Raw genomic sequence first — 50,742 nt, 5'->3', positions numbered from 1 at the left:
GTCGCGACCGGGTCCCCGGGCGTCCCCACCCGCTGCTTGCGCGCCTCCATGACCTGCGCGAAGAACTCCTCGTACGCCGGCAGCCGGTCGGAGAACCCACCGGACGGCCCCGACCAGTCGGTCGCGTACCCGCCGGGCTCGATCGAGGTGACGTTGATCCCCCACTGCTCGACCTCCTGGGCCAGCGACTGGGTGATCCCCTCCAGCGCCCACTTGGACGCGTGGTAGATCCCGACCCACGGGAACGCCGAGATCCCGCCGATCGAGGACACCTGCAGGATGTGCCCGCTGCCCTGCTCCCGCAGGTACGGCAGCGCCGCCTGGGTCACCCAGAGCGCCCCGAACAGGTTCGTCTCCAGCTGGGCCCGGGCCTCCGCCTCGGTGATCTCCTCGACGAACCCGAAGTGCCCGTACCCGGCGTTGTTGATCACGACGTCGAGCCGGCCGAACCGCTCGTGCGCCTGCGCGACCGCGGCGAAGTCCGCCGCCCGGTCGGTGACGTCGAGCCGGATCGGCAGGATCGCGTCCCCGTACTCGTCCACCAGGTCCTGGAGCGAGTTGGTGTCGCGGGCGGTGGCGGCCACCTGGTCGCCGCGCTCCAGCGCGGCGATCGCCCACTCCCGGCCGAAGCCCTTCGACGTCCCGGTGATGAACCAGACCTTCGACAACCTACGTTCCCTCCGAATCGGCGCGCCGGGCCCGTGCCCGGCGCTTGCCCTCGTGCATCGCCTGCACCCGGGCGATCGGGATCCCCCGACCCTCCTCGACCAGCCCGGCGTCGAGGGGCTGCGGCTCCGGCAGCAACGATGCCCAGTCCGGCCGTACCCGCAACGCCTCGACGGCGGTGCCAACCGTGAAGTCCCCCGGAACGATTCCGTCGAGCTCGTCCCAGGCCACCGGGAACGACACCGGGACACCCGGCCGGATCCGCGGGCTGTACGCGGCGACCACGGTCGCGCCGCCGGCGCGGGTCGAGTCCAGGAACACCTTCCCCTCCCGGCGGTCCTTGACGAACTCGGTGGTGGCCAGCTCCGGGTCGAGCCGCTCGGCCCGCGCGGCCAGCGCCCGGGTCGCCGCCGCGACCTCCTCGATCGACGTCCCGGCCCGGACCGGGATGATCACGTGGACGCCCTTGGAGCCGCTGGTCTTCACCGCGCCGGCCATGCCGATCTCGTCCAGCGCCCGGTGGACCAGGTGCGCGACCGCGGTGACGACCTCGAAGCCGCTGCCCTCGGGCGGGTCGAGGTCCATCACCATGGTGATCGGCGAGTCCGGGTCCTCGTACCGCACCAGCGTGGGGTGGTACTCCACGGCCCGCTGGTTGCCGAACCAGATCAGCGTCCGCTCGTCGTCGCACACCCCGTACGTGACCTCGCGGCGGGACCGCTCGGCCCAGACCTTCGCGGTCGCGATCCAGTCCGGCGCGTACTTGGGCAGGTTCTTCTGCATGAACGGGTCCTGGCCGGCCCGGACCCGGATCACCGACAGCGGCCGCCCGGCCAGCTCCGGCACCATCCGGTCGGCGATCGCCTCCAGGTAGTCGATCAGGTCCCGCTTGGTCGCGCCCGCCTCGTCGAACAGCTCCTCGTCCGGGTGCGTGATCTCCACGGTGTCGGCCATGCGACCACCCTGTCAGACCGGACGGTCAGGGACGTACGCCAGGATGTCCGGATGCTGGACAACCGTTCGATGCCGCCGTCCGCGGTCATCCCCGTGCTCAGCTGCCCGGACGTGGCCGGCGCCAGCGCCTGGCTGCGGCAGGCGTTCGGCTTCCTGGAGCGGCTCGCGATCGGCGAGCACCGCATCCAGCTGTCGTACGGGTCGGGCTCGCTGGTGCTCGCCGCCGGCCCGGCCGAGCCGGCCACGGTGATGGTCCGGGTCGAGGACGCCGACGCGCACTGCGCCCGGGCCCGGGCCGCGGGCGCCCGGATCGTGGCCGAGCCGGCCGACCAGCCGTACGGGGAGCGGCAGTACACGGCGCTCGACCCGGTCGGGCACACCTGGACGTTCTCCCAGACGATCGCCGACGTCGACCCGGAGTCCTGGCTGACCTGACCGGTCGGCTCAGGCCAGCTCCGCCACCGTCGTGACCGTCCGCTGCGGCGGGGTGAAGTGCGGCGGGTAGGTCGCGCCGGTGCGGTTGAGCCAGGCCGTCCGCAGCCCGGCCCGGGCCGCGCCGTCGATGTCCCACGGGTGCACGGCGACCAGGGTCAGCGCGCCCGGTGGCAGCCGGCAGGCCTGGGCCGCGAACAGGTACGCATCCCGGGTCGGCTTCCAGTGCCCGACGTACTCGACCGAGAGCAGCAGCTCGAACTCGGCCCGGATGCCGGCCCGGGTCAGCAGCCCGTCCGCGACCTCGGCCGCGCCGTTGCTCAGGGTCAGCAGCCGGTGCCCGGCCGCCCGCAGCGCCCGGACCCCGCCGACCACGTCCGGGTGCACCGGCAGGTCGAGGAAGCCGGCCAGCACGTGCTCGACCGCGTCCGGGTCGCCGGCCAGCAGCGGCGCCAGCACGCCCCGGGCCACGTCGGCGAACCGGGCCAGCCCGCCCGCGGCCGCGACCGCGATCCCGTCCCGCAGCACGGTCGCGAACCAGAGTTGCGCCGTCGTCGGCGGCAATCCGACCTCGGCGAACCGGGTGCCCATCGGGCCCAGGTCCGACAACGTCTCGTTGACGTCGAACACGTACACCGCCATGACGCCCATCCTCCCCGGCGCCGCCGCGGTCAGCGCAACGATCAGGAGTTGAGGAGGAGGCCCTTGACGTACGCGGCCTGCCCGGCGTGCTGGAGGTCGTCGGAGATCACGCTGACCAGCCGCACGCCCAGGGTCACCGGCGGGTCCCAGTGGGTGTCGACGACCCGGTCCAGATCCTGGTCGGACAGCGTCCGGACGTAGTCGAGGGTCCGCTGGTAGACCGCGTCGTGGTACGCCCGCAGCAGCTCGCCCGGGACCGTGACCGCCTCGACCTGGGCCGGCTCGTGGCCGTAGCCGTGGTCGGCGGGGTCGAACGGGAGGCCGAAGCGGTCGTACCAGCCGGCGTCGGTCCAGGCCTGGGTGGTGCCGGCCACCCCGGCCACGTGGTCGTCCTGGATGCGGGTCAGGTGCCAGACCAGCCAGGCGACCGAGTTGGCGCCCGGCCCCACCTGCTGGGCGAGCTGCTCGTCGGTCAGGCCGTCCAGCGCCCGGCCGACGACGCTCTGGATCCGTCCGAACGCGTCCGCGAGAAGGTCAGCACTCGTCACGGCGGCAGACCCTACTGCGACCGCGCCGCTCCCGCCCGGTGGCTCGTGCCCAGCAGTTGCGGCGATCCCGCGGAGAAGGTCCCCTGGAACCGCCTCCGTCGCCTTGGGACACATTTTAGTTGGTTGATCCATGCAACCAGTTCTACCCTGGGTAACCATGGACCGAGCCGCTTCCGAGGAGCAGCTCGCCACCGAGGTGAGCACGCTGCTGCGGCTCATCCATCCGCTGAAGGCCGCGGCCGCCCGCGAGGGCAGCTCCGTGGTCGGTCACGACCGGTCGGCGATGCTGCTGCTGTTCCCGTTGATGCAGGCACCACAGCGTCCCGGCGCCCTGGCCGAGCTCGCCCACGCCGACCCGTCCACGATCAGCCGGCAGGTCGCCGAGCTGGTCCGGCGCGGGCTGGTCCGGCGGGAGCCCGACCCGTCCGACGGCCGGGCCAGCCTGCTGGCCATCACCGACTCCGGCCGCGAGGTCTGCGCGCAGGTCAAGCGGCTGCGCCGGGACCTGCTCGCGGCCGCCGTGGCCGGGTGGACCGACACCGAGCTGGCCACCTTCGGAGAGCTGCTGAACAGGTTCAACGGCGCGCTCGGCGAGGCGTACTGCCCGCCGGTGCCCCGATTCGTCACCCCGGTCACACCCGCAGAAGCAGAGCAGGAGCTCGCATGACAACCCCGGCCACCCGGAACGCTCCGCAGGAGCAGACCGACGGAGGCTTCACCCACCGCCAGATCCTGATGATCCTCGTCGGCCTGATGATGGGGATGTTCCTCGCCGCGCTGGACCAGACCGTGGTCTCCACCGCGATCCGGACCATCGCCGACGACCTGAACGGCTTCTCGCTGCAGGCGTGGGCGACCACCGCGTTCCTCATCACCTCGACCATCTCCACCCCGCTGTACGGGAAGCTGTCCGACATCTACGGGCGCAAGCAGTTCTTCCTGTTCGCGATCGCGATCTTCATCGCCGGCTCCGCGCTCTGCGGCCTGTCCCGCTCGATGTACGAGCTGGCCGGCTTCCGGGCGATCCAGGGCATCGGCGCCGGCGGCCTGTTCTCGATGGCGCTGGCGATCATCGGCGACATCGTGCCGCCGCGGCAGCGGGCCCGCTACCAGGGCTACTTCCTCGCCGTCTTCGGTACGTCCAGCGTGCTCGGCCCGGTGCTCGGCGGCCTGTTCGCCGGCGCCGACAGCATCCTCGGCGTCTCCGGCTGGCGCTGGATCTTCTACATCAACGTGCCGATCGGGCTGGCCGCGCTGGTCGTGGTCCAGCGGGTGCTGCACATCCCGCACGAGCGGCGCGAGCACCGCATCGACTGGCCCGGCGCGGTCGCGCTGATCGTCGGCCTGGTGCCGCTGCTGACCGTGGCCGAGCAGGGCCGGACCTGGGGCTGGGACTCGGGGCGCTCGCTGCTCTGCTACGTGATCGGCGCCGTCGGGCTGGTCCTGTTCTACCTGGCCGAACGGGCGTACAAGGACGATGCGCTGCTGCCGCTGCGGCTGTTCCGCATCCGCACGTTCGCGATCGCCAGCATCAGCAGCACGATCATCGGCATGGGCATGTTCGGCGCCATCCTGGTGCTGCCGCTCTACCTGCAGATCGTGAAGGGCTACTCGCCGACCAAGGCCGGGCTGAGCACGATCCCGCTGGTGCTCGGCATCATGGTCGGGTCGGTGATCTCCGGTCAGGTGATCTCCCGGACCGGGCGCTACCGGATCTTCCCGATCATCGGCACCGGGCTCATGGTCATCGGCCTGTTCCTGTTCACGCTGATCGGCGCCGACACCCCGCTCTGGCAGACGATGCTGATCATGCCGATCGTCGGCCTCGGCGGCAACATGCAGCCGATCATCCTGGCCACCCAGAACGCGGTCTCGCCGCGGGAGATCGGCGTCGCCACCTCCTCGGTGACGTTCTTCCGGCAGATGGGCGGCACGCTCGGCACCGCGGTCTTCCTGTCGATCCTGCTCACCAACCTGCCCGGCAAGATCGCCGACGCGTTCGGGGCGGTCCGCAACACCCCGCAGTTCCTCGCGGCCCTGGCGGCGCACCCGGACCAGGCCTCGACCCTGCAGAGCGCGACCGGCGGCAACGCCGACCTGAACGACACCTCGTTCATCTCCCGGCTCGACCCGGTGCTCGCGCACCCGTTCAAGGTCGGCTTCGCCGACTCGACCAGCGTGGTGTTCCTCATCGCGGTCGGGGTGATGGTGATCGGGCTGATCGTGGTGCTGTTCCTGCCCGAGATCGCGCTGGCCGACCGGTCCGCCTCGCAGGCCCGCGCGGCGGAGGACACCCCGGCCGAGACGGCCGCGATCCCGCCGGACGGCGCGGCCCCGGCCGACGTCCACTCCGGTGGCTCGGCCGACGCCCTCGCCCCGGCCGGCGCCCGCTCCGCCGGCGCGACCGGCTCCACCGGCGCGACCGGCCACACCGGCTCTGACGGCGCGACCGGCTCCACCGGCGCGGCGGCGGACGGGACACTCGTCCCGGCCCGCGCGCTGGACGGTACGGCCGACGTCGACACCGACGGCAGCGGCCGGCACGCGGCCGGAGGCGACCCGGACGAACTGCGGGTCCCGATCGACGAGCACACCGGCGAGGGCCGGCACGAGGCCGAGCCCGACGCGTACGCCGAGGGCGAGCCCGTCCGCGGCCGCCCCTCCGCCGGCTGACCCACCACCGCACGAACCGCCCCGGGCCCCCACGGACCCGGGGCGGTTCCGTGTCCCGACTCGGGACGCACGGTATGAATGACGGCATGAGCGAGGCGTTGTGGGTGCCGACGGACGAGACCCTCGAGCGGGCGGAGCTGACCCGCTTCCGGCGCGGGCTGGCCGAGCGCACCGGCCGCACCTTCGACACCTACGACGCCCTCTGGCACTGGAGCATCGAGGACCTGCCCGGTTTCTGGGGCGCCGTCTGGACGCACTACGGACTGGACGAGGTCTCCTCGTACGAGTCGGTGCTGGCCGACGACCGGATGCCGGGCGCGGTCTGGTTCCCCGGCGCCCGGGTCAACTTCGCCGAGCGCTGCCTGGCCCCCGGCGACCCCGATGACGTCGCGCTGGTCCTCGTCGGCGAGGGCCCGGACGGCCTGAACACCCCGGTCGAGGTGACGTACGGGGAGCTGCGCCGGCAGGTCGCCGCGGTCGCCGCCACCCTGCGCGGGCTGGGGGTCGGGCCCGGCGACCGGGTGGCCGGCTACCTGCCCAACATCGACGCGGCCGTGATCGGCCTGCTCGCCACGGCCGCGGTCGGTGCCGTGTGGACGGTCGCCTCCCCCGACTTCGGCACCCCGAGCGTGCTGGCCCGGCTGGACCAGGCCGAGCCGGTCGTCCTGCTGGCCGCGGACGGCTACCGCTTCGGCGGCAAGACCTACGACCGCCGGGACACCGTGGCCGAGCTCGTCGCCGGGCTGCCCTCGATCCGGACCGTCGTCACCGTCGACAACCTGACCGTCTCCGCGGACTGGGACCTGCCGGTGTCCACAGTGGCCTGGACCGACGCGGTCGCCGGCGACGCCGAGCCGGAGTTCGCCGACACCGACTTCTCCGACCCGCTCTGGATCCTCTGGTCCTCCGGCACGACCGGCGCCCCCAAGGGCATCGTGCACTCGCACGGCGGCATCGTCCTGGAGCTGCTCAAGGCGGTCGGGCTGCAGTCGGACGTGCAGCGCGGCGACCGGTTCTTCTTCGTCACCTCGACCAGCTGGATGATCTGGAACTTCATGGTCGGCGGCCTGCTCGTCGGCGCTGCCGCGGTGCTTCATGACGGCAGCCCGACCTGGCCGGACGTGGACGGGGCCTGGCGGGTCGCGGAGCTGACCCGGGCCGACGCGGTCGGCTGCGGCGCCGGCTACCTGATGGCCGGCAGCAACGCCGGCTCCTCCCCCGGCGAGACCCTCGACCTGTCCCGGATCCGGACGATCCTGCAGACCGGCTCGACCCTGCCCGACCACGCCTGGGTCTGGACCAGCGAGCACGTCTCCCGCACGGCCCAGCTCAACTCGATCTCCGGCGGTACGGACGTGTGCTCGGCGCTGGCCGGCGCCAACCCGATGGACCCGGTGCACGTCGGCCGGATCCCGGCCGCCGAGCTCGGCGTCGCGCTGGAGGCCTGGGATCCCGACGGCAAGCCGGTCGTCGAGCAGGAGGGCGAGCTGGTCGTGCTCAGGCCGCTGCCCTCGATGCCGCTGTACTTCCTCGCCGACCCGGACGGAACCCGCTACCACGACAGCTACTTCGCCACGTTCCCCGGCGTCTGGCGGCACGGCGACTGGATCACCGTCCACAGTGACCGGTCGATCTCGGTGTCCGGCCGGTCCGACTCCACCCTCAACCGGATGGGCGTACGAATGGGGTCGGCCGAGATCTACGCGGTCGTCGAGCAGCTGCCGGAGGTCTCCGACAGCCTCGTGATCGGGGTCGACCGCAGCGACGGGACGTACCTGATGCCGTTGTTCGTGGTGGCCACCGAGGGGTCCGAAGTGGACGACGCGCTGCGGGCGAAGATCAAGGCGGCGCTGCGTTCGGAGCTCTCCCCGCGGCACGTGCCGGACGAGATCGTCGGGGTGCCGGCGATCCCGCGGACGCTGACCGGCAAGAAGCTCGAAGTGCCGGTGAAGCGGATCCTGCAGGGCGCGACCGCGTCGGCGGTCGCGTCCCCGGGCGCGGTCTCCGACTACGACATGCTCGACTGGTTCGCCACCTGGGGCCGCGAGCACAAGCAGCAGACGCCGGCCCGCGGCACGCGACTGTCCTGAGTGGACGAGCCGGCTTCCGGCGCCGCCGCGGCGACCGGAGTGCTGCGTTCCCCGGCCCGACTCTTCCCGGAGCCGTCGCCGGACGGGAAACCCGCAGGTGATGGAGCCTGTTCGGCGTTGACACCCCCGGGCGGAAAACCTACCGTACGCATCCGTGGGGCTGTCCGGACATGTGATCAAGGCGGCATGAATGGCCTTTCTCGCGGCCGGTAACCTCACGATCGACGACAGCACTGTCGCGATCGGACAGTGTGGTGGCAACGCGCTCTACACGGCTCTCGGCATGTGGCTCTGGGACGAACCGACCACGCTGCTGGCCGGGATCGGCACCGACTTCCCGGCTCAATGGTCGGACCGGCTGACCGCCGCGGGCATCGACACCTCGTGGGTCTGGTCCACCGGCGAGCCGCACGCGCTGCGCTCCGGGCCGCCGGACCCCGCGGTCTGGCCGCTCTACTCCCCCTCGGTGCAGCGGCTGCCCCCGGCCGACTTCGCCGGCGCGCACGTCGCCCCCGGCCCGGTCCGGCAGGTCGCCGACCTCGTCGACGCGCTCGGCTACCAGACCCGGGTGACCACGCTGGACCGGCCCTGGTGGGACGGCGCCGGCGGGCTGCTCACCCCGGCCCTGCGCACGCTGGCGGCGCTGGTGCCCGGCATCGACGAGCTGGTCCGGCAGGCCCGCGAGGACGATCCCTGGGAGCTGGCCGCCCGGCTCGGCGCCGACGTCCCGGCCGTCATCGTCCGGCAGGGCCCCGCCGGCTGCCTGGTGCTGAGCCGCGGCGCCCGGCCGACCCGGGTCGGCACCGTGCCGGTGTCCGTGGTGGACCCCCGCGGCGCCGGCGACGCGTTCTGCGGCGGTGTCTGCGTCGGGATGGCCCTGTCCGGCGACCCCGTCCGGGCGGCCGCGTACGGCGCGGTCGCCGCCTCGTACGTGATCGAGCGCAGCGACCCGCTCACCGTCTTCGACGCCGACCGCGGCGAGGCCCGCCGCCGGCTCGCGCACGTCCTCGGCACGGTCGTCGAGGTCAGCCCGGCCTGATCTGAGTCGGTACAGCCCGGTCCGGCCGGGTCGGTCAAGGCCCGATCGTGCCAGACTTGGTATGCCAGCGGTGTTTCTGGGTGCCCGGGTGAACAACTGCGGCGAACTGCTCGTGGCAAGACATGCGCGCCCATGCGCGCTGTTTCGCACGCCCTGACCGAGAGAGGTGCCGCGCCGATGACGACGATGCAGACCCGGCCGGATGTCGCAGTCGAGTTGCCGGCCTTGCGCCGCGGTGACCTGCTCGGTGCCCTCACGGCGCTGTCCCCCGCCGACCTGACCCCGCTCCACCTCCAGCTGCGCAGCGTGCTTGACGCCGCCATCGACTCCTCCGGGCTGGCCCACGGCGAGCGGTTGTGGTCGGAGAGCCAGTTGATGCGGCACTACGGGGTCAGCCGGCACGTGGTCCGGCAGGCCCTGAACCAGCTCGTGCTGGAGGGGCGGCTGTCCGTCCGCAAGGGTGCGGGCTACTTCGTCAACCGGCGCCGGGTGGCCAAGCACCTGCCGGTCGTCTCCAGCCTGACCGCGGATCTGGCCGCGACCCGCGAGCCGTTCTCGGTCGACCTGGTCGAGGTCGGCCCCGGGCCCGCGCTGGACGACGAGGAGGCCGAGCTGGCGGCCCGCCGCAGCCGGCCGCGGGTGCACCACGTCCGGGCCGTCGGCCGGCTGGACGGGGAGCCGGTCGCGCTGCTGACCGGGGCGTACCCGACCTCGGTCTCCCGGGTGCTCAACCGGCACGCGATCACCACCATCGGGGTGCACCAGGCGCTGGCCGACCACGGCCGGGTGCCGCACCAGGCCGAGGTCGTGATGGCGGTGGCGTTCGCCAGCGCGGAGGAGAGCCTGCTGCTGGAGGTGCCGGAGGGCGCGTCGTTCGTCTGCATCCGCAGCCACATGCGGACCGAGGAGGGTCACCTGATCGAGGTCACCCGGGAGCTCTACCGCAGCGACCGGTTCGAGTTCACGTACTCGGCGGCCGCGGCGGTCACGCGCTGAGGGCCGTCCGCTGCTTGAGAAGCCGCTGTGAACTGGAACCTGGCGGCCCGTTCACCGCGTTGACCAGATGTGCGCTCCTCGATCCCCGCCGAGTCCGCCGCAAGCCCTGATCCGACGTCCGACCTGCGCAGACACCTTCCTGCGCTGCGGGCGGCACTGCTGCAACAGCGGCGGTTCCGGATCGACCAGCTGGCCGAGCTCGGGGCCCGGGTGCCGGCCGACCCGACTGCCGACCCGGGCCAGGCCGAGGTCGCGGCGACGCTGCGCCGCGGCGCCCGGATCGCGCTGGACGGTATCGAGGCGGCGCTCGCCCGGATGTCCTCCGGGCGGTACGGGACGTGCGTCGAGTGCGCGACGCCGATCCCGGTGGAGCGGCTGGAGATCCTGCCGGCCGTCGCCCTCTGCATGACCTGCCAGCCCCGCGCCGAAGACCCCGCCTGAGCGGGCGGCCGCCGCCTAGTCGACCGGGCGGCGGCGGTGCCACCAGCGGCGGCGCGGCGCCCGGGCGGCCGTAACCGGCGGCTCCGGAGCCGGCGCCGGGCGCCGGGCCTCGGTCCAGGCGGCGACGACCGCGTCCACGTCGACGACCTGCACCGGCAGCTGCGGCCCGATCGGGATCTGGATCCAGCGCCGGATGCGGTGGTTGAGGTCCTCGACGTGGTCCCGGACCGCCCGTTCCGACCGGAGCTTGGCCACGGTCCCGGGCAGCCTCTCGATCTCCCGGCGCAGCGCCAGCGCCGGCGGCAGCATCGCCTCCGCCGGCACCTTCTCCCGCTTGATGAACCCCTTGATCCACCACTCCGGATCGTCGGGATCCAGCAGCCCCGGGATCGGCTTGCCCGACCCGGGCAGGTTCTGGAACGCACCCCGCGCCTCGGCGGCACGGAGCTGCGCGTCGACCACGGACCGGAACTGGGGTGGCATCGTCATCCCCCTCATTGTCCCAAACCGGCCCGGACCCGGCCACTCCCGCGCGCCCCGGGATGGGGCATGGTGGGCAGGGGACGGTCGACGGAGGAGGGCCCGGGCATGGCGGTGGTGTGGGTCGAGCGCGGCGCGAACGCGGGTCCGGCCGCAGAGCCGGAGGCGCCGGACGAGGGCGACCTGCGGGCCGTCGCCGAGACCGCCCGCGCGGCCCTCCCCCCGGACGTGTACGGCTTCCTGGCCGGCGGCTCCGGCGCCGAGCGGACCCTGCGGGCGAACCGGGCCGCGTTCGAGCGGGTCGCGCTGCGGCCGCGGGTGCTGGTCGACGTCTCCGAGATCTCCTTGCGTACGAGCCTGTTCGGGGTCGAGTGGGGGGTGCCGTTCGGGGTCGCGCCGATGGCGTACCACCGGCTGGCCCACCCCGACGGCGAGGTCGCCTCGGCCGCGGCGGCCGGCGCGGTCGGGGGTGCGTTCGTGTCCAGCATCTTCGCCAGCCGGACCTTCGCCGAGGTCGCCGCGGCCACCGACGGCCCGCGCTGGCAGCAGCTCTACTGGCTGCGCAACCGGGACGCGTTCGCCGAGGTGGTCGCGCGGGCCGAGGAGGCCGGCGCGGGGGCGCTGGTGCTCACCGTGGACGCGCCCCGGGTCGCCAGCCGGCCCCGGGACCTCGGCTCGTCCTTCACGCTGCCCGACGACGTCCGGGCGGTGAACGTGGACCCGGCCGTGATGGGCTCCGCGCACGCGGCGACGCCGGGCACGTCGGCGATCCAGCGGCACTCGGCCGAGCGCTTCGACCCGGCGGTGACGTGGCGCGACCTGCCCTGGCTGCGGGCCCGGACCAGCCTGCCGCTGCTGCTCAAGGGGGTCCTGACCGCCGAGGACGCCCGGCTGGCCGTGGAGCATGGCGTGGACGGGCTGATCGTGTCCAACCACGGCGGCCGGCAGCTGGACGCGGCCGTGCCGAGCCTGGACGCGCTGCCGGAGATCGTGGACGCGGTGCCGGGCTCGATGCCGGTGCTGCTGGACGGCGGGGTCCGGCGCGGCTCGGACATCGTCGTCGCGCTGGCGCTGGGCGCGAGCGCGGTGCTGATCGGGCGCCCGGTGCTCTGGGGTCTCGCCGCCGGCGGCCGGGAGGCCGTGACCGGCGTGCTGCAGCAGCTGCGCGACCAGCTCGAGGAGTGCCTGATGCTGGCCGGGCGGCCGACGATCGCCGCCCTCGACCGGAGCGCGGTCACCGTACGGTCCGGCCCCTGACCCCCGAGGGGCGCCGGTCCACTGTGGACCGGCGCCCCCGCGGAGCGATCAGGTCAGGCCGCGTTCAGCCCGGTGTCGTCGATGACGAACGACGTCTGCAGGCTGGCGTCCTCCGTCCCGGTGAAGGTCACCGCGACCGACTGGCCGGCGAAGGAGCCGACCGGGAAGGACCGGGCCACGTACGTCGTCCCCTTGTTGAGGTTGGAGAACGTGCCCACCGTGGTGGTGCCGACCCGCACCGACAGCGTGTCGAAGGCGGTGGTGGTCGTGGTCTCCGAACTGACGATCTTGAGGAAGAACGTCAGCGTGGAGGCCGTGCAGCCGGCCGGGATGGTCACCGTCTGGGACAACGTGTCCGTGTGGGTGGTCCCGTAGCCGTCGAGCCACGCGTCCCGGGTGCCGGTGCGCGGGGCCCCGGTGCCGGTGTTCGCGCCGATCACGCCGGCCGTCGCCGTCCAGGGTGCGGACGCCGTCTCGAAGCCCGGGTTGCCGAACTTCTGGCCCGGGCTGGCGCAGGCGCCGCCCACCCCGGCGATGGTGAACGTGAACGAGGTGCTCCCGGAGCCCGCCGCGCTGGTGGCGGTGGCGGTCACCGTGAACGTGCCGGCCGCGGTCGGGGTACCCGACACGGTGCCGGTGGTGGCGCCGATGGTCAGGCCGGTCGGCAGCCCGCTCGCGGACCAGGTGTACGTCCCGGCCGGCGAGGCGGTCAGCGTGAACGGCGTGATCGCGGTGCCGGCGGTGCCGGACTTCGCACCCGGGTTCGTCACGGTCACGGCCCCACCGACGGCGCACGTCGGGTCGGCCGCCTGGGCCGGCACCGAGACCGCGTCCCAGGCCGCCTTGATCGTGTTGAAGTTGGTGCAGTTGCCCGGGGTCAGGTTCTTCGCCGCGTTCAGCGTCGCGGTGCGGTACCGCAGGTAGGTCATGCCCGCGGTCTTGCTGAGCATCGCGTTGTAGAAGATGTTCGCGGCGACCTGCTCGCCGATGCCGGTGACGACCGAGCCGTTGCAGGTCGGGCTGGCCGGCTGGCCACCGGCGGCCGCGCTGCCCTTGGAGGCGAGGGCGAACCAGTGGTCGAACGGACCGGCGGCGGCGTGCGTCTCGGCGGTCGGGATCGAGGCCGAGTAGCAGTTCGGGTCGCCGACGAGCGACGGGTTGTACATCTGCCGGATCGGACCGCTGCCGACGAGGTTGATCTCCTCGCCGATGCTGTAGTCCGGCGGGTCGTTGGGATTGTTGGCGAAGAACTCCACCGACGTGCCCATGACGTCGCCGGTCGCCTCGGAGACGCCGTTGCCGGACTGGCCGCCCGGGGTGTTGGAGTCCAGCGCGTGCCCGAACTCGTGGCCGACCACGTCGAAGGAGCCGATCCAGGCGCCGGCCTGGTTGTGGCCGACGGCGACGCGGGAGCCGTCCCAGAAGGCGTTCAGGTCGTTGAGGCCGACGTCGAGGGGGAACCCGCGGCCGGTGCCGGTGATGCCGTTGCGGCCGAACAGCGCGCCGAACATGTCCCACTCGCGCTGGACGGTGAACAGCGCGTCCACGCAGCCGGTCTCGAGGTTGGTGCCGACGCCGTTGCCCCAGACGTCGTCGGTGCCGGTCATCACGGCGCCGGTGGTGAAGTTGCGGCAGGCGATGCCGGGCCGGGTCGGGTCGGTCATCGAGAACGACGTGCCCGCGCCGCTGGTGGCGATGCTGACCGCGCCGTAGATGGCACCGTTACCGGTGCCGTCGGCGACCTGGTCGTAGGAGTAGATGACCTTGCCGGTCATCGCGTCCACGAAGACGTGCAGGGCGCTCGGGACCTGACCGGAGTGCCCGGCCACCACGGCCTCGTACGCCAGCCGCGGGGTGTCCAGCGCGTACACCATCTTCTCGATCGACTTCACGCCGTCGACGGTGGTGGCCTTGGACTGTGCCCGCGCGGTGGCGCTCGCGGCCGCGGCGCTGACCGCCGGGGTCAGCGTCGAGAGCGCGATGGTCCTGGTCTGCGCCACCTCGGTGGACAGCACCTGACCGGACGAGTTCGTGACGACGACGAAGTCGCCGCCGTACGTCCGCAGGCCCTGGTACGTCCGCTGGTACGGGACGTACTGCAGGCCCTGCTTGGACTGGATGACGGGGCTGGCCGCGAAGCTGTCGCCGACGGCGGCGTGCAGCTGTGCGGGGCGTGCGGCGACCATCGCCGCGGCACCGTTGGCGGCGAGGGTGGACGGGGCGGCGAGCGCTGAGGCCGAGGGTGCGGCTTGCGCTGTACCGGTCACGACGCCTGCGGATACGGCGACGACGACCGCGGCCACCGCGCCCAGGGTGATGGCACGTCTCACTGCGGTACTCCCTTCCCGGGAGCCAGCTCGGCCTTTCGGCCGAGCTACGAGGGATGCGGTGGCGTCAATGTGGCAGGCCACATGGACGCACGTCATCACCTGCGCGCGAAATGAGGCTGAGTGGGTGACAGGCGGTGGCTACGAATTCACTGAGTGATTGCCGCTATTTGGTGCTATCCAGGATGAACTGGGCTACGCCATTGGCAGTAGCCGGGGCTTTCGTGGCCGAGCCGCAGTCCCGCCATGCGACCTTCGTGGACCCGACCGTCAGGGCGTAGTCGAAGGCGTCCGAACAGTCGGACTCGGGCACCGTCCGCTTGGCCTCCGCGGCCAGCGCCGGATCGGCCGCCATCCGCGTGAGCTTCTCCCGCTGGTCGGCGGCCAGCCTGCCGGTCCTGTCGGCGCCGGCCTTCCCGGCCCGGTCCCAGCGGCCGTCCGGCTGCACGGTGATCTTGTCCTGGTTGCCGCCGATACCGCCGAAGCGCTGCAGCAGCACGGTCTGCGCGGCCGACCCGCCGTCGCCCGAGACCCCGGTGCCCGTCCCGGGACCGGAGTCGGTGCTCCCGCCGCCACCGCAGGCGGCGAGCGGCAGGGCGGCCAGCAGCAGGGTGGCGGCGAGGCGGCGCATGCGGGTGCGACGCATCGGCGCTACGCCGGGTTCCCGGCCGCGCCGAGCAGCGTCGGCAGATGCCGCGGTGGCGGGCTGCCGTGCGCGAGCACCTCGTCGTACCGGTCCCGGCCGGCCACGGTCGGGGCCAGCTCCGTGTAGCCGACGAAGTACGTGGACAGCTGCGCGCTGGTCAGCAGCGCCCGCCGCCACTTGCCGACGGCCTCGCCCTCCTCCTGGAAGCCCCGCGTGGTCATCAGCTCGCGGGCCTCGGCCTCGGACATGCCGCCGGCGTGCACGCCGGCGTCGAGCATCGCGTTGATCGTCGTGCGCAGCTGCATCTTCAGCTGCTGCAGGCGGACCGGCACGCCGCCGTACCCGAGGTGGGCCATGATCTCCTCGGCGTGCACGGCCCAGCCCTCGATGAACGAGCCGCTGGCCAGCACCTGCCGGACCGGCGTGTTGCCGCGGTAGCGGCGGGCCAGCGCGAGCTGCAGGACGTGCCCGGGCATCGCCTCGTGCACGGTCAGGTTCCGCACCATCGCGGTGTTGTACTCGCGGTAGAACGAGGCGACCCGGTCCGGCGCCCACCCCGACGGGGTCGGGCTGATCGCGAACCGGGTGAGGCCGCCCTCCTCCAGCGCGCCGGGCGCGTCGCAGTACGCGACCGCGATGCCGCGCCGCAGCTCCGGCATCACCTCGACCTCGACCGGGTCGCCCGGCACCCGCACGATGCCGCTGCTGGTGACCAGCTCGGTCGTCTCGGTCAGGGCCTGCCCGGCCAGCGCCACGATCGTGGCGTCGTCCGGAGCCTCGGCCGCGGCCCGCTCGAACGCCCGCCGGACCGGGTCCTCGCCGGCCCCGACCCAGTCGGTCGCGGCCTCGATCAGCTCGGCGGTGACGGCGTCCAGGTGCTCGCGGGCGGCCGCGGCGATCTGCTCGGCCGACAGGTCGGCGTCCAGGGTCAGGTGCAGCTTGGCCGCGTAGAGCTGGGCGCCCAGCCGGGGGTCGGCGTCGGCGTCCTCGAGCTGCTCCAGCAGCCAGTCCCGGTGCTCGACCAGCGCGTCCTCGGCCGCGGTCCGCATCGGCTCGACCGAGAGGAACGTCCGCGGCGCCGTGCCGGCCAGCGGCGGGATCTCCTCCCGCAGCATCGTGATCAGGCCGGAGATCTGGGTCAGCGCGGTCTCCACGTGCACCCGCGGCATGTTCTCCAGCGTCGTCCGGGCGGTGGCCAGGCGCTCCGGCACGGCCCGCAGCCGGCCGCCCAGCGCCCGCAGCCGGTCCTCCACCGCGACGGTGTCCCGGGACAGCAGCAGGTAGAGCGCGTCGCCGGGCAGCCAGAACAGCGGGTTCCAGGTGTGCTCGCGCAGCTGCTCGATCGCGAACACCCGGCGGTCCAGCCCGGCCCGCAGGATCTCGGCGTCGACGGCGTCGGCCGGCTCCAGCTCGTCGGTGTCCAGGCTGTCGAGCTCGTCGCGGTGGTCGGCGAACGCGGCCACGGCCTGGGCCAGCCCGGACTCGGACAGGTCGGTCAGCCGGTCGTCGTACCGGTGGTCGCCGAGGTCGGTGGCGCGCTCCGGCTCGAGCCGGAGCAGATCGTTGACCGCGTCCTCGGCGAGCGCATGGAATCGGGCGGCGGTGTCGGCCATTCCCACACCCTGCCAGGTCTGCGTCGGGGTGGCTCGACGGGGCGGCCCGGCCCGTGGGTGAGCCGGGCCGAGCCGCCGTACGGGGGTCAGCTGGTGGTGCCCGTCGTGCCCTGGCCCGTCGTGCCGCCCTGCTGGCCGGTGCCGCCGCCGGGGAACCCGCCCGGGCCGGTGCCGGTGGTCGCCAGCGACTGGTCCAGGACCGTGGTCGCGGCGCCGGCCTCGGAGGCGACCACCGTGACGGTGTTGCCGGTGGCGATGTCGGTCACCGCGGCCTGCCCGCCGTCGACGCTCGTCGCGCCGGACAGCGTGTACGTCTTCGCGTAGCCGTCGGTGCTCTTCACCGTGACGCTGGTCGCGCCGGCCGCGGTCACCTGCCCGGTCTGCATGATCCGGGTGACGTACGTGCCGTCGCCGGCCGCGGTGACGAACGTGCCGTGCAGCGCGCCGGTCAGCCCGGTGGCCGCCGTGCCGCCGCCCGGGAACCCGCCGCCGCCGGGACCGCCCTGTCCGGTGCCGCCGGCACCACCCTGGGCGGTGCCGGTCGAGCTGCTGGAGCCGGAGTGCGCGACGGCCACGCCGCCGATCGCGATCACGGCCGCGGCGGCGACCGCGGTCACGGTGGCGGTCTTGCGGGTCGACCACTTCGGCCGCTCCGGCTCGGCCGGCGGCTGCGTCCCGTACGGGGGCACGGCCGGCGGCGGCGTGCCGGCGGGCCGGACCCCGGGCCCGTAGGCGGGGGCGCCGTACGCCGGGGTCCCGTCGCTGTAGCGCGGGATGTCGTCGCCCTGGCGGGGGGTTCCGTCGGAGTAGCGGGGCGTGCCGTCGGGCGCGTTCCCGGTGACGTACGCGGGCGGCTCGGCGCCGGCCGGCTCGGTGCCGTACCGCTGGTACGGCTGCTGGGCCGGGTACTCAGGCGCCTCGCCGGGCGGTACGGTGCCGGTGGGGTGGTCCTGGCGTTCCATCGGATCTCCTTGGGTGGTGCCGGCGCGCCGGCTCGGTGCCGGTGTGCCGACGACGCTCGGCCCGATGCCTGTCAGGACGCTGTGTCCGGCCTGGGAACGGGCCACGAGATGCGTCCATCAGTCCCGCACAGGGAGCCCACAGCCCGCGTACAGGAGCGGGCCCGATCGTCAGTGCCATGACGACGACCAGCGAGACCGCCCGCCCGGCCCTGCGCCGGCCGGACGGGACGCCCATTCGCGCGCTCGTCGTGGACGACGAGCCGGCGCTGACCGACCTGCTCTCGATGGCGCTGCGCTACGAGGGCTGGGACGTGCGCACGGCCGCGGACGGGGCGACCGCGGTGACCATGGCCCGGCAGTTCAAGCCGGACGTGGTCCTGCTGGACGTGATGCTGCCGGACCTGGACGGCCTGGCCGTGCTGCGCCGGATCCGAGCCGACGACCACGACGTACCGGTGGTGTTCCTGACCGCCAAGGACGCGGTGGACGACCGGGTCGCCGGGCTGACCGTCGGCGCCGACGACTACGTGATCAAGCCGTTCAGCCTGGAGGAGGTCGTGGCCCGGCTGCGCGCGCTGCTGCGCCGCTCCGGCGCGACCGCGGTCCGCTCGTCCGGCGAGCTGGTCGTCGGCGACCTGGTCATGGACGAGGACGGGCGCGAGGTGACCCGGGCCGGCGTGCCGATCGCCCTGACCGCGACCGAGTTCGAGCTGCTGCGCTTCCTCATGCGCAACCCGCGCCGGGTGCTGTCCAAGGCCCAGATCCTGGACCGGGTCTGGTCCTACGACTTCGGCGGCCAGGCCAACGTGGTCGAGCTGTACGTCTCGTACCTGCGCAAGAAGATCGACGCCGGTCGGGAGCCGATGATCCACACCGTTCGCGGCGTGGGCTACGTGCTCCGTCCCGCCGGCTGACGGCACCATGCGCAGGTGACCCTTCGCGCCCGGCTGCTCGCCGCGCTGCTCGCCCTGCTGGCGGCGGTGAGCCTGATCGTCGGCGTGGTCAGCGTGCTCGCGCTGAACTCGTTCCTCGTCGGCCGGCTGGACAGCCAGCTCGCCGCCGCGGTCGGCCGGATCCAGGACGGCGGTCCCGGACCGTCCCGGCCGACCCCGTCCCCCGGCGCGTCGGGGTCGACCGCGCCCGGAGACGGCGGCGGCTTCGGCGGCGGACCGCCCGGGCTGCTGGTGGCCGGTCAGGCCGAGGGCACGCTGGGCGCGCTCATCTCCGGCGGCCAGGTCAGCTCGGCCGCCGTCGTCAACTCCGCCGGCGGCGGTACCTCGCTGACCACGGCGCAGGAGCAGGTGCTGCTGGTGCTGCCCGCCGACGGGCGTTCGTACGAGCGGGGCCTGGGCGGGGACCTGGGCGACTACCGGCTGCGGGCTGTCACGGGCCCGGACGGCGGCGAGTTCGTGGCCGGCCTGCCGCTGTCGGGCGTGCACGACACCGTGACCCGCCTCTCGATCGTCATCGCCGCGGTGGCCGCGTCCGGCCTGCTGCTGGCCGGGTTCGCCGGCGCGGTCATCGTCCGGCTCACGCTGCGCCCGCTGCGCCGGGTCGCCGCGACCGCGACCCGCGTCTCCGAGCTGCCGCTGGCCCGCGGGGCCGTCGACCTGTCCGAACGGGTCGCCGAGGCCGACACCGACCCGCGGACCGAGGTCGGCCAGGTCGGCGCCGCGCTGAACCGGATGCTCGGGCACGTCTCGAACGCACTGACCGCCCGGCAGGAGAGCGAGACCCGGGTCCGCCAGTTCGTCGCCGACGCCAGCCACGAGCTGCGGACGCCGCTGGCCTCGATCCGCGGCTACGCCGAGCTGACCCGGCGCGGGCGGGACCCGGTGCCGCCGGACGTGGCGTACGCGCTGGGGCGGGTCGAGTCCGAGAGCACCCGGATGACCGGACTGGTCGAGGACCTGCTGCTGCTGGCCCGCCTCGACAACGCCCACGACGGCGGTCCCGCGGTCGCGCACGAGCCGGTCGACCTGAGCCGGCTGGTGGTCGACGCGGTCAGCGACGCCCGGGTCGCCGGGGCCGACCACGACTGGGCGTTGGAGCTGCCGCCGGACCCGGTCGAGGTCCGCGGTGACGGCGACCGGCTGCACCAGGTGGTGGCCAACCTGCTCGGCAATGCCCGCACGCACACGCCGGCCGGGTCGACCGTCACGGTCGGACTGTCCATTGAGGACGGATCCGTCCTCTTGCGAGTGACCGACGACGGACCGGGAATCCCGCCCGAGCTGCTGCCGCGGGTGTTCGAGCGGTTCGCCCGCGGGGACGGGTCACGGTCCCGCGCGGCCGGCTCGACCGGGCTCGGGCTGGCCATCGTCTCGGCCGTGACCGACGCCCACGGCGGGACGGTCGCCGTGGACAGCTCGCCGGCCGGGACCGCCTTCACCGTACGGCTTCCTAGCTCTCCGGTAGGGGATGCGGACGGCTCCGCGGGGTGACGCTTCCCGGCGCACTTCTTCCTAGCGTCGGGGCATGGAGATCCTGCGCAGGACGTTCGGGGCGGAGACCTGGCGACGGGTCGCGTACGGGGCGGTGTCGGCGCCGGTCGGCCTGGCCGCGCTGGGGCTCACTCTCACCGGCCAGCCGGGCCGGTCGGCCCGGCTGCAGCAGCGGGTCGTCCAACGCCTGCTCGGCGCTCCGGTCGGGAATCGCGCCCGGCTGAGCGGCACGATCGCGTACGCACTGCTGAGCATCCCGCTGGGCGTGGTCGGCCTCTGGCTCGCGCTCCTGCTGGTGCCCAACACGATCCGCAACCTGCTCTACGGGTTCGTCGTCGGCGACGGCTACACCGACGCCTGGGGCGGGCCGACGCTGGCCGGCGCCTGGACCGTGCACGCGGTCCTCGCGCTCGCGCTGGTGCCGGTCGGGCTCTGGCTGGTCCGCGGGCTGACCGCACTGCAGCGGCGGCTGGCCGGCGCGCTGCTCGGCGGCGGCCGGGTCGGCGTCCCCGTCGGCGTCACCAGCGCGGTCGTCGTGCTGGCCGGCGCGGTGTTCCTGGACCTCTGGGTCCACCAGGTCTGAGACCGTGTCCCCCGTGCGGAACCCGATCACGCTGCTCGCGCTGCTGGCCGCTGCCGTGCTCGGCCTCGGCTCGCTCGACCTGCACCAGCACTACCGGCTGGGCCTGGTCGCCGCGCTCGGGCTGAGCCTGCTGCGGGCGGCGCCGCTGGCCCTGGCGCGGTCCCGGCCGCTGGTCGCCTGGGCCGGGACGCTGGCGGCGACCGTGCTGACCGCGGTCGCGACCCGGCCGGTGAGCGCCGACGAGCCCTGGCCCTGGGCGGTGACCAGCATGCTGGCGGCGCTGCCGGTGCTGGCCGTGCTCGGCGCCCGGATGTCGCCGCCGGCCCTGGCGGGCGTGTGGGCGTCGGTGGTCGCGACCGGCGCGGTCCCGCTGCTGGTCGCGCCGGACCGGGGCCGGTGGGCCGGACTGCTGCCGGCGCTGGCGCTGACGGCGGCCGCGCTGGCCGGCGGGTACCTGGTCCGCGGCCGGGCCGACGCGCGGCAGAACGTGCTCCACTCCGAGGCCGAGCGGGAGGTGCTGCGGGAGCGGGCCCGGATCGCCCGCGAGCTGCACGACGTCATCGCGCACGGGCTGTCGGTGGTGACGGTCCGGGCCGACAGCGCGCCGCACCGGCTGCCGGACGTCTCCCCCGCCGTCGCGGCCGAGTTCGACGCGATCGCGGAGGCGGCGCGGCAGTCGCTGACCGAGCTGCGGCACGTGCTGGGCGTGCTGCGCGATCCCGGCGCGGGCTCCGGCACCGCGCCGCTGCCGGGGCTGGCCGACCTGCCCGCGCTCGTCGGGGGGGTGCCGTTGACGGTGACCGGGACGGACCGGGAGGTGCCGGCGGCGGTGCAGCTCACCGCGTACCGGCTGGTGCAGGAGGCGTTGAGCAACGTCCGCCGGCACGCGCCGTCGGCGTCGGCCTCGGTCACCGTCGGCACCGAGCCGGGCTCGCTGCGGGTCACGGTCGTGAACTCCGCCGGGGGCGACGGTGTCCCGGGTCGCGGGTACGGTCTGGCCGGCATGCGCGAGCGCGTCGCCCTGGTCGGCGGCCGGCTGGACGCCGGACCGCGACCCGACGGCGGCTGGCGCGTCGACGCCGCCCTGCCCCTGGACCAGCCGGGCCCGTCCGGCGCGGGGCCGGACCCGTCCGGGGTGTCGCGGGGGCAGGGGGACGGGTGACTATTCGGGTGGTCGTGGTCGACGACCAGGAGATGGTGCGGGCCGGGATCGCGGCCCTGCTCGGCGCGCAGCCGGACATCGAGGTCGTCGGCGAGGCCGCGGACGGCGCCGCCGCGCTGGCCGAGGCCGACCGGACCACCCCCGACGTGGTCGTGATGGACATCCGGATGCCGGGTATGGACGGCCTGACCGCGACCGAGAAGATGACCGGCCCGCGGGTTCTCGTCCTGACCACCTTCGACGCGGACGAGTACGTCTACCGCGCGCTGCGTGCGGGAGCGAGCGGCTTCCTGCTCAAGGGCGCCCGCCCGGCCGAGCTGGCCGAGGCGGTCCGGATCGTCGCCGCCGGCGACGCGCTGCTGGCGCCCTCGGTGACCCGGCGGCTGGTCGAGCAGGTCGTCTCGGCCGGGCTGACCCCGTCGATGTCGCCCCGCGGCACCCCGGAGCTGACCGCGCGGGAGCGCGAGGTGCTCCTCCTGCTGGCCCGCGGGCTGTCCAACGCCGAGATCGCCGACCGGCTCGTGGTGGCCGAGCAGACCGTGAAGACCCACGTCAGCCACGTCCTGGCCAAGCTCGGGCTGCGCGACCGCGCCCAGGCGGTCGTCCACGCGTACGAGACCGGCCTGGTGCGGCCCGGCGGCTAGAAGATGGCGCGGCCGGTCTGGGCCAGGAGCGGGGCGATCGGCTGGCTGTAGGTGGTGCCGCCGGAGGTGCAGTTGCCGGCGCCGCCGACCACCATCGACAGGCCGGTCGAGCCGCTGAAGACGGGCGTCCCGGTGCCGCCGGTGTCCGGGCAGAGCGTGCTGCGGACCAGGCCGGTCATCGTGCCCTCGGGGAACGTCACGGTCGCGTTGAGCGCGGTGACCGTGCCCGAGTGCAGCCCGGTGACCGGCGACAGCTCCTTCACCGACTGGCCGACGAACGACGTCCCGGCCGCGCTGATCGGGATCAGCGCGGCGCCGTTGCGGACCCCGTGCAGCTGGACGACGGCCGGGTTGTCGATGCTGATCAGCGTGAGCCCGGTGCTCGCGAACACCGTGCTGACCACGCCGACCGAGGTGGTCCCGGCCGACCACCGGGTGCCGACCGGGCCGCAGCGGCCGGCCAGGATGCCGCGGCCGGTGACGGTGAAGCCGAGCGTGCAGCGGCTGCCGCCGGCCCGGGCGAGCACGTCCCCGCCGGCCACCGTGACGCCGGCGGCCGATGCCGGGAGTGCGATCCCGCTCACTGCGAGCACGAACGCGACGAGCACGGACGCGCAACGGAACCGGACCATCGGTACTCCTCGGGCAGGAACCCGTACGAACACCATAGTTGGGCAAAGGAAGTCCCCGCCAGCGCTGCACAGCGGTGATCGGGCAGGATCGGGAGGCCTCGCACCCAGACGTACCGGAGGATTTGATGGCGACCGCCGCGTCCCTGCCTGCCCGTGGACCCGCCCGCACGCTCGTGCTCGCCGATGTGATCCCGGGAGCCCGCGTCCGCGACGCGATCCTGGTCACCGGCGCCGCGCTGCTCACCGCGCTGCTGGCCCAGGTCGCGATCCCGGTCGCCGGCTCGCCGGTGCCGATCACCGGGCAGACGCTCGCGGTCGTGCTCACCGCGGCGGCGCTCGGCCCGGCCCGCGGCTTCGCCGGTCAGGCGCTCTACCTGGTGCTCGGCGCGGTCGGGCTGCCGTTCTACTCCGACGCCGCGAGCGGGCTGCACGTGGTCTTCGGCGCCACCGGCGGTTACATCATCGGGTTCCTGCCCGCGGCGTACCTGATCGGGCTGGCGGCCCGGCAGGGCCAGGACCGGCGCATCACCCGGGCGCTGCCGCTGTTCGCGCTCGGCCAGCTGGTCATCTTCGCGATCGGCGTGCCGTGGCTGGCGGTCGCGGCGCACCTGAGCGCGTCCCAGGCCGTCAGCGCGGGGTTCACCCCGTTCATCGTCGGCGGCATCGTCAAGGCCGCGATCGCCGGGGTCGCGCTGCCCGGCGCCTGGTGGGTAGTCCGCAAGGCCGACCGCCTCGGCTGACCGGGGAGTGAGTGTCGCGCCGGCACAGCGGGCAGACCAGAAGCGTCCCCCGACGACGAGGAGACGCGGATGACACTCGCGGCGGCCGCGGCCCATTCCACCAACAACAGCGTGCTGCTGCTCGCGGCGCTGCTGGGCATCGCGACGGTGGTGGTGCTGATCACCTGGGCCAAGATGCACCCCTTCCTGGCCCTGATCCTCGGTTCGGCGGTGCTCGGCCTGGTGGCCGGGCTCGGGCCGACGCCCACCGTCGACAGCTTCGTGGCCGGGCTGGGCTCCACCGTCGGCAGCGTCGGGTTGCTGATCGCGCTCGGGGCCATGATCGGCGGCCTGCTGGCCGACTCGGGCGGGGCCGAACGGATCGTGCAGACCATCACCGACAAGGTGTCGGGCGGGGCGTTGCCGTGGGCGATGGCCGGTGCCGCCGCCCTCATCGGCATCCCGCTGTTCTTCGAGGTCGGTGTCGTGCTGCTGATCCCGATCGTGCTGCTGGTCGCCCGCCGGACCGATCAACCGCTGATGCGGGTGGGCATCCCGGCGCTGGCCGGCCTGTCCGTGCTGCACGGGTTCATCCCGCCGCACCCCGGGCCGCTGGCCGCGATCGGCGTCCTGAACGCCGACCTCGGCACCACCCTGGCGCTCGGTCTGCTGATCGCCATTCCGTGCGTGATCGTGGCCGGGCCGCTGTTCGGCACGTTCATCACCAAGTACGTCCCGGTGCACGCGCCGGCCCTGCTCGACGCGGCAGACCGTACGCCAGCCGCGGTCGGGTCCGCCGGTTCCCGGACCGGCGGCTCCGCCCGCACCGGCGCCGGTGACATCACCCATCCCGAGGCCGACGTGACCGGGACCGACGCGGGCACCGGCGGCCCGGACACGACCGACGTCGGCGGTCCGCGCCGGCGGCCCCGGTTCGGGGCGACGGTGGCGACCGTGCTGCTGCCGGTGCTGCTGATGCTGCTGCGCGCGGTCGGCGAGATCGCCCTGGACGAGGGCACCGAGCCGCGGCAGTTCCTCGAGGTCATCGGCAACCCGGTGGTCGCGCTGCTGGCCGGCGTGCTGTTCGGGATGGTCACCCTGGGTCTCGGCTCCGGCATGGACAAGGCCCGGATCTCCGGCACCGTCGGGGGCGCGCTGCCCGCGATCGCCGGCATCCTGCTCATCGTCGCGGCCGGCGGCGGGTTCAAGCAGACCCTGGTCGACGCCGGGGTCGGGGACGTGATCGCCGACTGGGCCAAGGATGCCAACATTTCCGCGCTGCTGCTGGCCTGGCTGGTCGCGGTCGGGATCCGGCTCGCGACCGGCTCGGCCACCGTCGCCACCATCACCGCCGCCGGCATCGTCACCCCGCTGGCCGCGGGCATGGACAAGCCCGAGGTCGCGCTGCTGGTGCTCGCCATCGGCGCCGGCTCGCTGTTCTTCTCCCACGTCAACGACGCCGGCTTCTGGCTGGTCAAGGAGTACTTCGGGCTGACAGTCGGGCAGACCATCAAGACCTGGTCGGTGATGGAGACGCTGATCTCGGTCGTCGGCCTGATCTGTGTCCTGCTGCTCAACCTCGTCATATGACCGGCGTGGTGATCGGGGTCGATCTCGGGACCACGAGCACCAAGGCGGTCGCGTACGACACCGGCGGGACCGAGGTCGCCAGCGCCTCGGCCGGTTATCCGCTGGACGAGCCGCACCCGGGCTGGGCCGAGCAGGACCCGGCCCTGATCCTGGAGGCGGTGGTCACGTCGGTGCGGGAAGTGGTGTCCGAAGTGGACGGTCCGGTGGCCGGGCTGTCGTTCAGCTCGGCCATGCACACGCTGATCGGGCTGGACGCCGACGGCGCGCCGCTGACGCCGTCGCTGTCCTGGGCGGACTCGCGGGCGTCGGCGCAGGCGGAGCGACTGCGGGCGACGCCGGGCGGGCTGGCACTGCACCGCCGGACCGGGACGCCGGTGCACCCGATGGCGCCGCTACCGAAGCTGATGTGGTTCCGCGAGCAGCAGCCCAAGCTGCACGAGCAGGTCGCGTCCTGGGTCGGGATCAAGGACTTCGTGCTGTCCCGGATGTGCGACGCGCTGGTGACCGACCACTCGCTGGCGTCCGGGACCGGGCTGATGGACATCTCGACGTTGTCCTGGGACTCCGAGGCGCTGCAGCTGGCCGGCATCACGGCCGAGCAGCTGCCGGAGCTGGTGCCGACCACGACGGTCCTGCCGGGACTGTCCACTTCGGTCGCCGACCGGCTCGGGTTGCCGGCGGCGACCCCGGTGGTGGTCGGAGCCGGTGACGGCCCGCTGGCCAACCTCGGTCTCGGCGCCGTCGACCCGGGCGTGGCCGCCTGCTCGATCGGCACCAGCGGCGCGCTGCGGGTGATGGTCGAGAAGCCGGCGGTCGACCCGCTCGGCGGCGTGTTCTGCTACGCCCTCACCGCGGACCGCTGGGTCGTCGGCGGCGCGATCAACAACGGCGGGATCGTGCTGGACTGGGCCGGGTCCGCGCTGGCGCCGGACATCGGCGCCGATCCTTCCGCCCTGCTCGAACTGGCGGGCCGGGTCCCGGCCGGGTGCGGCGGGCTGATCATGCTGCCGTACCTGCTGAGCGAGCGGGCGCCGCACTGGAGCGCGCTGCCGCGCGGGGCGTACATCGGGCTGACCCGGGAGCACCGGCGCGAGCACCTGCTCCGGGCCGCGATCGAGGGGGTCTGCCAGCAGCTCGCCCTGGTGCTGCAGTCGATGCGGGCGGCCGGCAACGAGGTCCGGTCCATTCGGGCCACCGGCGGGTTCGCCCGCAGCCCGCTGTGGCGGCAGATCCTGGCCGACACCCTCGGCATGGACGTCCAGTTCCCGGCCGGGCACGAGGGGTCCGGCTTCGGCGCGGCGCTGCTCGGCATGCAGGCGCTCGGGCTGGTCGACTCGATCGACGTCGCCGCGGACCTGGTCCGGATCGAGGACACGGTCCGGCCGGACGCGTCCGCCAGCGGGGTCTACGCGTCGCTGCGGCCGGTCTTCGCCGAGCTGTACGACGCACTGGTGCCGACGTACCGGTCGCTGCGGCGGTTGGCGCCGCAGCTGCCGCTGGACTAGAGGGTTCGTCGCAGGGCTTCGGCGGTCGCCTCGTCCGCCGGGAGGAACGCCTCGATGCTGAGCTCCGCCGCGGTGATGTCCAGGGCGGTGCCGAACGTGGTGACCGTGCTGAGGAAGCTCAGCTCGCGACCGTCCACCCGTAACCGCAGCGGCACCGCGACCGACTGCTCGGGCCCGCCGGCCTCGCTGCCGCCGGGGTAGGCGGCGAGCTCGCGGTGCAGCTCGGCCAGCCCGTCGTCGGCGCTCGCGGCGGCCTCCCGGGCCAGCCGGCCGAGCACATGGTGCCGCCACTGGGCCAGGTTCACGATCCGGCCGGCCATGCCGTCCGGGTGCAGGGACAGCCGCAGCACGTTCACCGGCGGGGCGAGCAGCTCCGGCGCCGCCGGCACGGTGAGCACGGCGACGCCGGCGTTGGCCGCGACCAGGTCCCAGCCGCGGTCGACCGCGAGAGCCGGGTACGGCTCGTAGCCGGCCAGGATCGCGCCGACCGCGTCCCGCACCGGCGACATCACCGGGTCCTCGAACGCCCGCTGCGGGTAGGACGGCGCGAACCCGGCCGCGAGCAGCAGCGGGTTGCGGTCCCGCAGCGGCACGTCCAGCCGCTCGGCCAGCCGGAGCACCATCTCCCGACTGGGCCGGGACCGGCCGGTCTCCAGGAAGCTGACGTGCCGGGCGGAGACGTCCGCGGCCAGGGCGAGATCGAGCTGGCTCACCCGGCGGCGCTGTCGCCACTGGCGCAGCAACGCGCCGAATCCCGTGCGGTCCGCGGTCTCCGTCCCCACCCGCCGCAGGCTATCCCCCAGCGCCGGCCCACCGGCCGTCGCGGGCGGCCGACCGGCCGTCGCGGTGACCCGGCCGGCCGTCACGGGCGGGCGCCCGGCCGTCGCAAGGGCGGCGCGGCCGGCCGCCGCGGGACGGGCGCGGCCGGCCGCGGTGGGGATCACGGTGTGGGGAGGTCGCCGAAGAAGCCGGTGATGGCCCGCAGCCGGCCGTCGGCGGCGAGCTCGCCGACGTCCAGGCCGGCCAGCGCGACCGCACCGTCCGGGCCGACCAGCTCCCAGCCGACCCGGAACCGGTCGTGGTGGGTGTCCACCGCGCTCGACCGGCGGAACCGGTGCCCGGGGAACTGTCCCTGCAGGGCCGCGTGCAGGTCGCTGATCCCGGCGTACCCCTCGGCCGCCATCGGCGGGTCGGTCAGCGTGCCTTCCGGGGCCCAGACCTGCTCCACCAGCGTCGCCCGCCGGGCCGGGTCGGTCTCGTTCCAGGCCGACAGGTAGGTGTCCACCGTCGTCGTCACGTCGCTCATCGCGATCTCCTCCGTCGTCGTACGTCCTTGACGCAGACCACTGTGGACGGTGCGGTGCGGCGGCGCGATTACCTGACAGGTAATGCGGCCCGGTCCTCGCGCACACCCTCTAGGGTCGGGCGATGTCGTACCCCGAACCCCGATACCTCGGCGACGGCGGTGCGACCTCGGCGACCGCGCGCGCCGCGGCCGCCGAGCCCGACCTGGTGTTGTCCGCCGTCGACGTGCACTACCTCGCCACCGGCGCGAGCACCGGCGGCGACTTCGGCCTCTACCGCTGGGAGATGACCGGCCCGCGCAGCGGCCCCGAGCCGCACTTCCACCGGACGATCACCGAGTCGTTCTACGTCCTGACCGGCACCGTGCGCCTGTACGACGGGACGCAGTGGGTCGACGCCGTGCCCGGCGACTTCCACTTCGTACCGCCCGGCGGGATCCACGCGTTCCGCAACGAGTCCGGCGCCCCGGCCTCGATGCTGCTGCTGTTCACGCCGGGAGCCCCGCGCGAGGCCTACTTCGAGGGGCTGGCCGAGATCGCCGCCTCCGGCCGGACGCCGGGTCCGGAGGAGACGACCGAGTTCCTCCGCAGGCACGACCAGTACATGGTGTGACGAGCGTTCCCCCCAGCGCGTGCCCCGGATGGGGTGGGGTAGACAGAGGCTCATGCAGGCGATCGTGTACACGAGCAACGGTGACCCGGACGTCCTTCAGCTGACCGACCGGGACGTGCCCGAACCGGGCCCGGGCGAGCTCCGGGTCCGGGTCGGGGTGTCCGGGATCAACCCGACGGACTGGAAGGCGCGGCGGAGCCGGCCGATCGGCGACGCCGGTTTCCAGATCCCGAACCAGGACGGCGCGGGCATCGTCGACGCGGTCGGCAACGGCGTCGACGCTGCCGTCGTCGGCCAGCCGGTCTGGATCTGGGAGGCGGCCCAGGGACGACCCTGGGGTACGGCCGCGCAGTTCACGGTGGTGCCGCAGCGCCAGGCGGTGCTGCTGCCGGCCGGGGCCTCGCTGGAGCTGGGCGCGTGCCTCGGCGTGCCGTTCCTCACCGCGCACCGCTGCCTCACGCTGGGCGAGAGCATGCCGGACCGGCTCGACCCGGGCGCGCTGGCCGGCAAGACCGTCCTGGTCCAGGGTGGGGCGGGCGGGGTCGGCAACGCCGCGATCCAGCTGGCCCGGTGGGCCGACGCCCGGATCATCACGACCGTGAGCAGCCCGGCCAAGGCCCAGCTCGCGGCCGCGGCCGGGGCGGACGAGATCATCGACTACAAGACCCAGGACGTCGTGGCCGAGGTACGGAAGGTCGCGCCGCACGGGGTGGACGCGATCGTCGAGGTCTCGGTCGCCCGCAACGCGTCGGTGGACGCGCAGGTGCTCGGCCTGCACGGCGCGGTCGGGATCTACTCCGACGACGGCGGCGACAGCGTGACGATCCCGATCCGGGCGATGATGGGGCCGAACGCGCGCTGGCAGTTCGTACTCGTCTACACCGAGCCGAACGACGCCAAGGGCGCCGGCATCGAGGACACCAACGCGGCCGTCGCCGACGGCGCGGTCAAGGTCGGCACCGAGCACGGCCTGCCGCTGCACGTCTTCCCGCTGGCCGACGCGGCCAAGGCGCACGCCGAGCTGGAGACCGCCCCCACCGGCCGCGTGCTCGTCCACGTCGCCGACCTCTGAGCGGGATCGCTCGCCGCTGTCTCTGAGCCGCGCCGGTCGCCGATGTCCACAGGAGGCGGCCGGGCCCGGATTTCGTCGGCGGGCAATGGCAGAGTGGCCGGCGTGGACGCGAACGAGGTCGCCGAGCGGCATCTGACCGGGGTCCTCGCCGGGATGGCGGGACCCGGCGCGGTGCCGCGCCCGGACCAGGTCGAGGCGGTCGCCGCGCTCGCGGCCGGCCGCCGGGTCCTGCTGGTCCAGGCGACCGGCTGGGGCAAGTCAGCGGCCTACTGGGCCGCCACCGCCGCCCTGCGCGAGGCCGGCCACGGCCCGACCCTGGTCATCTCGCCGCTGCTCGCGCTCATGCGCGACCAGGTCACCGCCGCGGGGAAGGCCGGCCTGCGCGCGGCCACGGTCAACTCGGCCAACGTCGAGGACTGGCAGGTCGTCTTCGACGCGCTCGGCGCGGACGAGGTCGACGTGCTGCTGGTCTCGCCGGAGCGGCTGGCCAACCCGAAGTTCGCCGACCGGGCGCTGCCGCTGCTGGCCAAGACCGGCCTGCTCGTCGTCGACGAGGCGCACTGCATCTCGGACTGGGGCTTCGACTTCCGCCCCGACTACCAGCGGCTGACCCACCTGCTGGCCGCGACCACGCCCGGCAGCCCGGTGCTCGCGACGACGGCGACCGCCAACGCCCGGGTCACCGCCGACGTCGCGGCCCAGCTCGGGGACGACACGCTGGTCCTGCGCGGCCCGCTGGCCCGGGCCTCGCTGCGACTGGCCGTCGCGCCCGGCCTGGACGGGGTCGAGCGGTTCGCCTGGGTCGCCGACGCGCTGGACACCCTGCCCGGCTCCGGCATCGTCTACGCGCTGACCGTCGACCAGACCGAGTCGCTGGCCGGGTTCCTGGCCGCCCAGGGCCACCCGGTGGCCGCGTACACCGGGCAGACCGAGCCGGACGAGCGGGCCCGGATCGAGGCCGCCCTGCGCGCGAACGAGCTCAAGGCCGTCGTCGCGACCTCCGCCCTCGGCATGGGCTACGACAAGCCCGACCTCGGCTTCTGCGTGCACGTCGGCTCGCCCGACTCCCCGGTGGCGTACTACCAGCAGGTCGGGCGGGCCGGGCGGGCCCTGGACGAGGCCGTCGGCGTGCTGCTGCCGGCCGCGGAGAGCGACCCGCGGATCTGGGAGTGGTTCGCCACCGCGACGATCCCCGACCCGGACGCGGCCGCCCGGGTGCTGCGGGTGCTGCCCGGCCCGGACGGCGCCGCGATGTCGGTGCCGGCGATCGAGGCCGAGACCGGCCTGCGCCGCGGCCGGCTCGACGCGCTGCTGAAGACGCTGCGGGTGGACGGCGCGGTCGACCGGGTCGGCACCGGCTGGGTCGCCACCGGCGAGCCCTGGCAGTACGACGCGGACAAGTACGGCCGGGTCGTCGCCGCCCGGCGGGCCGAGGCCGACCTCATGCGGGAGTACGCGGCCGGTGCCCGCTGCCTCATGCAGGTGCTCACCGAGGCGCTGGACGACCCGACCGCCGGCCCCTGCGGCCGCTGCTCGGTCTGCACCGGGGTGCTGCCCGCGCCCGGCGCCCGGCCGGCCCCGGAGCGGGTGCTGGCGGCCCGGCGGCACCTGCGCGGCCGGCGGCACGTGCTGGAGCCGCGCAAGCTCTGGCCCTCGGGCGGCGGCCGCAAGGGCCGCATCGTCGGACTGGCGCCCGGCCGTGCGATCGCGTTCGCCGACGACCCGGCCTGGCGGGACCTCATCGCCGAGGTCGGCGGCCCCGACGGCGAGCCGTCGGACGAGCTGCGCGCCGCGCTGGTGGACGTGCTGTCCCGGTGGTCGCGGGAGTGGGACGAGCGGCCGCTGGCGGTCATCCCGGTGCCGAGCCGGTCCCGGCCGCGGCGCGTCCAGGGCATGGCCGAGCACATCGCGACCATCGGCCGGCTGCCGCTGGTCGATGCGATCTCGGTCACCGGCACCGCCCCGGCCGACGAGGTGTCCTCCGGCGTCCGGGTCCGGCAGCTGTTCGACGGGCTGCGCCTGCTGGACGGGATCGCGCTCCCGCCCGGGCCGGTGCTGCTCGTCGACGATCTTGCCCGCTCCACCTGGACGATCACCGCTTGCGCGGCATTGCTGCACGATGCCGGCACCGGTCCCGTGCTGCCCCTGGTGGCGCACCGGCGACCCTAACGGAGGGTCGCCCGGCCCCCGCGATCGGACACGCTACGTCACCCTGATGGGCTAAGTAACGTTCCGAGGTTGCCCATTACTAATTTGGTGAAGGGTATTGATTCCTTCACCGCCACCTGCCAAGTTGTTCGCTGCTCAGGGGGGACGGATTCGATTCCGTCGGGCTGGGTGGCGGTTTCCCGTGTGCGACGCACCGTGCCGGGCGCTATTCGCTCCGACATGCCCCACGGGTGCCGACGCGCCGGCGCCCGAGCAATCCGTTGTCGCCTTCTTCGGTGACGACTTCCCTGTACTGCTCGCTCCTGTGATGCACCCGGAGGACGGATGCACCGAAGATCGACCGCTGCCTGCGCGAGGCGGCGCCCGGCCCTGGCCGGGGACGGACGATGGCGACGGCCGGGGACGGTCCTGGCCGTCGGCGTCCTCGCCGTGCTCGCCGTCGGCTGGTGGTCCGGCCCGGCGACGAGCGCCTCGCAGGCGCACCCGTCCGGACACCTCGGCATGCCCGCACCGCTGGCCGCCGGCGTCGCCGCGGCCGAGGACGGACCCTCGGTCGACACCTCCTGGGGCCCGCTCACGGCCACCGACAAGGACCTCCTGGTCCGGGTCAAGCTCGCCGGGTCATGGGAGGTCCCGGCCGGCGACATGGCCCAGACCCACTCCTCCGACCAGCGGGTGCAGGCGGTGGGCCGGGTGCTCGCCGCCGACCACCGCCGGTTGGACGAGGAGGTCGGTGCGGCCGCCCGCAAGCTCCAGGTGCAACTGCCGGACCAGCCGAACCTCAACCAGCGGAACTGGCTGGCCGAGATGACGCCGGAGCGCGGACACGCGTTCGACGAGACCTTCGCCAACCGACTGCGGACCGCGCACGGTCAGGTGTTCGCGATCGTCGCGGACGTCCGGGCCAGCACCCGCAACACGCTCGTGCGGGCCTTCGCCGCGGAGGCCACCGACGTGGTGATGAAGCACATGAGCCTGCTCGAGAGCACCGGGCTGGTCGCGCCGGTCGAGGCCGACGTGCTCGCTCCGCCGGCGCCGCACGGGCCGATCACCACCCCGCTGGTGATCGTGGCCGTGGTCCTCGTCGCCGTCGCCAACCTCGCCCTGGCCGCGCGCCGCTCCTGGGCCTGAGACCCGCTGCTCCACCCCCATCAGAAAGTCCGATCGAGAGGAGTTCCCCTTGCCGTACTTGGAACAGCGAGGCAGCCGAAGACGCCGGATGGCCGCCGTGTTCGCAGTGGTGGCCATCGGCAGCGCGGCGGGCGTCGGCGTCCGCTGGGCCGCCGCGGCCGAGAGCCCGGCCGCGGCGCCGGAGATCCAGTCGACGCTGGAGTCGGTCGACGGGCACAACCACCCGGTGACCGTGCCCGAGGACTACGTACGGATCCAGGACGCGCCGGCGGCGACGCCGGCCCCCCGACCGGTCCGCGGCGCTTCCCGGGGCACGTTCACCGCCCAGTGCGGGCGCAACACCAACGCGCACCGCAACTCCGACAACTTCATCACCTCGCCGGGCGTGAGCAACGGCGCCCACCACACCCACGACTACGTCGGCAACCTGTCCACGGACGGCAACGCGACCGACGAGTCGCTGGCGGCGGCCGGGACGACCTGCCGCGGCGGTGACCTGTCGACGTACTTCTGGCCGGTGCTGCGCGACATCCGTACGGCCGGCGACGACGCGGGCGCCCCCGGCGGCGGCGCGGACGGCAACATGGGCACGATCCTCACGCCGGCCCAGGTCTCCATCCAGTTCCTCGGCAACGCCCAGGGCCGCGTCGCCGCGATGCCGCGCTTCCTGCGCATCGTCACCGGCGACGCGAAGGCCGTGACCAATGGGCCGAACGACCCGCTGGCCAGGGCCCACTGGACCTGCTCCGGTACGCACGACAAGGCCAGCTCGACCCAGTACCCGATCTGCCCGCGCGGCCAGCTCGTGCAGCGCGTGAACGACTTCCCGGGCTGCTGGAACGGCACCGACCTGGACAGCGCGACGCACCGGTCGCACGTCGCGTTCGCCGACCCCACGACCGGCGCCTGCCCCGAGGGCTTCAAGGCCATCCCGCAGCTGCGCATCATTCTCGGCTATCGGGTCGCCCCCGGCGCCTCGTTCGCGGTGGACACGTTCCCGGAGCAGCTGCGTAAGGCCGTGACCGACCACAACGACTTCGAGAACGTCATGTCGGACCGGCTCATGCGGGTCGCCGTCGGCTGCATCAACAACGGGATGCGCTGCTAGGCGGTCCGTCCGGAACTTGTGTCGCGGTGCGTCGCGGCGCAGGCGGCGTACCACCGCGGGCGCCCGCGGTGGTACGCCGTAATTCGACTCGAATTCATTTCCCGACCTGCGACTTGGAGATAGCCGCTTTCATGCCGACCGCAATCGAGAGCGTGCACCTCGTTGCCGCCACGATCGGCTTCGTCTCGTTCGGCGCCCTGTGGGCCGGCACGCTGATGGGCACCGTGCTCCGCAGCGGCTGGGCCTCGGCCCGGCTCCGGCACCACACCGTGCACGGCATCCACATGCACCTGATCCTGCTCGGGCTCTGCCTCGGCGTCGTGCACGGGCTGGTCCAGCTGGCCGCGCCCGGCGGCAGGGTCCGGGGGATCGACGTCGTCATCCCGTTCACCGACCGGGCCGACCCGCTCGGGGTCGGGCTCGGCGTGCTCGCGCTGGAACTGATGATCGCCACCGCGCTGTCGGTGCTGGTGCAGCGCAAGCTCGGCTGGCAGCGGTGGCGGGCGTTGCACTCGCTCGGCTACCTCTCGTTCACGATGGTCGCCGCGCACCTGATGATCTCCGGGTCGGAGGTCGCGGCGGCGCCGGTCCGGGCGGCGGTCGCGCTGGCCTGGGGCACGGTCGTGCTGGCCGGGGCCGCGACGATCGCGCCGGTGGCGCGGCTGCCGCGCAGCCTGCTGGAGCGGGTCGCCCGGCAGCAGCGGGCGGAGGAGATCACGGTCGCGGTGGACGCGGTGCGGTGCAAGTCGTTCGGGTTCTGCGAGCAGGAGGCGCCGGCGATCTTCTCGCTGCGCAGCGACCGGCGGCTCGCGTACCGGTCGGTGGTCTCCAGTGACCAGGCCGACGTGGCGATGCGGGCGGCGGTGGTATGCCCGGCGCGGGCGATCGCGATCGGGCGGCTGCCCACGTCGGTGGTGCTGGCGCAGACCGGCGAGCAGGAGCTGGTCCCGGCCGAGGCGGCTCCGGTGGCAGAGTCCCTGGCTCCGGCGTTCCGGCCGGCCGCGGTGCCGCGCCGGTCGCCGGAGCCCGTACCCCGGCGGGCGGCCGCCGACCCCGTACGGCGGGCCGCGGAGCCGGTCGCGCACCGGACCCCGGCCGCCGAGCCGGTCGCCCTCCGGTCCTCCACCCCCACCCCCTCCCCTGAGCCCGAGCCCGCACCCCGGCGCGCCGCACCGGTCCCGGTGGCCCGCCTGGCCCCGGTCGCCGACCCCGGCACCGGCCCCCTCCCCCGAGTCGCCGCCGGGCCCGGGACAGGCTCCCTTCCCCGGGTCGCTTCCGGCCCTGGAACCGGTTCCCTGCCGCGGGTCGCTTCCGGCCCTGGAACCGGTTCCCTGCCGCGGGTCGCTTCCGGCCCTGGAACCGGTTCCCTGCCGCGCGTCGCCGGCGGTCCGGGAACGGGGTCGCTGCCGCCGATCGCGACCGGCCCCGGGTCCCTCCCCCGGACCGCGAACGACTCGGGGAACGGGTCGTTGCCGCGGGTCTCGGGCGACCCGGGGACCGGGTCGCTGCCGCGAGTCTCGGGCCCGGGGACCGGGTCGTTGCCACGGGTCTCGGGCGACCCGGGGACCGGGTCGCTGCCGCGGGTCGGGGCGCCGCCCGGGCCGCGGGCAGTGGGTGCACCGCGGCCGGGGGCGCGGGCAGCGCGGCCGGCGGAGGCGTTGCCGCCGCCGTCGGACATGCAGGACACCGGGCGACATCATCTGCCGCCGCTGCGGGGGATCCCCGGCGGCCGGTCGGGAGCGGGCCGATGAGCGTGCACCAGCTGCGGGTCAGCCGGGACGGCCGCCCCGCCTACGGACCCCGCGACCGGATCGTCGTCGTCGGCACCGGCGCGGCCGGGTGGAGCGCCGCCGCCGAGCTGCGCCGGCTCGGGTTCGCCGGCGAGATCATGGCCGTCGGCGCCGAGCCGCTCGGCCCGTACGACCGGACGGCCTGCTCGAAGGGCCTGCTCGACGGGCACCAGCGGCCCCGCGACATCGCGCTGGACCTGCGCGGGCACCCGGACGTGCGCTGGCACGTCGGCGCCCGGGTGGCGGGCCTGGATCCGGAGGCCCGGCGGCTGCTGTTCGCCACCGGCGAGTCCCTGGCGTACGACGGGCTGGTCGTCGCGACCGGCACCAAGCCCACGCTGCCGCCGGCCTGGCCGGCCGGACCGGGCCTGCACCTGCTGCACGACCTGGCCGACGCGCTGGCCCTGCGGTCCGCGCTGACCCGGGCCGGCAGCGTCGCGGTCGTCGGCGGCGGGCTGACCGGCTGCGAGGTCGCCTGCGCGGTGACCGCGATGGCGCGGCGGGCGGTGCTGGTGAACTCCCAGCCGCACCTCATGCCGCGCTCGATCGGCGAGCAGCTCGGCGCGCTGGTCACCGCCTCGCACCGGGCCGCCGGGCTGGAGCTGCGGCTCGGCCGCAAGGTCGCCGACGCCGAGCGACGCCGGCACGGCTGGCGGCTGCTGCTGGACTCAGGCGAGACCGTGTCGGCCGACCTGGTCGTGGTGGCCGCGGGCGAGAAGCCGGAGCTGGACTGGCTGGAGGGCACGCCGACCGACCGCTCCGACGGGCTGCTCTGCGACGAGTCGCTGCGGGTGGTCGGACTGGACGGGGTGGTCGCCGCGGGCGCGCTGGCCCGCTGGCCGGATCCGCGGCACCGCAGGCCGGGCGCGCACCGGGTCGGGCAGTGGATCATGGCGGTGGAGCAGGGCCGGGCGGCGGCGGCGACGCTGCTCGCCGGCCACTCCGGGGCGCCGCCGGTCTCGCTGCTGCCGCGGTTCTGGTCGGACCAGAACGGGCTGCGCATCCAGGTCTGCGGCCGGCTCTCGGACCGCGCCGACGTGCACCTGACCGAGCTGCGACCGCGCCGGCGCGACACCGCCCGGGCCGGCGTGGTCGCGCACTACGTCGAGGACGGCCGGCTGGCCGGGGTCGCGGCGGTCAACGCGCCGCGGGCGTTCACGGTCGCCTGCCGGACGTTGCTGGCCGAGCCGGCGCCGGTGCCGATGCCGGCTCCGGTGGTGATCCCGGAGCCGATGGTCGAGGAGCACCGGTTGCGGCTGGTGCGCTGAGCTGGGACCGGCCACGGGGCAGCGGCCGCGGCCGGTCCCGTCCGACGTGCGGCCGGCGGGCCTTGGAAGGAGGACCGCCGGCCGCACGCAACGCTCCCTGGGTCGGCCGAGCGGGTCCGCCGGCCGCGGCAGCACATCCCGGACGACAGCCGCGCGGTCCCGGGACGACAGCCGCGCGGTCCCGGACGGCGGGCGGTCGGTCCCGGACGGCGGGCGGCCGGTCCTGGACGGCGGGGCGGGCGGTCCCGGACGGCGGGGCGGGCGGCCGCGGACGGCGGGCGGTCTGCGGTGGGCGCTCGGCGCGGGGGTCAGTTGCGGGCGGGTTCGCGGGATCCGGCGGTCTCGCCGCCACCGAAGGACTCCAGCCCGTCGGCGCTCTCCAGCTCCCGCTCCTGGGCCGTCTCGGCCGGGGTCTCGCCGGTCGCGTCCGCGACCATCTGCCGGTCGGCCGCGTCGATCATCTTGCGGCCGGTGAAGAAGATCGCCAGCGCGATGAGCATCGCCCCGGCGCCGACGTAGAACGGCACCGAGTCGGTGTAGCGCTCGGCCAGCTTGCCGGCCACGTACGGCGCGATGCCGCCGCCGATGAACCGGACGAACCCGTACGTCGCCGAGGCGACCGGCCGCTCCACCGGCGCGACCATCATGACCGCCTGCGTGACCAGGGTGTTGTTGATGCCGAGGAACATGCCGGCCACGATCACCGCGGCGATCACGACCACCCGGTTCGTGGTGAACGTGGCGATGACGGCGAGGTCGACGGCCAGCAGCAGGAAGTTCGCGTAGAGCGTGCGGGCGGTGCCGAAGCGGGCCTGCAGCCGCGGCGCCCCGAACACCGAGAAGAGCGCGACCATCATGCCCCAGCCGCAGAAGACCAGGCCGAGCTTGATCGCGTCCAGGTTCATGAGGAAGGGCGAGTACGCCAGCAGAGTGAAGAAGCCCCAGTTGTAGAACAGCCCGGTCAGGCCCATCGTCGCCAGCGACCGGTGCTTCAGCGCCGCCAGCGGCGCCACGATCGAGGAGTGGTGGGTCGGGCGCGGGGTCGCCGGCAGCAGGATCAGGGTCGCGACCAGCGCGACCGTCATGAGGAACGCCACCCCGAAGAACGGGCCGCGCCAGGTGATGCTGCCGAGCAGGCCGCCGACCAGCGGGCCGGCCGCGATGCCGACCCCGAGGGAGGTCTCGTACAGCACGATCGCGCCGGCGAACCCGCCGCTGGAGGACGCGACGATCACGGCCAGCGAGGTCGCGATGAACAGCGCGTTGCCCAGGCCCCAGCCGGCCCGGAAGCCGACGATCTGGTTGATCGTGTCCGAGCTGGCCGCGGCCAGCGAGAACGCCACGATGAGGACCAGGCCGACGATCAGCGTGCGCTTGGCCCCGATGCGACTCGACACCCAGCCGGTCACCAGCATCGCGACCGCGGTGACGACCAGGTAGCTGGTGAACAGCAGTGAGACCTGGGACCGGGAGGCGTCCAGCTGCTGGGCCAGTGCCGGCAGGATCGGGTCCACCAGGCCGATGCCCATGAAGGACACGACGCAGGCGAAGGCGACGGCCCAGACGGCGCGGGGCTGCCGGAACGGGCTCACGGGGGTTGCGTGCGCAGCGGACATCTCACTGGCTCCAGGTACGACGGGGGTGGGGCCGGCCTCAGGCCGGGTCAGGCGGGTTGGACAGCCGGTCGAGCGCGGGCAGCGCGTCGAGCAGGGCCTTGCGGTCGGCGGCGGAGAGCAGCTCCATCCGTCCGGACAGGACCCGGATCCGCTCCGCCCGGCGGGCGTCGACGAACGCGTGCCCGGAGGCGGTGAGCTCGACCAGGGCGGCGCGGGCGTCGGTCGGGTCGGCGCCGCGGCGCACCATCGCCTCGCCCTCGAGCCGGTTGATCAAGGAGGTCATCGCGGGCTGGGTGACGCCCTCGAGCCGGGCCAGGTCGGAGATCCGGGCCGGCCCGTCGGCCTGCAACCGGGACAGCGTCAGCTTGCTGGTGACGCTGTAGCCGGGGACCGCGGTGCTGCGGCGCAGCCAGCCGACCAGCCGTTCGACGCAGCCGGCGAGCTCTTCCAGGCCGGGCTGCGTCTCGGTGATCACCCCGCAACTATATCAGCGGCTTATATAACTCGCTGATGTTCCTTCTCTCATGTCGCCAGGATGAGGATCTCCGCGGCGACCTCGGCCGGGCTGGTGGCGAGGTCGAGGTGCATCCCGGGCCGGGTCCGGACCGGCCAGCCGTGCTCGCGGGCCTCGGCCGCGTCGGCCTCGTACGCGGGGCTGAGCTGGAGGTAACCGACCCTCGGCGGCGGCCAGGACGACGGGACCGGGACCTGCTCGGCGTAGAAGGCGACCGGCAGGCGGGGCTGGTCGGCCTCGATCCGGGCCAGCAGCTCCGCGTCGGGGATCAGCTCGGCCATCTCCTGCGGACCCCACCACTCCGACCAGCGCGGCAGGCGGCCGTCGGTGACGGGGAGACCGGCCAGGAAGTCCGCGAACCGGTCGGAGGTCGGCCGGCCCGGCATCAGCGCGTCCACGAACACGGCCGTGGCGGCGCCGACCCGGTCGACCACGAGCGGCAGGAGGAGACCCGCACCGGAGTGCGCGGCGACGACGAGCGCACCGTCCGGAGCCGAGCGCGCGGCCGACGCGGCGAGGGTGGTGGCGCGGTCGTACCAGTGGGTGGGCGGCTCGACGGCCGGGCGGAGATCGGGCACCGCGACCTGATGGCCGGCAGCGCGCAGGACCTCGGCGCAGGGAGCCCAGACCGCCGGGCCGAGCAGCGGCGGGTGCAGAAGCAGGAACGCGGTCATCCGCGGCGATGCCGGCGCGGCGCCGGCGGACCCTGCCCGAACACGGCTGTCTCCTCGTACGGAACGGCCCCGGCGCCCGGACCGGGGGCCATCGGGTCCGGCCCGTGAGCCCCGCCGCCCGATCCGTAGGCCATCGGGTCCGGCCCGTGAGCCCCACCGCCCGGACCGTAAGCAGCCGGGTCGGGCCCGTAGGCCCCGCCGCCCGGACCGTAAGCGCCGCCGCCCGGACCGTAGGGCGCCGGGTCCGGGTGGTGGACCGCGGTCTCCGCCGGGTTCTGCCCGTACGCGGAGCGGGGGTCCGGGAGTGGACCCGAGGCGAACGACGGGGCCGTCGGGGCGGGACCGGGGCCGGGATATGCCGGGGCCGCACCGGGGCCGCTATATGCCAGGCCCGGATGCGGGCCGGTTGGGTAGCCGACCGGAGCCGGGCCGGAGGCGAACGGGGCCGCGGCCGGACGGCCGGCGGCGGAGCGAAGGCGGAGGGTGGTCCAGCCGGCGTACGCCTGGAGGAGGAGGCCGACGAGCGCGAGAGCGTGACCTTCGCCGGGGTGCACGGACAGGACCGGGAACGTCTCGGTGACCGGCAGCGAGAACGGGATCACCCCGGCGTGCCCGAAGACCAGCGCGTCCGCACTGACCACCACGACCGCGGCCGCGAGCACCGCGATCGTCACGGTCAGCGCGGCCAGCCCGATCGGCGCCCGCCCGCGGACCGGGAGCAGCAGCACCCAGGCCCCGGCGGTCGCCAGCCCGGCCAGCAGCACCAGCGTCCAGGCGAGCGACCCGCCCCAGGCCGAGGCCAGCACCGTGCCGCAGCCGCCCTCGGTGCACATCCGGTCCCGCTGCCAGGGCAGCACGCCGGCCACCAGCAGCACCGGGATCGACGCCGCCACCAGCAGGTCGGGACGCGGCCGGGGCACGGCAGGCAGCGTACGACTCGAACGTACGTTCGATAGGGTAAGGCGGTGCCGAGTCGACCGCTGTCCGCCGATCGTTCCCTGGAGGTGCGGCTGCACACCCGCGCCGGGACGCTGGCCAGCGCGGTGACCCGTGGCGCCACCACCCGGCCGCACGCGGTCGCGGTGCTCGCCCTGGTCGCGCCCTGCCGGCCCGAGCTGACCAAGCGGGTCCGGGACCGGATCGCCGCGGTCCCGTCGGCGGAGGTCGAGTGGCCGCCCCGATCTCTGCAGGTCAGGCTGCTGCATTCAGCCTTTCGGGTGACACTGGGCGACGTGAGACTCACGGGGCCGGGGGGCGTGACCGTGGAACACGTCACCTACAGGGACAAGATCGGCCACACCCACCGGGTGCTGCGGCTGAAACGGCACGGCGTGTTCGTCGGGGACTTCCGCAGCGTCGAGGAGCTCGGCCGCCAGGTCGACGTCGCGACGCTGCGCGAGGAAGGGGAGGACTGACCGACCCGGAGTCGGGTAGACGTCCGCCCGGGAGGACGATGCCGGGCATGAGCTGGGACGCGGTGGTGGTCGGCGCCGGCCACCACGGCCTCGTCGCCGCCAACCTGTTGGCCGACGCGGGCTGGTCGGTGCTCGTGCTCGAGGCCAACGCGACACCGGGCGGCGCAACGCGAACGGCCGAACTCGCCGCGCCCGGCTACCGCAGCGACCTGTGCAGCGCGTTCTACCCGCTGACCGCGGTGTCGCCGGTGATCGACGAGCTCGGCCTGGACGAGTACGGGTTGCACTGGCTGCACGACCACCACGTGCCGCTGGTGCACGTCCTGCCCGACGACCGGACCGTCACGCTGTCCCGCGACCCGGCCGAGACCGCGGCGTCGGTGGAGGAGTTCGCGCCCGGCGACGGCGAGCGCTGGCAGGCCGAGTTCGCCGGCTGGCGGCGGATGCGGGAGCACCTGGTCGGGGCGCTGCTCAGCCCCTTCCCGCCGGTGCGGTCCGGGGCCGGGCTGGTGCGCCGGCTCGGGGTGGCCGACACGATGCGGTTCGCCCGCTTCGCCGTCCAGTCCACCCGGCGCTACGGGCAGGACGCGTTCCGCGGCCAGGGCGCCCGGATGCTGGTGGCCGGCAACGCGATGCACGCCGACCTGACCCTGGACGCCTCCGGCAGCGCGCTGCTCGGCTGGCTGCTGTCGATGCTGGCCCAGGACGTCGGCTACCCGGTCGCCGCCGGCGGGGCCCAGTCCATCGCGGACGCGCTGGTCCGGCGGTTGGAGGCCCGCGGCGGCGAGGTGCGCTGCGGGGTCCGGGTGACCGGGGTGGAGGTGCGTGACGGCCGCGCGGTCGGCGTACGGACGGCGGACGGGGACGGGCCCGGCGCGACCCGGGCGGTGCTCGCCGACGTGCCGGCGCCGGCGCTCTACCTCGACCTCGTCGGGGCGGAGCACCTGCCGGCCCGGGTCCGGGACGACCTGGACCGGTTCCACTGGGACGACGCGACCGTCAAGGTCGACTGGGCGCTGTCCGGGCGGGTGCCGTGGAGCAATCCGGCCGTCGCCCGGGCCGGGACCGTCCACCTGGACCTCGACCTGGACCTGTTCGGCCGGTTCGCGCTGGACCTGGCGGACGGGCGGATCCCGGAGCGGCCGTTCATCCTGGCCGGCCAGATGACGACGGCGGACCCGTCCCGGTCGCCCGCGGGCACCGAGTCGCTGTGGGCGTACACGCACGTGCCGCACGGGCTGACCTGGACGCCGGAGCTGACCGAGCAGGTCGCCGGGCGGATGCAGGCGACGATCGAGCGGCACGCGCCCGGGTTCGGCGACCTCGTGGTCGGCCGGGCGGTGGCCTCGCCGGCCGGCCTGCAGGCGGAGAACGCCAGCCTCGTCGACGGGGCGATCGCCGGCGGCACCGCGGCGCTGTTCCAGCAGTTGGTGCTCCGGCCGACGCCGGGGCTGGGCCGCGCCGACACCCCGATCGACCGGCTGTTCCTCGCTTCGGCGTCGGCCCATCCCGGTGGTGGCGTGCACGGGGCCTGCGGGGCGAACGCGGCCCGGGCGGCGCTGGCCCGCGACCGGGCCGGGACCGGGCTCCTCTACCGCGCGGCGATCGGCTCCGCCGGCCGCGCCGTCTGGGGCCGGACCCCGTGAGCGGCTGCGACACCGGCCACCGGGCCGAGACCGATCGCCGAGGCGGTCCGGGCCGCCGGGCCGGGACGATCCACCGGGCCGAGACCGACCGCCGGGCCGGGACGATCCACCGAGCCGGGACGATCCACCGAGGCGGGGCGGTCCACCGGGCCGGGATGGGAGGCGGAGCGTGAGCCGGGTGCGGTCGTTGCGCGCGGTGCTGGCCGTGGGGGTGGCCCGGGTCCGGGCCGAGCGCGGCCTGGGCGAGGAGGAGGCCGCCGCCCTGCTCCGCTCGTACGGGCTGGTCGGCTGGCAGGCCGGCACCCTGACCCAGGTCGAGGCGGGCGTCCGGCCGCTGTCGGTGGAGGAGCTGCTGCTGCTCTGCGCCGCGTACGGGGTGAGCGCGGCCGAGCTGACCGGCTCCGACCCGGACCCGGTCGAGCTGGCCGCCGGCGCCCGGCTGCCGGCCGCGGCGGTCCGGGCCGTGCTGGCCGACGGCGGCGAGGTGCTGCGCGCGCTGCCGCCGGACGCGCTGGACGTGCCGGCCACCCGGCCCGCCTCGCACGGCCGGCCGCCGCCACCGGACGCGCTGGTCGACGCGGCCGCGCGGTTCGGCGTCCGGGGCCCGACCGCGGTCAGCCGGGCGCTGGCCGGGATCGGCGACGCCGAGCGGAACGCGGCCCGCCGGCTCGGGGTGACCCCGGAACGGCTGGTGCTCGCGGCGGTCGGTCGCTGGGGCAAGCCCTTCACCGCGGAGCGGGACGCCCGGATCGCGCTGCGCAAGGCGACCACGGAGCCCGACCGGCACATCACGCTGCGCGGCCTCGTCACGCGTGAGCTGCTGGCCGAGCTGGAAGAGCGGCTGGCGGTCAGCTCGGGAGACATCTCCTAGCGGTACGGTGACCGGCCATGGAGCCCGACGCGGTCGAGCCCGCCGCGCACCGGCGCCCGGTGCCGCCGCGGGACCGGGTGTGGGTGCATGCGGTGTGGGAGGTCCTGCTCGTCGCCGCGGTCGTCGGCGCCGTGCTGGCGGTCCGGCACGAGAACGTCGACGCGCTGTCCGGGAACGGGCTGCGCGACCTGCTGATCCTGCTCGCGGCCGGGGTGCTGCTCGGCAGCGCGTTCGCGCTGAGCCTGCGCGCGGCCGTGCCGAACCTCGCGGTCGGCGCGGTCGCGGTGATCGCCGGCGTGCTGACCGCCTGGCTGCGCACCCAGCACGGGTACGAGCTGCGCGTCGCCGCCCTGGTCACGCTGGGCGCGGCGATCGCGCTCGGGCTGGCGATGGCGATCGTCGTGGTCGGCTTCCGGCTGCCGGCCTGGGCCGTCGGCCTCGGCGCCGCCCTGGGGCTGTACGCGGCGCTGCTGTCGATGAGCGCCGGCCGCTCGCTGCTGCTCGACGGCAGCCCGGACCTGCGCCGCTGGGCCTGGCCGCTGGCCGGCGGCGCGGTCGTGCTCTCGCTGCTCGGCGGCGGCTTCGCGATGGCCCCGCGGACCCGGGCCTGGATCGGCGGCTACCGGCCGGCCGGGGACGCGGCCGCCGGCCGGGGCGCCCGGGCCGCGTTCTCCGCGACGGCCGCGCTGGTCGGCTCCTGCCTGCTGGCCGCCGCGGCCGGGCTGATCATCGCGCTGCGGCTGCGGGCGGTCGTCCCCGACGACGGGCTGACCCTGCTGGCCCAGGCGGCCGGGGCGGCGCTGCTCGGCGGCACCAGCGCGTACGGGCGGCGGGGCGGGTTGTTCGGGACCGTCCTCGCGGCCGGGTTCCTGCAGCTGGCCGCGCTCTGGCTGGTGCTGGTCGAGGCGCAGCCGTGGACCCGTCCGGCGCTGCTCGGCGGCGCGATCGTGGTCGGGCTGCTGGTCGGCCGGATCGTCGAGGCGGTCGGGTCCAAGGCGCCGCCGCCGGAGGACCGCCCGGACGAGGACGATGCCGGGCCGGAGACCCAGCTCTGGGATCCGTACTCGACCGGGAGCTTCACGCCCGGCACCGACCCGTACCCGACCGGCGGGTTCACGCCGGCCGCGTCCTACCGGCCGGACGCCGAGCCGTTCTGGCCCGGGCAGGCGCCGGCGCCCGGGCAGGAGCCGGGACGCGAGCCGGAGCCGGCCCGCGACCTCGGCGCCTATCGTGAGCCCGGCCGCAACCTCGGCGCCTTCCGCGATCCCGGCCGGGACCCGGAGCAGTGATCGGTCCGGACCCCGGTCCGGACGCCGATCCGGACCCGGCCCGGGACGCCGGCGGGGAGACCGGCCACGGCATCGATCGGGACGACGTCGTCGCGGCGGCGGACCGGCTCGGGGACCGGGTCCGGCGTACGCCGGCGGTGGTGCTGGACTCCCGGCCGTTCGGCACGCCGGTCGCGCTCAAGCTGGAGCTGCTGCAGCACACCGGCTCGTTCAAGGCCCGCGGCATGCTCAACCGGCTGCTGGCGGCCGACCTGCCGGCCGGCAGCCGGGTGGTGGCCGCGTCCGGGGGCAACGCCGGCCTCGCGGTGGCGTACGCGGCCCGCGAGCTCGGCCTGGTCGCGCACATCGTGGTTCCGGTGACCGCGCCGGCGGTGAAGGTCACGCGACTGCGCGAGCTCGGCGCCGCGGTGGTCCAGGAGGGCACGGTCTACGCCGAGGCGGCCGCGGTCGCGGCGGCGCACGCGGAGCGGACCGGCGGCCTGCTCGTGCACGCGTACGACCAGCCCGAGGTGTGCGCCGGCAACGGAACGCTGGCGCTGGAGCTCGTCGAGCAGGTCGGCCCGGTCGACACGGTGCTGGTCGCGACCGGCGGCGGCGGGCTGGTGGCCGGCATCGGCGCCGCGCTGGCGGACCGGGCCCGGGTCGTCGCGGTCGAGCCGGAGCGCTGCCCGACCCTGCACGCGGCGCTGGCCGCGGGCAAGCCGGTCGACGTCGAGGTCGGCGGGATCGCGGCCGACTCGCTCGGGGCCGGCCGGGTCGGCGAGGTCTGCTGGTCGGTGGCACAGCGGACCGGGATGACCTCGGTGCTGGTCCCGGACGAGGCGATCGCCCGGGCGCGCGGCCGGTTGTGGGCGCAGTTGCGGGTGCTGGCCGAGTACGGCGGGGCGGCCGCGCTGGCCGCCCTGGTCACCGGCGCCTACCTGCCGGAGCCGGGCGAACGGGTGGCCGCGATCGTCTGCGGCGGCAACACCGACCCCTCCGCGGTCCTGCGCGACCCGGCCTGAGGGCTCACCAGCCCCCGGTGCCGGGCGCGCCCTTGACCGGGCCGGCCACGTCCGCGGTGATCCAGCCGCCGTAGAACCCGCCCGGCTGCGGCTGCACCGGCTCGCCGTCGACCGTGCACCCGTCCATCAGCGCGGGATAGAAGGCGACCGCGCCGGTCATCGGCTCGTACCCGGGCGACGGATGCGGGTACGACCAGGCCGCGTCGGGCCGGCTGACCCCGCCGGCGCTGACGCTCCAGTAGTCGGCCGTGCCCTTGAACTCGCAGTACGACGTCCGGCCGGTGGGGGTCAGGCAGCCGGGGGTGACGTCGTCGGCGGGGAGGTACCAGACCGGCGGGTGGCTGGTCTCCAGCACCCGCCAGGCCCGGTCCGACGCGGCGACGAGCACGCCGCCGAGCGTGACCGTGACCGCGCGGCCGGATCGCTCCAGCCGCGGCGGCCGCGGGTAGTCCCAGACCGATTCCTGTCCGGGACCCGGCTTCTCCCTCCGCACGCCGCAATCGTCTCCCGGCGCGCGAGATCCCGCCCGGTGAGGCGACTCAGCGGTTGCGGACGCGGCGGGCGATGCCGAGCGCGACGAGCAGCACGACCCCGCCGGCCACGGCCATCCCGACCGGCGTCCGGGCCCAGCTGACCGCGGAGTCCTTGGCCTGCCCGGCCAGCCGCTTCGGGCTGACCCGCTCGGTCAGCTGGTCGAGGGTGCCGGCCAGCTGCGAGCGGGAGGTCTCGATCTCGCGCTGGATCTGCTCGGGGTCCCGGGGGCTCACGCGAGCACCCTAGGGCATACGGGGCAACCCGCCCCGCAGGCGCTCAGGTCAGCAGCTGCCGGCCGAGCCAGTCGCCGATCTCGACGACGCCGGGCAGCACGTAGAAGAAGCCGCCGCCCTCGGGGCGGATGTACTCCTCCAGCGGCTCGCCCTTGAGCCGGTCGTTGGTCTCCAGGAAGTGCGTGAGCCGGCGCTGGTAGCTCACGAACGCCAGCCCCTGGTCCAGCAGCCCGGCCGAGTCCATCCCGCGCGTGTAGCTCATCCCCCGCCGGACCAGCACCTTGTCCTTCGTACGGTCGTCGCGCGGGTTGGCCAGCCGGATGTGCGCGCTCATCGGGGTGACCTTGCCGTTCGGGTCGTCGGCGTAGTCGGGGATGTCGGTCTCCGCCTTCCCCGACAGCGGGGCGCCGTTGACCTTGCGGCGGCCGAAGATCGACTCCTGCTCCTCCAGCGCGGCCCGGTCCCAGCGCTCGACCAGCATCCGGATGACCCGGACGACCTGGTACGTCCCGCCGACCGTCCAGGTCGGCTCGCGGCCCGTCGCGTCCTGCGCGACGTCCGCGGTGGAGGTCCAGACGAGGGTGTTCATCAGGTCCTCGTCATCGGCGTTCGGGTTGGCGGTGCCGTCCTTGAAGCCGAGGAGGTTGCGGCTCTGGGTCTGCCCGAGCTTCGGCACGGCGTCGGGCCGGGTGAAGGTGTCCTGCAGCCAGTGCAGCACCAGCCCGGAGCGGGTCCGGCGCATGATCTGGCGCAGCGCGTGGATGCAGACGTCCGGCTCCTTGCCCTGCAGGGAGATGAGGACGTCGCCGTGCGAGCGGGCCGGGTCGAGCCGGTCGTTGGCCAGGAACGGCATCGTGACCAGCTCGCGCGGCTTGCGGTCGGCCAGCCCGTACCGGGCGTCGAAGAGGGAGGCGCCGACCGACACGGTGATCGTCAGGCCGGGGTCGGTGACCTCCATGAGCACGCCGCTGTCCGGCGGCGGCAGGTCGCGGTCGCTCTCGGCCGGCACCCGGCCGGCGATCAGCGAGTCGATCTCCTCGGAGAGGTTGCGGAACGTCTCGGCCAGCGCGCCGCGGGTCTCGTCCACGCAGGTGAACGCGGCCAGCAGTCCGTGCGCGGCCGGGTGCTCCAGCACCCCGATCTGGTGGTAGCCGCGGAACCCCCGGGGCGGTATGGGCTCGGGCCCGTCGTCGCCGTTCCCGGCGCGCGCGTCCGAGGCGAGCTTGATCCCGCCGATCGTCGCGCCGCCGACCACGGCCGTGCCGAGCGCGGCCGTCCCGAGGAAGGCCCTCCGGGACAGCGGCGCCCGGCCACCGTCGTTGCTCATCACCGCATCACCGATTCAGACCCCCAGCACCGCCGGCACCTTGGCCAGATTCTCCGACAGAGAGGCGAGCTGCGCCTGCATCTTCGTCTTGTCGGCCGGCTTCAGGTCGGTGAACGGCTTGAAGACACCCTCGCTGATCTCGTACGGGCCGAGCGAGTCGTCGACGGCCGTGAACCCGTTGTCGATCGCCGTGGCCAGCGCCTTGTCCTTGGTCATGATGATGCCGCGGAAGTACGTGTACGCCTGCTTGGCGCCCAGCTGGTTCGCGTCGAAGTCCGAGAGATCGGTGTGCGAGTAACGGTCTTCCTCGCCGTTGATCTTGCCCTCGGAGACCTCTTCGATCAGCTCGCCGGCCCCGAGGGCAACAGCCTTCGGGGTGATGTCGACGGTCTTGATCTGCGTGTCCAGGGTTGCCAGATCCTTGTCTAGTTTGTCCGCCAGCGCGGCGCCGCCGGACGTGGTGTTCCTCTCCCAGAGGAGATACTCCAGCTTGTGCCACCCTGTCCACTTGGGATCGTTCACGCCGGCGAAATCATCCACCCGTGAGTCGACCGAACCGTCGATGTTCGGGACGAGCCCGGCGATCGGCTCGATCATCTCCCACTTGATCCGACTGGACGCGTACGTGGCCTTGGCCTGGGCGACGTTGCCGGCCCGGACGGCGTCGGTGAACTTCGTGGTGTCGGTCCGCAACCCGGCGACCTGGCCGACGACCCAGGTCTTGTAGTCGGTGACGGCCTGGGTGACGGTCTGGTCGTTGCTCTGCGACCCGAGGTCGGAGCCGGACAGACCGGAGCCGGAGCCGGAGCCCGAGCCGGAACCGCTGACCGAGCCGCCACCCTCGGAGCGGACCTGGCCACCGTCGTCGTCACCGGAGGAGCACGCCGCCGCGAGCAGGCCGAGCGCTGTGGCCAGCGCGAGGACGGACAGGGACCTGCGCACGGGGGACTCCTCGGGGACGGGACTGGTTAGGCACGCCTTACTTAAGCGAGCCTTACCTTAACGCCCGGGCCGGGTCGGTCCGCAAGGGTCCGCACGCACTACCCTCGCGCGCATGACGGAGCGACTGTCCCCCGGCGACCAGGCCCCCGACTTCACGCTGCCCGACGCCGACGGCAAGCCGGTCGCGCTGGCCGACTACCGCGGGCGGACGGTGATCGTCTACTTCTACCCGGCCGCCTCCACGCCCGGCTGCACCAAGGAGGCCTGCGACTTCCGGGACAACCTGGCCTCGCTCGACGGCGCCGGGATCGACGTGCTCGGCATCTCCCCGGACAAGCCGGCCAAGCTGGCGAAGTTCCGGGACGCGGAGGAGCTGACGTTCCCGCTGCTGTCCGACCCGGACCACACCGTGCTGGACGCGTACGCGGCGTACGGCGAGAAGAACCTGTACGGCAAGAAGGTCACCGGCGTGATCCGGTCCACCTTCGTCGTCGGCGCCGACGGCAAGATCGAGCAGGCGCTCTACAACGTCAAGGCCACCGGCCACGTCGCCGCCCTCCGCAAGAAACTCTCCGTCTGAACCGACCCTCTACGCTGGGCCGCAGGCGGGAGTGGCGTAACAGGCAGCCGCGTCAGATTTAGGTTCTGGTGCCCTCGGGCGTGGGGGTTCGAGTCCCCCCTCCCGCACAGCTCCGTCGCAGGCCAACGAGCTAGCCACGGTCCTCACCGCTATCCGGTGCTAACGGCCCGCTAACCGGCACCGGCAGGCCGTCGACCCCGGCTGCCGCATCGATCGCTGCGCACACGCTGCGGGTCTGAAGATGGACTCGTGAGCGCCGGCCACGACCCTCATCGAGAACAGCGACGACGGTAGTGCCGGACAGGTCGCCGGTGATCTCGATTGCGACGGCGCGACCCTCCATCGCGCGTATCCGCACGGCGCCGAAGTCCTCGGTCGTGCGGCCCTCGCGGTCCGCGATGTTCACGGTCGCAACCAGCCACTCGCCGTGCTCGTACGGCAGTTGATCAACCATGGTCAGCCTGCCCTCCAATCATGTCGGCTACCAGCGCCGCGGCGGCCGCGTGCAGGCCGTCCGCAACGTGGCTGTAGATGTCGAGAGTGATGCCGATCGAGGCGTGCCCGAGCCGCTCCTGGACCACCTTCGGATGCACGCCG

General features: G+C 74.4%; 49 protein-coding genes, 1 tRNA gene and 1 pseudogene. 30 read left to right on the top strand and 21 right to left on the bottom strand.

Annotated elements, in window-relative coordinates; all coding sequences use genetic code 11:
- Positions 1–668: SDR family NAD(P)-dependent oxidoreductase (locus VGP36_14330; protein HEV7655891.1), on the bottom strand; the 668-nt coding region annotated here is incomplete at its 3' end.
- Between the two features lies 1 nt (position 669).
- Positions 670–1,620, bottom strand: coding sequence for a non-homologous end-joining DNA ligase (gene ligD / locus VGP36_14325; GenBank protein ID HEV7655890.1), 951 nt, complete (start codon positions 1,618–1,620; stop codon positions 670–672).
- A gap of 51 nt (positions 1,621–1,671) precedes the next feature.
- Between ligD and VGP36_14320 the strand changes: the two genes are divergently transcribed.
- Positions 1,672–2,055: a VOC family protein gene (locus tag VGP36_14320; GenBank protein HEV7655889.1), complete on the top strand. Its 384-nt coding sequence runs from the start codon at positions 1,672–1,674 to the stop codon at positions 2,053–2,055.
- A gap of 9 nt (positions 2,056–2,064) precedes the next feature.
- Here VGP36_14320 and VGP36_14315 read toward each other — a convergent pair whose 3' ends face one another.
- Both VGP36_14315 and VGP36_14310 read right to left on the bottom strand, forming a co-directional pair.
- The gene (locus tag VGP36_14315) at positions 2,065–2,694 is read right to left on the bottom strand and encodes a haloacid dehalogenase type II (protein ID HEV7655888.1); all 630 of its coding nucleotides are present in this window, start codon (positions 2,692–2,694) and stop codon (positions 2,065–2,067) included.
- A 41-nt stretch (positions 2,695–2,735) separates the two neighbouring features.
- The gene (locus VGP36_14310; GenBank protein ID HEV7655887.1) at positions 2,736–3,242 is read right to left on the bottom strand and encodes a DinB family protein; all 507 of its coding nucleotides are present in this window, start codon (positions 3,240–3,242) and stop codon (positions 2,736–2,738) included.
- 157 nt (positions 3,243–3,399) lie between these two features.
- Here VGP36_14310 and VGP36_14305 point away from each other — a divergent pair, with 157 nt between their 5' ends.
- From VGP36_14305 to VGP36_14280, 6 genes and pseudogenes are all read left to right on the top strand, one after another.
- Positions 3,400–3,909: a MarR family transcriptional regulator gene (locus VGP36_14305; protein HEV7655886.1), complete on the top strand. Its 510-nt coding sequence runs from the start codon at positions 3,400–3,402 to the stop codon at positions 3,907–3,909.
- Positions 3,906–5,495, top strand: a pseudogene (locus VGP36_14300) (MDR family MFS transporter). Before VGP36_14305 ends, VGP36_14300 begins: the two are co-directional and overlap by 4 nt.
- A 506-nt stretch (positions 5,496–6,001) precedes the next feature.
- Positions 6,002–8,005 carry an acetoacetate--CoA ligase gene (locus VGP36_14295; GenBank protein HEV7655885.1) on the top strand — a complete coding sequence of 668 codons (2,004 nt, stop codon included), beginning with the start codon at positions 6,002–6,004 and terminating at the stop codon, positions 8,003–8,005.
- A 190-nt stretch (positions 8,006–8,195) separates the two neighbouring features.
- The gene (locus tag VGP36_14290; GenBank protein ID HEV7655884.1) at positions 8,196–9,044 is read left to right on the top strand and encodes a carbohydrate kinase family protein; all 849 of its coding nucleotides are present in this window, start codon (positions 8,196–8,198) and stop codon (positions 9,042–9,044) included.
- 177 nt (positions 9,045–9,221) lie between these two features.
- A complete protein-coding gene (locus VGP36_14285) occupies positions 9,222–10,040 on the top strand; it encodes a GntR family transcriptional regulator (protein HEV7655883.1) in 819 nt (272 codons plus the stop codon).
- Positions 10,041–10,109: 69 nt separating this feature from the next.
- Complete coding sequence (locus VGP36_14280; GenBank protein ID HEV7655882.1) at positions 10,110–10,481, top strand: TraR/DksA C4-type zinc finger protein; 372 nt, start codon at positions 10,110–10,112, stop codon at positions 10,479–10,481.
- Positions 10,482–10,496: 15 nt separating this feature from the next.
- On the opposite strand, the gene VGP36_14275 is transcribed toward VGP36_14280, so the two are convergent.
- Complete coding sequence (locus VGP36_14275; protein HEV7655881.1) at positions 10,497–10,970, bottom strand: DUF1992 domain-containing protein; 474 nt, start codon at positions 10,968–10,970, stop codon at positions 10,497–10,499.
- A gap of 99 nt (positions 10,971–11,069) precedes the next feature.
- Between VGP36_14275 and VGP36_14270 the strand changes: the two genes are divergently transcribed.
- Positions 11,070–12,218 carry an alpha-hydroxy acid oxidase gene (locus VGP36_14270; GenBank protein HEV7655880.1) on the top strand — a complete coding sequence of 383 codons (1,149 nt, stop codon included), beginning with the start codon at positions 11,070–11,072 and terminating at the stop codon, positions 12,216–12,218.
- A 53-nt stretch (positions 12,219–12,271) separates the two neighbouring features.
- Here the strand turns inward: VGP36_14270 and VGP36_14265 are convergent, their stop codons facing one another.
- The 4 genes from VGP36_14265 to VGP36_14250 all read right to left on the bottom strand — a co-directional run bounded on the left by VGP36_14265 (position 12,272) and on the right by VGP36_14250 (position 17,766).
- The gene (locus VGP36_14265) at positions 12,272–14,404 is read right to left on the bottom strand and encodes a M4 family metallopeptidase (protein HEV7655879.1); all 2,133 of its coding nucleotides are present in this window, start codon (positions 14,402–14,404) and stop codon (positions 12,272–12,274) included.
- Positions 14,405–14,711: 307 nt separating this feature from the next.
- Positions 14,712–15,191: a hypothetical protein gene (locus VGP36_14260; GenBank protein HEV7655878.1), complete on the bottom strand. Its 480-nt coding sequence runs from the start codon at positions 15,189–15,191 to the stop codon at positions 14,712–14,714.
- Positions 15,192–15,196: 5 nt separating this feature from the next.
- Complete coding sequence (locus VGP36_14255; GenBank protein HEV7655877.1) at positions 15,197–16,804, bottom strand: DUF885 domain-containing protein; 1,608 nt, start codon at positions 16,802–16,804, stop codon at positions 15,197–15,199.
- 86 nt (positions 16,805–16,890) lie between these two features.
- Complete coding sequence (locus VGP36_14250) at positions 16,891–17,766, bottom strand: hypothetical protein (GenBank protein HEV7655876.1); 876 nt, start codon at positions 17,764–17,766, stop codon at positions 16,891–16,893.
- A gap of 209 nt (positions 17,767–17,975) precedes the next feature.
- Between VGP36_14250 and VGP36_14245 the strand changes: the two genes are divergently transcribed.
- From VGP36_14245 to VGP36_14225, 5 genes are read left to right on the top strand one after another with little or no spacing between them, the layout of a single operon-like run.
- Entirely contained in the window at positions 17,976–18,680 is a 705-nt protein-coding gene (locus VGP36_14245; GenBank protein HEV7655875.1) for a response regulator transcription factor, read from the top strand.
- A 15-nt stretch (positions 18,681–18,695) separates the two neighbouring features.
- Positions 18,696–20,210 (top strand): ATP-binding protein, encoded by a 1,515-nt coding sequence (locus VGP36_14240; protein HEV7655874.1) that lies wholly within the window; start codon positions 18,696–18,698, stop codon positions 20,208–20,210.
- Between the two features lie 34 nt (positions 20,211–20,244).
- Positions 20,245–20,793, top strand: a complete 549-nt coding sequence (locus VGP36_14235; GenBank protein HEV7655873.1) for a hypothetical protein — start codon at positions 20,245–20,247, stop codon at positions 20,791–20,793.
- 13 nt (positions 20,794–20,806) lie between these two features.
- Positions 20,807–21,955, top strand: a complete 1,149-nt coding sequence (locus tag VGP36_14230; GenBank protein ID HEV7655872.1) for a histidine kinase — start codon at positions 20,807–20,809, stop codon at positions 21,953–21,955.
- Positions 21,952–22,599: a response regulator transcription factor gene (locus tag VGP36_14225; protein ID HEV7655871.1), complete on the top strand. Its 648-nt coding sequence runs from the start codon at positions 21,952–21,954 to the stop codon at positions 22,597–22,599. Before VGP36_14230 ends, VGP36_14225 begins: the two co-directional genes overlap by 4 nt.
- Here VGP36_14225 and VGP36_14220 read toward each other — a convergent pair.
- Positions 22,596–23,231, bottom strand: coding sequence for a S1 family peptidase (locus VGP36_14220; GenBank protein HEV7655870.1), 636 nt, complete (start codon positions 23,229–23,231; stop codon positions 22,596–22,598). The two genes, VGP36_14225 and VGP36_14220, sit on opposite strands and share 4 nt — an antisense overlap.
- 125 nt (positions 23,232–23,356) lie before the next feature.
- On the opposite strand from VGP36_14220, the gene VGP36_14215 reads away from it, so the two are divergent.
- From VGP36_14215 to VGP36_14205, 3 genes are all read left to right on the top strand, one after another.
- On the top strand, positions 23,357–23,971 hold the full coding sequence (locus VGP36_14215) for a biotin transporter BioY (protein ID HEV7655869.1): 615 nt from the start codon (positions 23,357–23,359) through the stop codon (positions 23,969–23,971).
- Positions 23,972–24,040: 69 nt separating this feature from the next.
- A complete protein-coding gene (locus tag VGP36_14210; protein ID HEV7655868.1) occupies positions 24,041–25,540 on the top strand; it encodes an SLC13 family permease in 1,500 nt (499 codons plus the stop codon).
- A complete protein-coding gene (locus VGP36_14205) occupies positions 25,537–27,045 on the top strand; it encodes a gluconokinase (GenBank protein HEV7655867.1) in 1,509 nt (502 codons plus the stop codon). The genes VGP36_14210 and VGP36_14205 overlap by 4 nt, the downstream gene beginning before the upstream one ends.
- On the opposite strand, the gene VGP36_14200 is transcribed toward VGP36_14205, so the two are convergent.
- A complete protein-coding gene (locus VGP36_14200; GenBank protein ID HEV7655866.1) occupies positions 27,042–27,827 on the bottom strand; it encodes a helix-turn-helix transcriptional regulator in 786 nt (261 codons plus the stop codon). The genes VGP36_14205 and VGP36_14200 overlap by 4 nt on opposite strands.
- A gap of 158 nt (positions 27,828–27,985) precedes the next feature.
- Positions 27,986–28,351, bottom strand: coding sequence for a nuclear transport factor 2 family protein (locus VGP36_14195; GenBank protein ID HEV7655865.1), 366 nt, complete (start codon positions 28,349–28,351; stop codon positions 27,986–27,988).
- A 122-nt stretch (positions 28,352–28,473) separates the two neighbouring features.
- Between VGP36_14195 and VGP36_14190 the strand changes: the two genes are divergently transcribed.
- From VGP36_14190 to VGP36_14160, 7 genes are all read left to right on the top strand, one after another.
- Positions 28,474–28,962: a cupin domain-containing protein gene (locus tag VGP36_14190; GenBank protein ID HEV7655864.1), complete on the top strand. Its 489-nt coding sequence runs from the start codon at positions 28,474–28,476 to the stop codon at positions 28,960–28,962.
- A 52-nt stretch (positions 28,963–29,014) separates the two neighbouring features.
- A complete protein-coding gene (locus tag VGP36_14185; GenBank protein HEV7655863.1) occupies positions 29,015–30,034 on the top strand; it encodes an NADPH:quinone reductase in 1,020 nt (339 codons plus the stop codon).
- 102 nt (positions 30,035–30,136) lie between these two features.
- Positions 30,137–32,203: a DEAD/DEAH box helicase gene (locus VGP36_14180; GenBank protein HEV7655862.1), complete on the top strand. Its 2,067-nt coding sequence runs from the start codon at positions 30,137–30,139 to the stop codon at positions 32,201–32,203.
- 324 nt (positions 32,204–32,527) lie between these two features.
- A complete protein-coding gene (locus VGP36_14175) occupies positions 32,528–33,334 on the top strand; it encodes a DUF4142 domain-containing protein (protein ID HEV7655861.1) in 807 nt (268 codons plus the stop codon).
- Positions 33,335–33,422: 88 nt separating this feature from the next.
- On the top strand, positions 33,423–34,442 hold the full coding sequence (locus VGP36_14170; GenBank protein HEV7655860.1) for a DUF1996 domain-containing protein: 1,020 nt from the start codon (positions 33,423–33,425) through the stop codon (positions 34,440–34,442).
- Between the two features lie 131 nt (positions 34,443–34,573).
- Positions 34,574–36,193, top strand: a complete 1,620-nt coding sequence (locus VGP36_14165; protein HEV7655859.1) for a hypothetical protein — start codon at positions 34,574–34,576, stop codon at positions 36,191–36,193.
- A complete protein-coding gene (locus VGP36_14160; GenBank protein ID HEV7655858.1) occupies positions 36,190–37,500 on the top strand; it encodes an FAD-dependent oxidoreductase in 1,311 nt (436 codons plus the stop codon). Before VGP36_14165 ends, VGP36_14160 begins: the two co-directional genes overlap by 4 nt.
- Before the next feature lie 308 nt (positions 37,501–37,808).
- Here the strand turns inward: VGP36_14160 and VGP36_14155 are convergent, their stop codons facing one another.
- The 4 genes from VGP36_14155 to VGP36_14140 are packed head-to-tail and all read right to left on the bottom strand — an operon-like array spanning position 37,809 to position 41,224.
- Entirely contained in the window at positions 37,809–39,116 is a 1,308-nt protein-coding gene (locus VGP36_14155) for an MFS transporter (GenBank protein HEV7655857.1), read from the bottom strand.
- A gap of 37 nt (positions 39,117–39,153) precedes the next feature.
- The gene (locus VGP36_14150) at positions 39,154–39,591 is read right to left on the bottom strand and encodes a MarR family transcriptional regulator (GenBank protein ID HEV7655856.1); all 438 of its coding nucleotides are present in this window, start codon (positions 39,589–39,591) and stop codon (positions 39,154–39,156) included.
- Positions 39,592–39,638: 47 nt separating this feature from the next.
- Positions 39,639–40,304, bottom strand: a complete 666-nt coding sequence (locus VGP36_14145; protein ID HEV7655855.1) for a hypothetical protein — start codon at positions 40,302–40,304, stop codon at positions 39,639–39,641.
- The gene (locus VGP36_14140; protein HEV7655854.1) at positions 40,301–41,224 is read right to left on the bottom strand and encodes a hypothetical protein; all 924 of its coding nucleotides are present in this window, start codon (positions 41,222–41,224) and stop codon (positions 40,301–40,303) included. The genes VGP36_14145 and VGP36_14140 overlap by 4 nt, the downstream gene beginning before the upstream one ends.
- Before the next feature lie 45 nt (positions 41,225–41,269).
- On the opposite strand from VGP36_14140, the gene VGP36_14135 reads away from it, so the two are divergent.
- The 5 genes from VGP36_14135 (at position 41,270) to VGP36_14115 (ending at position 46,529) form a co-directional block, all read left to right on the top strand.
- A complete protein-coding gene (locus VGP36_14135) occupies positions 41,270–41,719 on the top strand; it encodes a hypothetical protein (protein ID HEV7655853.1) in 450 nt (149 codons plus the stop codon).
- 47 nt (positions 41,720–41,766) lie between these two features.
- On the top strand, positions 41,767–43,365 hold the full coding sequence (locus VGP36_14130; GenBank protein ID HEV7655852.1) for an NAD(P)/FAD-dependent oxidoreductase: 1,599 nt from the start codon (positions 41,767–41,769) through the stop codon (positions 43,363–43,365).
- A gap of 169 nt (positions 43,366–43,534) precedes the next feature.
- Positions 43,535–44,236, top strand: coding sequence for a helix-turn-helix transcriptional regulator (locus tag VGP36_14125; GenBank protein ID HEV7655851.1), 702 nt, complete (start codon positions 43,535–43,537; stop codon positions 44,234–44,236).
- Positions 44,237–44,253: 17 nt separating this feature from the next.
- Positions 44,254–45,525 carry a hypothetical protein gene (locus tag VGP36_14120; GenBank protein ID HEV7655850.1) on the top strand — a complete coding sequence of 424 codons (1,272 nt, stop codon included), beginning with the start codon at positions 44,254–44,256 and terminating at the stop codon, positions 45,523–45,525.
- A complete protein-coding gene (locus VGP36_14115) occupies positions 45,522–46,529 on the top strand; it encodes a threonine/serine dehydratase (GenBank protein HEV7655849.1) in 1,008 nt (335 codons plus the stop codon). Before VGP36_14120 ends, VGP36_14115 begins: the two co-directional genes overlap by 4 nt.
- Positions 46,530–46,533: 4 nt before the next feature.
- On the opposite strand, the gene VGP36_14110 is transcribed toward VGP36_14115, so the two are convergent.
- Genes VGP36_14110 through VGP36_14095 form a run of 4 tightly spaced genes read right to left on the bottom strand, consistent with a single transcriptional unit; the run spans position 46,534 to position 49,565 of the window.
- The gene (locus VGP36_14110; GenBank protein ID HEV7655848.1) at positions 46,534–47,022 is read right to left on the bottom strand and encodes a DUF427 domain-containing protein; all 489 of its coding nucleotides are present in this window, start codon (positions 47,020–47,022) and stop codon (positions 46,534–46,536) included.
- A 46-nt stretch (positions 47,023–47,068) separates the two neighbouring features.
- Positions 47,069–47,296, bottom strand: a complete 228-nt coding sequence (locus tag VGP36_14105; GenBank protein ID HEV7655847.1) for a DUF3618 domain-containing protein — start codon at positions 47,294–47,296, stop codon at positions 47,069–47,071.
- Positions 47,297–47,339: 43 nt separating this feature from the next.
- On the bottom strand, positions 47,340–48,623 hold the full coding sequence (locus tag VGP36_14100; GenBank protein HEV7655846.1) for a Dyp-type peroxidase: 1,284 nt from the start codon (positions 48,621–48,623) through the stop codon (positions 47,340–47,342).
- Positions 48,624–48,638: 15 nt separating this feature from the next.
- On the bottom strand, positions 48,639–49,565 hold the full coding sequence (locus tag VGP36_14095; protein ID HEV7655845.1) for an EfeM/EfeO family lipoprotein: 927 nt from the start codon (positions 49,563–49,565) through the stop codon (positions 48,639–48,641).
- A gap of 112 nt (positions 49,566–49,677) precedes the next feature.
- Between VGP36_14095 and bcp the strand changes: the two genes are divergently transcribed.
- Complete coding sequence (gene bcp / locus VGP36_14090; GenBank protein ID HEV7655844.1) at positions 49,678–50,145, top strand: thioredoxin-dependent thiol peroxidase; 468 nt, start codon at positions 49,678–49,680, stop codon at positions 50,143–50,145.
- 25 nt (positions 50,146–50,170) lie between these two features.
- Positions 50,171–50,252 (top strand) — tRNA-Leu (locus tag VGP36_14085).
- A gap of 23 nt (positions 50,253–50,275) precedes the next feature.
- On the opposite strand, the gene VGP36_14080 is transcribed toward VGP36_14085, so the two are convergent.
- On the bottom strand, positions 50,276–50,599 hold the full coding sequence (locus tag VGP36_14080; protein ID HEV7655843.1) for a hypothetical protein: 324 nt from the start codon (positions 50,597–50,599) through the stop codon (positions 50,276–50,278).
- Between the last annotated feature and the right edge of the window lie 143 nt (positions 50,600–50,742).

The organism is Mycobacteriales bacterium (assembly GCA_035995165.1).
GTDB lineage: Bacteria > Actinomycetota > Actinomycetes > Mycobacteriales > CADCTP01 > CADCTP01.
This window is presented reverse-complemented; position numbering and strand designations above follow the sequence as displayed.

Bases quoted from the DNA above. Each gene is read 5' to 3' on its own strand.
- VGP36_14190 (HEV7655864.1), top strand. From the start codon at position 28,474: ATGTCGTACCCCGAACCCCGATACCTCGGCGACGGCGGTGCGACCTCG.
- VGP36_14120 (HEV7655850.1), top strand. From the start codon at position 44,254: ATGGAGCCCGACGCGGTCGAGCCCGCCGCGCACCGGCGCCCGGTGCCG.
- VGP36_14235 (HEV7655873.1), top strand. From the start codon at position 20,245: ATGGAGATCCTGCGCAGGACGTTCGGGGCGGAGACCTGGCGACGGGTC.
- VGP36_14285 (HEV7655883.1), top strand. From the start codon at position 9,222: ATGACGACGATGCAGACCCGGCCGGATGTCGCAGTCGAGTTGCCGGCC.
- VGP36_14205 (HEV7655867.1), top strand. From the start codon at position 25,537: ATGACCGGCGTGGTGATCGGGGTCGATCTCGGGACCACGAGCACCAAG.
- bcp (HEV7655844.1), top strand. From the start codon at position 49,678: ATGACGGAGCGACTGTCCCCCGGCGACCAGGCCCCCGACTTCACGCTG.
- VGP36_14215 (HEV7655869.1), top strand. From the start codon at position 23,357: ATGGCGACCGCCGCGTCCCTGCCTGCCCGTGGACCCGCCCGCACGCTC.
- VGP36_14290 (HEV7655884.1), top strand. From the start codon at position 8,196: ATGGCCTTTCTCGCGGCCGGTAACCTCACGATCGACGACAGCACTGTC.
- VGP36_14100 (HEV7655846.1), bottom strand. From the start codon at position 48,623: ATGAGCAACGACGGTGGCCGGGCGCCGCTGTCCCGGAGGGCCTTCCTC.
- VGP36_14195 (HEV7655865.1), bottom strand. From the start codon at position 28,351: ATGAGCGACGTGACGACGACGGTGGACACCTACCTGTCGGCCTGGAAC.
- VGP36_14080 (HEV7655843.1), bottom strand. From the start codon at position 50,599: ATGGTTGATCAACTGCCGTACGAGCACGGCGAGTGGCTGGTTGCGACC.
- VGP36_14270 (HEV7655880.1), top strand. From the start codon at position 11,070: ATGGCGGTGGTGTGGGTCGAGCGCGGCGCGAACGCGGGTCCGGCCGCA.
- VGP36_14295 (HEV7655885.1), top strand. From the start codon at position 6,002: ATGAGCGAGGCGTTGTGGGTGCCGACGGACGAGACCCTCGAGCGGGCG.
- VGP36_14210 (HEV7655868.1), top strand. From the start codon at position 24,041: ATGACACTCGCGGCGGCCGCGGCCCATTCCACCAACAACAGCGTGCTG.
- VGP36_14175 (HEV7655861.1), top strand. From the start codon at position 32,528: ATGCACCGAAGATCGACCGCTGCCTGCGCGAGGCGGCGCCCGGCCCTG.
- VGP36_14260 (HEV7655878.1), bottom strand. From the start codon at position 15,191: ATGCGTCGCACCCGCATGCGCCGCCTCGCCGCCACCCTGCTGCTGGCC.
- VGP36_14185 (HEV7655863.1), top strand. From the start codon at position 29,015: ATGCAGGCGATCGTGTACACGAGCAACGGTGACCCGGACGTCCTTCAG.
- VGP36_14255 (HEV7655877.1), bottom strand. From the start codon at position 16,804: ATGGCCGACACCGCCGCCCGATTCCATGCGCTCGCCGAGGACGCGGTC.
- VGP36_14145 (HEV7655855.1), bottom strand. From the start codon at position 40,304: ATGACCGCGTTCCTGCTTCTGCACCCGCCGCTGCTCGGCCCGGCGGTC.
- ligD (HEV7655890.1), bottom strand. From the start codon at position 1,620: ATGGCCGACACCGTGGAGATCACGCACCCGGACGAGGAGCTGTTCGAC.
- VGP36_14265 (HEV7655879.1), bottom strand. From the start codon at position 14,404: ATGGTCGCCGCACGCCCCGCACAGCTGCACGCCGCCGTCGGCGACAGC.
- VGP36_14305 (HEV7655886.1), top strand. From the start codon at position 3,400: ATGGACCGAGCCGCTTCCGAGGAGCAGCTCGCCACCGAGGTGAGCACG.
- VGP36_14165 (HEV7655859.1), top strand. From the start codon at position 34,574: ATGCCGACCGCAATCGAGAGCGTGCACCTCGTTGCCGCCACGATCGGC.
- VGP36_14160 (HEV7655858.1), top strand. From the start codon at position 36,190: ATGAGCGTGCACCAGCTGCGGGTCAGCCGGGACGGCCGCCCCGCCTAC.
- VGP36_14275 (HEV7655881.1), bottom strand. From the start codon at position 10,970: ATGACGATGCCACCCCAGTTCCGGTCCGTGGTCGACGCGCAGCTCCGT.
- VGP36_14220 (HEV7655870.1), bottom strand. From the start codon at position 23,231: ATGGTCCGGTTCCGTTGCGCGTCCGTGCTCGTCGCGTTCGTGCTCGCA.
- VGP36_14155 (HEV7655857.1), bottom strand. From the start codon at position 39,116: ATGTCCGCTGCGCACGCAACCCCCGTGAGCCCGTTCCGGCAGCCCCGC.
- VGP36_14320 (HEV7655889.1), top strand. From the start codon at position 1,672: ATGCTGGACAACCGTTCGATGCCGCCGTCCGCGGTCATCCCCGTGCTC.
- VGP36_14250 (HEV7655876.1), bottom strand. From the start codon at position 17,766: ATGGAACGCCAGGACCACCCCACCGGCACCGTACCGCCCGGCGAGGCG.
- VGP36_14130 (HEV7655852.1), top strand. From the start codon at position 41,767: ATGAGCTGGGACGCGGTGGTGGTCGGCGCCGGCCACCACGGCCTCGTC.
- VGP36_14315 (HEV7655888.1), bottom strand. From the start codon at position 2,694: ATGGCGGTGTACGTGTTCGACGTCAACGAGACGTTGTCGGACCTGGGC.
- VGP36_14170 (HEV7655860.1), top strand. From the start codon at position 33,423: ATGGCCGCCGTGTTCGCAGTGGTGGCCATCGGCAGCGCGGCGGGCGTC.